This is a genomic window from Halobellus rarus (assembly GCF_024494595.1).
Classification (GTDB): domain Archaea; phylum Halobacteriota; class Halobacteria; order Halobacteriales; family Haloferacaceae; genus Haloquadratum; species Haloquadratum rarum.
Map to the genome: position 1 here is coordinate 1 of NZ_JANHDI010000010.1, position 55883 is coordinate 55883.

Below are 55883 nucleotides of genomic sequence, written 5' to 3' on the forward strand. Positions count from 1 at the left end.
TGGCGGAGCATTTAGAGCGCGTCGTGAACGTCCACGTCTCAGTCGATGACAGCGGGGAGAGCGTGACGTTCCTCCGGACGATCGAGGACGGACCGACGGACCGCTCCTACGGCGTCCACGTCGCGGAGTTGGCGGGCGTTCCCGACCCGGTCGTCTCCCGCGCCGACGAGGTGCTCGCGCGCCTCCGCGCCGACGAGGCGATCGAAGCTCGCGGGAGCGGCGGCGGAACGGGCAGCAGTGAACCCACGCAGGCCGTGTTCGACCTCTCAGCGGGGGAGTTCGCCGGCGGCGGGGAGACGAGAGACGGCACCGGCGCGGCCGCCGAAGCGAGCGCGGCCGACGGCGGTCGAGCGGAGGGCGCGTCGGCGACGGGCACGGCGTCCGGTGACGAGTCCGCGGCGACCGAGCATCGGCCGGAACTGGAGGACATCGCAACCCAACTCGACGACCTGGACCTGAACGAGACCTCGCCGATCGAACTGATGGCGACCGTCCAGAAGTGGCAGGAGCGACTGGACGAGTAGCCGCGATCGATGTACTCGACGGGCGGGTGTTCCAGCACCCGACCAGCCCGCCGCACCCGAATCAACGGGTCTACGCTTTTGTACCCGGAGTGTGTTACGTTGGCATATGTCGTTCATCATCGTCGGGTACGGACGAGTCGGCAGGCGGACTGCCCGGATTCTCCACGAAGAGGGGTACCCGGTCGTTGTCGTCGACAACGACCCCGACAGGGCCGACCGCGCCCGCGAGGCCGGCTTCGAGGTCGTCGAAGGAGACGGGAGCAACGAGTCGGTCCTGAAGCGCGCGGGCGTCGAGAACGCCGTCGCGCTCGGCGGACTCACCGGTGATCCCAACATAAATTTCGCTGCCTGTATGATCGGCAAGGACTTCGGCTGTCGGGTGGCGATGCGGATCAGCGAGGACTTCCGAGAGGAGATCTACGACCGCTACGAGGAGGACGTCGACGAGGTCATCTACCCCGAGCGGCTCGGCGCGGCGGGGGCGAAGACGGCGCTGCTCGGGGGGAGTTTCAACGCGCTCGGCGAGCTGACCGAACAGCTACGGCTCACGACGGTGACGATTCCGGAGGGCGCACCGGTGATCGGACGGAAGGTCAACGACATCGACCTCGACGATTTCGGCCGGGTCTACGCCCACGGTCGAAAGCGCGAGGCGATGACGATCCCCCTGCCCGGGACGATCGTCGAGGCCGGCGACCAGCTCGCGCTGGTGGTCGACGACGAGGACGACGGACTCGAACGGGCGCGTTCGACGCTCCTCGGCGAGTAGTCGGGGAGCGCAATACGATCGAGGGATTACGAGAGCGAACGGAAATCGTCCGATGCGTCGTCGCGGGGGACGACGACGCGCCGTCGAACCGGGGTGCAACGTCCGCGTGTTGGGCGCGCGGTGGGAGGATGGGAACTGAGGCCGTCAAAGGCTGTTGTGGTCCCTCACCGGCGGTCGCGTCGAATGGGGAAGCGACCGCCGAGAGAGGGTACGACAGCCCTCGGCAGCGGGACGGAATGACCGTCCCTGGGAGTGCGCGCCCGATCGTTTGCTCTTCCGTGTCACACTTAAAACCGCGTCAGACGACCGGCAGACTGCGTCCGTGTCAGCCCCCGCACGACTCGGGAGCGAAAAGGGATCAACTCCGCCAGTACCCCTGCAGGTACGCGCCGACGAACATCCCGGCGAGCGCCCACAGGATGGTGACGTTACCGATACCGAGGCTGGCGTAGGCCGCGCCGGGACAGATCCCCGACAGCCCCCAGCCGACGCCGAAGATCGCGCCGCCGATCAGGACGTTCCTATCGAACGGTTTCAGCCGGCGTTCGTACCGGCTTCCGGTCAGCGGTGCACGATCCCGGATCCGCGGCAGTACCGCGAAGGCGATCCCGGAGACGATCGCCGCGCCGAACATGACGAACGGCAGTCCGAGGTCTTCGAACTGAAGGAAGTCCAGCACGACCTCCGGCCGCGCCATATGACTGAATCCCAGTCCGAACCCGAAGATCACGCCGCCGACGAGGATCAGCGGGATGAACAGGGGATGGCGGTCCTCGCTCATGGGCTCACCCCCAGCGCGGCGACGACCTGCGCGGTCACGATAGCGACGAGTAGGAACGTCGCCACGCCGACGAGCGAGGTCTTCGACGCCGAGCCGACGCCGCAGACGCCGTGGCCGGAGGTACATCCCTTACCGATCCGGGTTCCGATCCCGACAAGGATGCCGCCGAAGAACAGCCGCCAGGGCTGGACGGCGGTCGTCCAGAGCGTAACGCCGGCGACCTCGTACAGTTCGCCCGTCGTTCCGGGTTCGTAGAGCGACGTCGTGACAACGCCGGACTGTACCGTCGCAGCGAACGCCAGACCGCCGAGGACGATGCCGAGCGTGAAGACGACTCGCCAGTCCCGCGAGGAGACGTACTTCTGGAACCGCGACTGGTCGGAAACGTACGACAGCGTCGACTCGAGGAACGTACTCGCTCCGGCCGGGATGCCTGTGCCGATGTAAATAACGATCACGCCGAGACCGACGAGGAGCCCCCCGACGGCGTAGCGACTGATCCCGTTCGGGAACAGTTCGGCGAATATCTGCAGCGGAAGTGGATCTGTTACCATTCGTGTGTTATTGGGTCGTGTATTTTAGAGTCGTTCGCCTCAGTCTCCGGCGAGAGATTCCTGGCTGGCCGCGCAGTTGTTCGGGCCGAGTTCCAGGGTGAACGCCTCCTCGTCGTCGACGGCGTTCTGTCCGAGGTTCGTCGCGATGATCTCCTCGTAGTTCGCCGGCCGCGGCGGCATATCCGAGAGGATCACCTCCACGAACTCCGATTCCTCCATCGTCAGCGCGTCCATCTCCGCTTTCAGGTCGCCGATCGGGGCCGTGTACGTGCCGTCTTCCGCTGGTTCCGCGGCATCACTGAAGTGCGCGCCGCCGACGAGCGTGTCGTCGGGCAGGGAGAGCACGCGCTCTTGGAGGGACTCGTAGAGCAGTCGCGCGGCGTCGGGCGCGCCCTCGTCGCCCTCTTCGAGGTCCGGGCGGGCGACGCTCTCGATGAACAACCCGTCGCCCGTCGCCAGCAGGCTCTCGTCGAGTAGGTACGACGTCATGCCCGTCGTGTGCCCCGGCGTGGCCACGGTCTCGACCGTCGCTTCTCCGACACTGAACGTGTCGCCGTCCTCGGCCGTCGTCACCTCGTCGGCGTAGGTGACGCCGCGGTCGACCGCCGCGGCGGGGATGACGCCCTCGACGCCTTCCGCGTCGAGGTCGCGAACGCCGGAGATGTGGTCGGCGTGGATGTGGGTGTCGAACGCGTAGGTGAGCTCGGCATCGAGTTCGGAGGCGTCCTCGAGGTAGCGGTCGGTGAACGCGCGCAGGGGGTCGACGACGGCGGCCTCGCCGCCGTCGACCAGCAGGTAGCCGAGACAGCCCGAGGAGGGCCGCTGGTACTGGTAGAGGTCTCCAGCGCCGTCGTAGTTCGTGACTTCGACGCGCTCGTAGATCTCGGCCCAGCCGTTCATACCGTCTTCGAGGTGATTGACGTCGTAGCCGCGGGCCTTGAGCGCGCCGGCGACGAACTCGCTGGCGCCGCCCTTCGCGCACAGAACCGTGATCTCGCGGTCCTCGGGGACCTGTTCGAGGACGTCGTCGTCGATGTCGTCTTCCAGGAAGTGGAAGTACGGGAGGTTGATGGTGGTGACGGTGTCGTCGTCGATGTGCCACTCCTCGTAGTCGGACTGCATTCGGGTGTCGAGGAGTGTGACGTCCTCGCCGGCGTCGATGCGGTCCTTCAGCGCTTCGGGGGAGACGGAGTCGACCTCCGCCTCGGGCGTCGGCAAGTCTTCCGGGTTCATGTTGTACACCCAATCCTACTGGGTGCCCGCACAAAAATATTTGCATAGTAGTTCAGTAATCGCACAATATAAATTGACACGGGAAGACCCTCGAAATCGTAGCTAAACGGATTTGGACACCAATACGGGCACATCTCTGTGGGGGTAATAGATTCTCGTCCGTGCTCGCGTGCGCTTCGATCGAAGGCAGCCCACACTGGTTGTTCGCTGTCTCCACAAGAATCGACATTCTTTTAGTCACCGAGCCAATATTGTGCGTTAGCTCCAATACGAAACACGGAGCAGATATCCCATGAGTGTAGAATTCGACATTGCGGAGACGCTCGACGTGAAAGGCGCATCGTGCCCGATGCCGGTTGTCAAGACGAAGTCCGCCATCGACGACCTCTCAGAGGGAGAGGTTCTCGAGGTACTGGCGACCGACCCCGGCAGTATGAGCGACCTCGACGGCTGGGCGACCGGCACAGACGGCGTCGAGATGCTCGACCAGGTGGAAGGCGACGAGGTGTACAAACACTACGTGCGCAAGACGGAGTGACCACGATGGACAAGATCGGAATCATCGTCGACAGCGACAGTCCGAAGAGCCTCGCGATGGCGATGAACCTCGGACACACCGCCCTCGCCTCCGACACCGAGGTGCTCGTGTACTTCACGTTCGACGGGCTGACGCACCTGCTGGAGGGCGAAAAGGACGTCTCGGAGATCCAAGAGCTCCTCGACGAGGGAATGCCGAACCCCTACGACCTGCTCGACGCTTTCGTCGCCGACGGCGGCGACCTCGTCACGACGGTCGCCTGCACGACGACGCTCGATATGCTCGCGTGGGACCAGGAGGCCATCGACGACTCGCTCACCACGAAGTTCGCGGGTGCGGCGACGTTCCTCGAGGCCGTCGAGGACGCGGATCAGGTGTTCAGCTTCTAACGATGAGCACGGACACACCCGACTCGACGACCGGCGACGCGCCCGGCGGTGACGCCGAGGAGGCCCCCTCGCGAGCCGAACTCGCCGCGCGCGTCGAGGAACTCGAATCCCAGCTCTCGGAAGTCGCTGCCGACGAGGGGACCAAGAAGATGTCCATCGTCGCGACGAAGGGGACCCTCGACATGGCGTACCCCCCGCTCATCCTCGCCAGCACGGCCGCCGCGTTCGGCTACGAGGTGACGGTGTTCCACACGTTCTGGGGGCTCGACATCCTCCACGAGGAGCGCTCGAAGAACCTCAAACTCAGTTCCGTCGGCAACCCCAATATGCCCGTCCCGAACGTGGTGGGCGCGCTCCCCGGAATGGATCGCGTGACGACCTCGATGATGGAAAAGCGGATCGACGACAACGACACCGCGACCATCGAGGAACTCATCGAGACGTCCCTGGACATGGGCGTCGAGTTCCAGGCCTGCCAGATGACGATCGAACTGATGGACTACGACGAGGACGACTTCTACGACGGCGTCACCACCGGCGTCGGTGCCGCGACGGCCATTCAGGACATGGCCGACGCCGACATCCAGCTTCTCGTTTGAGTCGGAGCCGATAACGCAGCGGCACTTTTCGCTCCGATAGACGCAGACGACGGGCAGACCGGAGCTGCCGAACCGGCAGGCTTCTTGGGTGCGGTGGCCCACACTGAGGTATGCAGTCGTGGAGCGCGCTCTTCGAGCGGGCGGCCGAGTACGACGTCGACGAGACCGAAGTCCGCGAAACGCTCGACGCGGTCAGAGCGTCCGCCGAGCGCGACGGAGACGGAGTGGAGTCGACGGCGGGGACGAGCGGCGAGACGGACGCAGCGGATGAGGGGGTGACACCGCCCGCCGAGTCCAGTCCCGCGCGGGTCGTCGCCGACGCCGACGTCCTCGCCGCGGACCTGTTCGTCGACGGCGACGCGAGACGCGCGCTCGATCACCTGCGAGAACACACCTGGACGGCGCTCGTCGCGAGCGATCCCCTCGTCGACGACGCCGAGGCCGTCGTCGCCGAGATCGCCGACGCGGACCTCGCGGGCGCGTGGCGCGAGCGCCTCTCGGCGTGGTGTGAGTCCGTCGCCCACCCGGCGGGCGATCACCCGGCGCTCGCGACCGCCTACCGCGGCGGCGCGATGCACATTCTCTCCTACGACGACCGCCTGCTCTCGGCGGAAGCGGGAGCGACCCTCGGCAGCCGACTCTCCGTGAGCGCCCGCCACCCGCGCGCGTTCGCGACGCTCTTCGACGCCGAGAGCCTGTACCGAGAGGTCGAGGGCGGGGAGTATCCGGGGCCCGATCGGGACCCGCGCGAGTGAGACTCCTGCCCGACGAATCTCGCTCGCGTCGGGCAGGGCGGAAGCCCCCGCTGGCCCGGACGCGGATCGAAGGTCGTTTCCACGACGCGACGAAGGCACGTCTATGGTGACCGAAACGGCGCCGGAGGAACTGGAATCCCGTCTCGACGACGAGGAGGTCGCGGTCGTCGATATCCGGGACTCCTCGTCGTACGCGGCCGGACACGTCGACGGCGCGGTGAACGTGCCGCCGAACCGACTGTCGCCGGCGGCGCTCGACGCGCCCTGGGCAGCGGCCGAGGAGGTCGTCGTCTCCTGCTACGTCGGAAAGAGCTCGAAGCGCGTGGCGGCGGTTCTCTCGGAGCGCCTCGACGCCGACGTGTCGAGCCTCCGCGGCGGGTTCGACGCCTGGGACGGCCCCGTCGACGACGGACGCGAGAGCGACGGCCGGGGCCCGTCCGAGGGACCGAGCGGCGTCGGCGACGAGGCCGCGTCCGGAAGCACGGACGCGCCGTTCTGAGCGGTCGCTGGCGGTGCGATCGGCCCTCGGGGAAATCCGGCCGCTCCGGCGATCGACCTCAGCCCTGCCACCTGAGCCCGCAGTTCTGGCACACGTTCGGCCCGTCGGCCTCGGATTCGATGTCTGTGGAGCGGCACTTCGGACACTCGGTTTCGGCTTCTGCTGCCATACTCTCGCGGTCGTCGATCGATAGTAAAAAAGCGTGAGGGTCGTTCCCGCGTTCTTGAACCGACGCAAACAGTCATACGGACAGTCGAGCGGTTTCGCCGAAACCGTCGCTACGGGGTCGAAAAAAACGTGAGAACGTGATCCGCAGGGGTTCGTCGGGGAGCTCCGATTACTTGCCGCGACGTCGGTCCGAGGAGATGCTCGGACGGGTGTGCTCGGAGCCTTTCCCGCGGTTCTGGAGGCCGCGGTTGGAGCGTCCGGCGTTGGTCAGGCCGCGGAAGGCGCGCCCCTTGTGGTCGTCGCTGCAGATCCAGTTGAGGTCGTCGTCACTCTGGATCGCGCCGTGCTCGGGATCGACGAGGATCACTTCGTGCCACTTCTGGGAGCCGTCTTCGCCGACCCAGTAGGAGGCGAGCGTCCGGAGGTTCGGATGTTTCCGCGCGGCGCGCTCCTCGGCGATGCGCTGGATGCTCTTGCGGCGACCGATCCGGTTGACGCCCTGGCGCTTGCTGCGGCGGCCCGCCTTGAACCGCTGCTTGCGGGCGTTGCCCTTGCGGACGGCCACGCGCACCACGACGATGCCCTGCTTGGCCTTGTAGCCGAGTTCGCGGGCCTTGTCGAGGCGCGTCGGTCGATCGACGCGGACGATGGCGCCCTGCTCGCGCCACTCCTGTTTTCGCTGCCACTGCAGCTCGGCGAGCTTGCCGTCGCCGGGCTGTTTCCACGCTTCCTTGATGTGAGAGTAGAAGCTTCGTGCCATTGGTTTCACCACGGGCGCTTGCGATTCGGGCGGCGTTCGACGCCGACCCACATTTCGTCCCGATTCCTCGGGTGCCCGCTGGCGTCCCGTTCGACCAGCGAGTTGCCTGCACTTTCCTCGTGGCGTTCTTAACGACTTCGAATGTCGACCGCGGCGGGCGCTGAGAGGTTTTCCGGCCGGCCCCGCAGGAGGTCCCCGAGGCAGCGCGGGAACGAACGGCTTTTGACGCCGGGTATCGGAAGCGTACGTATGGCTACGGAAACGCAGAGCGGACTCTCCGATCACCTCCGGGGGGTCACGGTCACCACGCTCGCCTGCCTCGCCGGCGTCGTCGCCGCGCTGGTGTCGGCCAGGTTCGTCGGGACCAGCGTCGCCGCGGCGGCGAGCCAGCAGTCGCTGCTCTACGTCGCGGGGTTCGTGCTTGCCCAGTTCCCGATCCTTCGCGTCGTCGGGATCGACATCTCCGAGTTCGGCGCGAAAGACTACCTCTACGTGGCGTTCATGACGTTCACGCTGTGGTTCATCACGTTCGGCGTGCTCTTGACCGAAGGGGTCGCGCTGTAACCGATGGCTGACGACAGCATCGCGGTCGTGGACCTGGATCGGTGTCAGCCCGACCGCTGCAGTTACGAGTGCGCGAGCTACTGTCCGCCGAACCGAACCGGGAAGGAGTGCATCGTCACCCGCGGGGAGTACTACGAGGAGGACGAGCCCTTCGACGGCGGCCCCGATCAGATCCGGATCTCCGAGGAGGTCTGCCTCGGCGAGACCTGCGGCATCTGCGTCGAGAAGTGCCCCTTCGACGCCATCGAGATCATCAACCTCCCGACGGAGCTGGAGGACGACCCGGTCCACCGCTACGGCGAGAACGCCTTCGCGCTCTACGGGCTCCCGGTTCCGGAGTCCGGGAGCGTGACTGGGATTCTCGGTCCCAACGGGATCGGGAAGACCACCGCGGTCCGAGCGCTGGCCGGCGAGATCACGCCGAACCTCGGCACGTACGACGAGGAGCCCTCCTGGGAGACCGTCCTCGACCGCTTCCGCGGGACCGAGTTACAAACGTACATCCAGCGGGTCCAGGCGGGCGACGTCACCATCGCGCGCAAGCCGCAGTACGTCGATCAGCTCCCGAAGCAGTTCGACGGCACGACGATCGAACTGCTCGAATCGACCGACGAACGCGGCGCGCTCGACGACTACATCGACCGGTTGGGCATCCGTCCGGTCGTCGATCAGCCCCTCGACACCCTCTCTGGCGGCGAACTCCAGCGGGTCGCGCTCGCGGCCACGCTCGCCCGCGATCGCGACTTCTACTTCCTCGACGAGATCTCGCCCTACCTCGACATCGGCCAGCGCGTCACGGCGGCGCGACTGATCCGAGAACTCGCGGAAGAGGAAGACCGGGCGGTGCTCGCGGTCGAACACGACCTGGCCATCCTGGATCTCCTGGCCGATTCGCTGCACGTCGCCTACGGTGAACCCGGCGCGTTCGGTGTGATCACCGATCCCAAGTCGGTCAGAAACGGCATCAACGAGTACCTCACGGGGTATCTCTCCAACGAGAACATGCGGATCCGCCCCGACGAGATCGAGTTCCACGAGCACGCCCCGCGGGAGACCTCGAAGGCGACGCCGCTGATCGAGTACCCGGAGATCTCGAAGTCCTACGGCGAGGGCGAGTTCTCCTTGGACGTCGAGAGCGGGACGATCTACGAGTCGGAGGTCCTGGGCGTCGTCGGGCCCAACGGGATCGGGAAGTCCACCCTCGCGAAACTGTTCACGGGCGCGCTCGAACCCGACGAGGGCGAACTCGACTTCCGACTCGACATCTCGTATAAGCCCCAGTACATCGAGATCGACCAGCCGATGCGCGTGGACGCGTTCCTCTCCTCGATCACGGACGACTTCGGCACCTCCTACTGGAAGACGGAGGTCGCGAACCCGCTGCAGCTGGAGCGCATCATGGAGCGCAACCTCGACGACCTCTCGGGCGGGGAGCGCCAGCGCGTCGCCATCGCGGCGTGTCTCTCCGAAGACGCCGATCTCTACGTGATGGACGAACCGTCGGCGCACCTCGACGTCGAACAGCGGGTGCGGGCGACGACGGCGATCCGCAGATACGCGGAGAACCACGACGAGACGGTGCTCGTGATCGACCACGACATCTACATGATCGACCTGCTGGCGGATCGCCTGATGGTGTTCGACGGCGAGCCCTCCGAGTACGGTCACGCCGCGACGCCGCAGGAGATGCGCGCGGGGATGAACGACTTCCTCTCGGATCTCGACATCACGTTCCGCCGCGACGAGCGGACCCGGCGACCCCGTATCAACAAGCCGGAGTCCCAACTCGACCGCAAGCAGAAGAAGCAGGGCGAGTACTACTACGCGCCCTAAGCGGCGGTCCTGGCCGTTTCTGCGCGATAACCCCGAATTCAGGACGACGGCGTCGGTGCCGACAGGGTCGCTTCGGACCCGTCAGGCCCGTCGTCGATCGACACCTCGTAGCCGAACGCCCGGACGAGAGCGACGTTCGTTCGGACGTGGTCGGTGACGCGGGGGATCCGAACGCCGCCGCCGGCGAGCGCGAGCCACACGACGAGTTGGTCGCCGAGGTGGGCGTCGACCGGCGCGTCCCCCCCGTGCCACCGTTCCAGCGCGTCGACGGCGTCGGCCGCGACGTCCTCGGACGGGACGCCGCGCTCCCCGTAGGCGGCGAAGCCCGCGCGGGGCCGGGGACGCGGTTCGTCCCTCGATCGAGTCCGTTCCGTTCCCCCGACAGCCGCGGGCTCCGCGACGATGGTGACGACCGCACCGGGCGACTCGGACTCGACGTAGGTCGCCGTCGCCGACGCGTCGCGGTCGATGCCCCGGTCTCTCAGTTCATCGACCGCCGTCTCGGCGATCCGATCGGCGACGTCGGCGTCTTCGAGCGACTCGGAGGCGACGGCGTAGACGGTGTCTCTGGGTGCTTCGGCCGACCCCTGGGCGAATTCGACGGGCGAGAGCGTCGACGGCCGGACCGAAACGGAGAGTTCGCCGCCGCCGGCGGGGTAGAACCCGCGCCGCCCGACGTCGACGGTCGCGTCCAGTCCGCAAGCTTCGAGCAGCGGGAGCTTGACGTGGCGGAGGTAGTCCGCGGGCGGCGACCACTTCACGTCCGTCCCGCCGACGAGCCGAGCGTCGACGGGCGCGTCCAACCGGGCGGCCAGCGGGAGCACCGTGTCGGCGACGAGCGTGACGCTACCGGCGGTCCCGACATCGATTTCGAGGTCCGTCGGATCAGGCGAGGTGTCGTCGAGCGCGTCGCGCCGGGTGTCGCCGAACCCGTCGCCGGGGCGGAATTCGAGCGTCTCCGAGCCGACCTCCGCACCGGAAACCTCGGCGTCGACGAGGCCCGCGAGGAGGTCGACGCAGGCGAGGTGCTGTCGCTTCAGTCCGGGGTTGGGCCGGTCCCCGCGGACGTTCGCCATTCGGAACGGGCGGCCGTCGAGCGCCGAGAGCGTCAGCGCCGTGCGAACGAGTTGTCCCCCGCCGTCCGTGCCGTCGAGGTCGAGCATCCGGTCACTTGACGACCGTCACCGGCACCGTCGCGTGACTGACGAGCCCCTTCGCGACGCTGCCGACCATCCCCTCGATCCGGTCGGAGAGCCCCCGGTGGCCGACGACGATGCCGTCGACACCCTCGCCCTCGGCGTAGTCGGTGACGGTGTCGACGGGATCGCCGTAGAGGAGCGTCGTCTCGACGGCGACGCCGGCCTCCTCGGCCCGTGTGCGGGCGTCTTCGAGGACCTCCTCGCCGCGTTCCTCTGCGACCTCGATGTCCTCGGTGTAGATCCGCTGTCCGACCTCGGCGTTCGTCGGTGCCTCCTCGCCCCCTCCTTCGACGAGGACGCGCGGTTCGACGGCGTACGCGACGAAGAGCGATCCGCCGGCACGCGTCGCGAGGTCGAGCGCGTACTCGAGCGCATCGGTACTCGATTCCGAACCGTCGACGGCGACAAGGTACTTCATCTCCCCTTGGGATACGTGCGGACGTCGCTTAGTTGTTTGTTCGAAAGCCTGCGCGGAGATTCGAGAGGAAGCGGGTAAACGAGCTAGAATAGTAAATTTTGAAGATTGATAGAATATATCATATATTGTCCTGTCACGTTCGAATGATATCGTTGCGGTTGACGAAAACGGTGCTAATACGTCAATATCGTTACTCGAGCGGTCTAAAATTCGATTTATCACGATCCCCCGAGATAAGCAAGACAGTGGTGAAATATATATTTTCTAGTATTTTTAGGATAATATAATATATTGGATATTTCGTTTGTCGGGTGGGCGGCGAACGGATCAGAATCTGCTCGGGCGACCGGGAGGCGCACGAGGACGGGACCCCGAGGGACGGAACGGCAGATCTACCGATCGAGTCCCAGTCTGTCTTTCGTCCCCTGGCGATCGAGTTTCCCGCTCGGCGTGCGGTCGATCGCCCGCACGAAGTGATACTCTCGGGGGCGCTCGTGGTCGGCGACGCGCTCGCTCTCTCGCATCCACGCGTCGAGCGTCTCCTCGGTCAGGTCCTCGCTCCCCTCGACGATGGCTGTCACCTTCTGGCCGTACTCCTCGTCGTCGACGCCGACGACCGCGGCGTTGGTGACGTCGGGGTGTCGCTCCAGTTCCTCCTCGATCGGCTCCGGCGTGATCTTCACGCCCTTCGATTTGATCTGGAAGTCGATGCGGCCCTGGATGTAGAGGAAGCCGTCCTCGTCGAGATAGCCCCTGTCGCCGGAGCGCCACCATCCCTCCTCGAACGCGGTCTCGCCCCGCTCGTCTTCCCACATCCAGGCGGGTGCCTGATAGCTCTTGACGGCGATCTCGCCGCTCTCGTTCGGCGGCAGCGTGTCGTCGATCGTTCCGTCCGGGTCGACGATTCGAACTTCGGTCCCCGACTGCGGCTTGCCGACGCTCTCGATGCGCTCCTCGGTCAACTCGTTGTTGTAGAGGACCGTCGAGTGGATCTCCGTCGAGCCGTACGACTGCGTGATGTTCTCACAGATGCGGTCGCGGAGGTCGTGCAGCGTCGAGGGACTCAGCTTCTCGCCGGTGGAGTTGATCGACCGGAGCGACGCCAGGTCGTAGTCCTCGGGGTCGCTGTCGAGGATCTCGTTCCACATCGTCGGCACGAGAACCGCCCGCGTGATGTCCCGCCCGTCGACGATCTCCAGCCACCGTTCGGGGTCCCACTCGGGCATATAGTACGTGCTCTCACACCCGAGCAGCGATCGGGTGAGAAAGCTCGTCCAGATGAGAAACGAGGGCCGATTGACGACTAGCTGTTTGTCCGAGCGCGTGAACCCCGAGCGCGTGCCGAGTTCCATCCCCTTGAGGAACATCGTCCGGTTCGTGTGACACCAGCCCTTGGGGTGGCCCGTGCTCCCGGACGTCCAGGCGACAGTCACGATGTCGTCCTCCTCGACGAGCACGTCCGGTTCGACCGGCTCCGCGTCGGCGAGTCGCCCCGAGAGCGCCGTCTCGAACTCCTTGTCGGGCGTTCCCGTGCTGAACACGGCCGTGAGCCGATCGAGCTGTTCGTCCCCGACCATCTCCGCGAACGAGTCGGAGATCTCGCTGTCGACGACCGCGATCTTCGGCTTCGTCTTGTCGAGGCACTTCCGGAACGAGGCCGGCGCGATCCGGTTGTGGAGGTTCGTCGTCACGGCACCGGTCTTGAGAGCCCCGTTGAACAGGATCGCGTGTTCGACCGAGGGCTTCGAGAAGAACGCGATCCGATCGCCCTTGCTCACGTACTCGCCGAAGACGTTCGCGGCGCGACGGCTCCGCTCTTCGAACGCCGCCCAGGTGACCGACTCGGTGGCGTCCTCGAACGCGATCGAATCGCCGCTCTTGGCCGCGTTGTGCGCGGAGAGGTCCTTCAGCGCCGGGAGTTGATTGTGGATCCGGTTCATCTCACTGGTCGATGAACTCGGGGAAGAGACGCTTGTGCGGCGGCTCGATGTCGTAGAGGTCACAGAAGTTCCCGCCGAGGATCTTGTTGAGTTCGTCCTGCGGGACGTCGTGGTCCATCGCGTACTTGTTGAGCATCCGCAGGGAGGTCCCCCAGTAGTCCGGCTGGTGGGCGGGGACGCCGTCGCTGCTGAACTGCTCCCAGCGGATCGACGGGAAGTCCATCGGGCTCTCGGAGTTGTTCGACTTCGCGATCATCGACGCGCCCCAGTCGGTCCCCCACAGGAGCTGGTCGGGACCGATGTCGGGGTCGTTCATCGGGCGGTTGAGGATGTCGTCCCACCACAGCCCCACTTCGAGGTAGACGTTGTCGTGCTGCTGGGCGACCATACACGCGCGTTCGACGTTGTACCGCCAGTGGCCCTGGATTCCGCCGTGTTCGAAGACGAGGTCGACGTCGGGGTACTCAGCGAGGATGTCGGTCGCGTTGAGCGGGTCGCGCCAGTCCGGGAGTTTGTCCTGTTCTCTGAGCCCGCCCGCCTGGTAGCCGGAGGCCGCGCCGGGGTGCCAGCGGATCGGCACGTCGTGCTTGGCCGCGACGTCGAAGAACGGCCGGATGTCCTCTTTGCGCTCGCGCCAGGTCATCCGCTCTTCGAGCGTCGGGTCCGAGGGCATGAATTCGCCGATGCCGACCATCCCGTCCTTCGCGAGCCACTCGTCGAGTTCCGCGGCCGCCCGCTCCGACGTCCACTCCTCCTCGCCGCGCATCGCGGCCTTCTTCGTCTGGACCGGATACGCGCAGGCGACGAACTTCTCGGGGTGCTTGTCGATGATCTGTTTGTTGATCTCGTTCGTCATCCCGAAGGCGGGAAGGAGGAGACACATATCGACCCCGTAGGAGTCCATGTCGTAGACGAGTCGGTCGGAGTTGTCGTAGACGATGACCGCGTCGTCGTCGTCGGCCTCGTCGGCCGGCGTCGCCGTGTGCATCAGTTCGCCGAGCCTGGAGTACTCGGCGTCCTCGTCGCTCTGGCTGAACCGGACCGCGTGTCGCTGCCCGTGAACGTGCGTGTCGACGACGAATCGCCCTAGTTTCATAACGTCTGAGGGGAGTGATCGGATGATAATAATCATTCCGTTGGGACCGACATTCCGTTTCGATCCGTTCCGTTTCGATCCGTTCCGTTTCGATCCGTTCCGTTTCGATCCGTTCCGTCGGGGCGGAAACGGTCTCCCGCCGGCCCGGTGAATGATCTCGTGAGACGACCGCTCGGGGCCGAACGGAACAGTCGGATCGAAGGCCTTCGATCGGAATGGAAGAGCCGGAAGGAACTGCGCGATCGAGCGCCGTCCGGAGGTCCCGCTACCCGTCTTCGGCGATCAGGTCCGCCGCCTTCTCCGCGATCGCGAGCGTCGCCGCGTTCGTGTTGCCGCCGACGATCCGCGGCATCACCGAAGCGTCGACGACGCGGAGCCCCGAGACGCCGCGAACCCGGAGCCGTTCGTCCACGACGGCGGCTTCGTCGTCGCCCATCTTGCACGTCCCCACGGGATGGTAGATCGTCTGCGCGTGCTCGCGAACGTGCTCGCCGATCTCCTCGTCGCTCCGGGCGTCCTCGCCGGGCCAGACCTCCTCGCCGCGGTACTCGTCGAACGGTTCCGCCCGCGCCACCTCCCGGGCGCGCCGGACGCCCTCGATCAGGACGTCGAGGTCCTCGGGGGCGGTGAGGTACCGCGGGTCGATCGCCGGATCGGCGAAGGGATCGTCGGAGTGCAGTTCGATCCGACCGCGGCTCTCCGGGCGGACCTGCGTCGCCGCGATGTAGAATCCGCGCCCGTCGTCGGGGTTCTCGAAGCCGTGTCGCATGAAGTACCCCGGGCCGAAGTGGAACTGGATGTCGGGGCGATCGAGCGACGGGGCCGAGCGGAGGAACCCCCCGGCCTCGCCGCCGTTCGAGGAGAGCCGTCCGGAGCCCTGGACGTGGTACTCGACGACGTCGTCGAGCGTCCCCGTATCGTCGCGGGTGATCGCGCCCGTACACGAGTAGTTGACGGTGACGAGGAGGTGGTCCTGCAGATTGCGGCCGACACCGGAGAGGTCCACCCGGACGTCGATGCCGTGCGAGCGGAGGTGCTCGGCGGGGCCGATACCCGACAGCAGCAGCAACTGCGGCGTGTTGATCGCGCCCGCCGAGAGGATCACTTCCTCCTCGGCGCGGACGGTTCGTCGACCGTCGCCGTCGTCGAACTCCACGCCGACGACGCGGTCCCCGTCGAACAGGAGCTCCGTGACCTGCGCGCCGGTCCGCGCCGTCAGGTTCGATCGCTCCAGGAGCGCCGGCTTGAGATACGCGTCGGCGGCGCTGTGCCGCTCGCCGTCCTTCTGTGTCACCTGATAGAGGCCGACGCCGGCCTGTTCGCCCCCGTTGAAGTCGTAGTTTCGGTCGTGTCCGGCCGCGATCCCCGCGTCGACGAACACCTGCGAGAGGTGATACGGCGACTCCAACTCGGTGACGTTCAGCGGGCCGCCGACGCCGTGGTACTCCGTTCTGTGTTCTCGGCTGTTCTCGCTGCGCTTGAAGTAGGGGAGCAGTTCCTCGTAGCTCCAGCCGTCGTTGCCCATCTCGGCCCACTCGTCGAAGTCGCCCGGATGGCCGCGGACGTGGATCATCGCGTTGATCGAACTCGACCCGCCGAGGGTCTTCCCGCGCGGCCAGTAGAGTTCGCGGTCGTGCATCTCTTCCTGTGGCTCGGTGTAGTACTCCCAGTCGACCGAACTCCGGAACAGGTTTCCGACCTCCGCGGGGACGTGAATCGATCGGTCGTGATCGGGTTCCCCGGCCTCCAAGACGAGGACGCTTCGGTCGGGATCGGCCGACAACCGAGTCGAGACGGCGCAGCCTGCGGTTCCGGCACCCGCGACGACGTAGTCGTACGAGTCCGTTTGTCCGGGCATAGGTGAGCCTACCTCCGGACGGTAATTAATCTACCCCGTACGCCGACGGGGAGAATCGGTCGACAGCGTAGACGAACGTCCCGACAGACGGGTCCCGCAATCAGTTCCCGACAGGCGGGTCCCGCAATCAGTTCCCGACAGGCGGGTCCCGCGATCAGTTCCCGACAGGCGGGTCCCGCGATCAGTTCCCGACCGCGGTCGCACGTTCGACGACGTCGGCGCCGTACATCTCTTCGAGGTCCTCGTGCTGGTCGGGTCGGTGCTCGTGGACGTCCTGGAACAGCGTAATCGGCGTCTGTGCCGCCTGATACGTCGCCTCGTCCCACATCCGGTCGCGGCTGATCTCGACGCTGACGCCGTCGATGACGACCGTCGTCGACTGTGTCATCGCGATGGCTCCGCGTCCGGCCTCCTTGGCGGCCTCGAACTCCTCCATCGAGTCGACGATGTCGTCCAGACTCGGGACGTACGCGGTCATATCCAGGAGTTCCGCTTCGAGTTCTTCGTCGTCGAGGACGCGCTCGTCGCCGCCGACGCGGAGCGCGTACTCGCCGTCGCCGACCACGTCGAGGCCCACCTCGTCGCCGTCGTACACCTGCGCTTCGCCGTCCGGTTCGAGCGCCACTTCCTCGTCGCCGACCTCCAGCAGCCACCGACCGTCCACCGGGGGAAGCGGCGCCTCGTTCGCCTCGACGACCTGCCCGGGCGTCAGCGACCAGATGCCGGTCATCCCCTTCGCCCGGTTCTCCTCCATCCGCTCGCGGTAGCCCGCGACGTCGCGGATGTCGTCGTAGGGACCGTCGACCGCGATCAGCCCCGCCGCGCTGGCCCCGCGGGAGGTGTTGTGCCGCAGTTCGGGCCACGGCGGCAACTCGCCCGTCGGCGTCATCGCTCGCATGTCCTTCGTGTAGTCGACCTCGCCGTCGACGAGCAGAAAGAGCCGTTCGAGATTGTTCGAGGGCTTGCCCATCTCCGCCCGGAGGTCGCCGAGGGCGAGTTCGGCCTCGCCGGACTCGACGATCACGGACATCGAGAGGCTCCCCGCTTCGAGTCCGCACTCCTCTTCGACGATGGTGAAGAACTCGTCGGCCTTCTTCCAGTCGTCGACGTCGCCGACCTCGGGGATGACGAAGCCGTCGATGTGCTCGATCGCGCCGGTATCGGAGCGAGCGACCCGCAGCATCTGCTGGAAACCCTGGTAGCGAGCCGCCGGGTCCTCGCGGTGCCAGACGACGCGCGGATGGATCTCTCCCGGGAAGTCCGCCCCGTGCTCGGCGACGACCTCGATGATGTTCTCGATCCCCTCCTCCCGCATCGACGGCGCGGTGGCGTCCTCGTTGTCCGGGACCCAGACGTCCGGCGCTCGCATCCCGCGGAGCTGCGCCGCGCTCCGGAGCATCTTCGCGGAGTCGTCCTCGCCCTGCACGGCCGTCGGCGACGTGAAGAACGTCCGCACGAACTCGCGGGCGTAGTGTCGATCTGTACTCATAGTTACGTTTTTAGCCGTCTGTCGGGGCGGTATTAAAATTACCGCGGAGAGAGCCGTTCTCGTGGCTGCCAACGGACGACCGAGCGGAGGGATTGCGGCGGTCACGAGCGGTCCTGGCTCCTCCGACGTTCTGCAATGTAAAACACGGACTGACGCCGACCGTCCCGGATGAACGGAGACGCGCGTTCGAGAGGCCGCAGTTCGTCTCGAGCAGCGCCCGTGAAATCGAGTCATATTCGGGTACTGAATTAAACGCGGGAACGAATTATCCAATACTGAACATTGATGTGAATCCGAACGCAATAGAGAACCGATGACCGCCCCCGCGAACCATCCGATCAAATCCCTCGAGAAGACGGTCGAGATAATCGACGTGCTCAAGCGACGTCGGTCCGCCCGCCTCGGGGAGGTAGCCGAGGAACTGGAGCTGAACAAGAGCACCGTCCACAACCACCTGAGTACGCTCCGAGAGCACGAGTACGTGGTCAAAGACGGTGAGGAGTACCGACTGAGCCTGCAGTTCCTCCACATCGGTGGCGTGCTCCGGAACGAGATCGATCTCTACGAGGCGGCGAAACCCAAACTCGATCGACTCGCCGAGGATACCGGAGCGCTCGTGACGCTGGCGACTCACGAGCGGGGCTTGGGGACCGTCCTCTACCGCGCGAAAGGAGCAGACGCCGTCGAGATCGATACACACGTCGGCAGTCAGCTCACACTGCACAACTCGGCGCTCGGGAAGGCGATACTGGGCAATCTACCGCGTTCGGACGTCGAGACGATCGTCGAAGAGCGGGAGCTCCCGGCGGCGACAGAGAACACGATCACCGACGGGGCAGAACTCTACGACGAACTCGACGAGATCCGAGAGCGTGGCTGGGCGTTCGACGACGAGGAGAACTGGCGCGGACTGCGCTGCGTCGGTGCACCCATCCTCACCGACGAGGGCGTCGTGAAGGGCGCGATCAGCCTCTCCGTCCCAAAGAGTCAGCTTGCGGCAGACGGGGACCGACAGGGGTACGTCGACGAGATCAAGAGCACGGCGAATCTCATCGAACTCCGTCTCACGTACGCCTGAGTGGGGAATGTCCCAGTCTTCGCGATCCCGTGACCGCGACAGCCGAGGAGTGACGACGTCCCCTGCGGCCGGGAGTATCGGGTTACGACTCTCTCGGACGAACGATGATTAAATAACAGATGTACGTCTGTCATATTTCGGGTGAATCCGCACATATTTTCCGAGATAAGCGGAATATCAACTCTCTCACGGGAATCACTCTGGGGTTCCAACCACGGTGACGACTGTGTCGGACGCGTCGAGCGACGGGTTCCGCACGACCGCCGCGAGAGATCGGTGAACCGGCTCGGATCGACGCAAGGGTGCTCCGTCAGACCGTCTAGGAACCGTCTCCGGTCGTTCCACGCGTTCAGGACGTCGGATCTCGGTCGACACCCGGTGTTTGATAATATGGAATCGGGAGTGGCGCTAGCGGGGTGTGTCCCCGAGCGCTCGATCGAGCAGTTCGATCGGGTGCGGGGGATGCGCCGAGGCGAGTGCGCTGTCGCCGATCTGACTCCGACAGGAGCCGCCGGGCGCGACCACCTGTGTGGCCTCGCTCGCGCGGATCTTCTCGAACAGCAGTTCGCCGATCGACTTCGAGACGTCGTAGTGTTCGGCCTCGTAGCCGAAACTGCCGGCCATCCCGCAGCAGCCGGAATCGAGCGGGTCGACGTCGTAACCCGTCCGTCTGAGGACGCCGACCGCGTGGTGGTCTTTCCCCGCCGCGTGCTGGTGACAGTGGCCGTGGTAGGCGAGCGACTCACCGAGAGCGTCCCCGGAGACCGGCAGCGACTCGACGAGGCGGTGGACGTCGAGGTACTCGCAGACGCCGTAGGCGTGGCGGGCGACACGTTCCGCATCGTCCGTGGCCAGCAGGTCCGTGTACTCGTCCTGGAAGACCACGGCGTCGCTGGGTTCGACGGCGACGACCTCCCAGCCGTCGTCGAGGAACTCGGAGAACGCAGCGACGTTCGTGCGAGCGCGGTCGGCCGCGCGGTCGAGGAGGCCGACCGAGTACGCCGCCCGCCCGCTTGGGGCGAGGTCGGTCGGGATGTGCACGTGCACGCCGGCGGCTTCGAGGACCCGGACCGCCGCCTTTCCGGGCTCCGGATAGCTGTAGTTCGTGTACGTGTCGGGGAACAGGACGACCTTCCGATCGGCTTCGGCTTCGGTGACAGTCGAATCGCGTCGGCGGAACCACTCGACGAGCGACTCCTGGGCGAACGGCGGGAGCGATCGCTCGGGGGCGATCCCGAAGACCTTCTCCATCACGACGCCCGAGCCCGGAAGCTCCATCGCCCAGTTCGAGAGCGGCGCGAGCCGTGACCCCCACTTCGACGCGGTGTCGATGTTGCCGAAGAGCTTCGAACGCAGGCTCGATCCCTTCTCATCGTGGTACTGGTGTTTGAGTTCGGCCTTGAGCTTCGCCATATCGACGCCCGTCGGGCAGTCGGACTTACAGCCCTTGCAGCCGACACAGAGGTCCAGGACGTCCTCTTGGAAGTCTGCAGACCGCAACCGCTCTTCGGGGATCTCGCCGCTTATCGCGGCGCGCAGCATATTCGCCCGACCCCGCGTCGTCGCCAGCTCGTCGTCGGTGGCGCGGTAGGTCGGACACATCACGTCGGCGTCCTGCTGGCGACACGTCCCGCAGCCGTTGCACAGTTCGACGAGGTGGGAGAACCCGCCCTCCGCGGAGAAATCGAGTTTCGTCTGCGGCTCGACCGAGGAGTACGCCGCGCCGTAGCGCAGGTGCTCGCGCATATCGGTCGGGTCGTCGTCGCGGTAGACGACCTTCCCCGGGTTCATCCGCCAGTCGGGGTCGAACGCCGTCTTGAGGTCCTGAAAGGCCGTCCAGAGGTCCTCGCCGTACATCTTCGGGTTGAACTCCGTCCGGGCGAGACCGTCGCCGTGCTCGCCGGAGAACGCGCCGTGGTGTTCGACGACGATGTCGGTGACGTCGTCGGCGATCGAGTGCATCGTCTCGACGCCCTCCTCCTGCTTCAGCGAGAGGATCGGCCGGATGTGCAGCGTGCCGCTGCCGGCGTGGGCGAAGTACGCCGCGGAGGTCCCGTGGTCGTCGAGAATGTCCATGAACTTCTGCGTGTACTCGGCGAGCTCTTCGGGGGGGACGGTCGCGTCCTCGATGAACGGGTACGGCTTCGGATCGCCTTCCAGGCTCATCAGGAGCGGAATCGCCGCCTTCCGGAGCTTCCAGAGGTCCGCCTGCGACTCCTCGGTGTAGGCCTCGATGGCGTCGAAGGCGTCGCCCGATTCGACGAACCGCTCGTTCACCTCGGCGATCGCCGCCTCGAAGTCGTCGACGAGTTCGGAGTCGAACTCGACCATCAGCGACGCCGCCGTCCCCTCCGGGATCGGCTCCTCGTAGCGGGCGTACTGCTCGGACTCGCGAGCCAGCCGGAACACCTCCGCGTCCATCAACTCGACGGCGCTCACCTCGTATTCGAGGGCCCGCGGAACGGCTTCGAGCGCGTCGATCAGGTCGTCGAAGCAGTACAGCGCCAGCGCCGTCTCCTCGGGCTTCGTGACGAGCGAGAGTTCGGCCTCGACGACGACGCCGAGGGTCGATTCGGCCCCGACGAACAGCTTCGAGAGGTTGATCACGCGCTCGCCCGCGTCGTTCTCGTAGATCGCCTTGTTCAGGTTGTACCCCGAGACGTTCCGCTTCAGGTCGGGGTAGCGGGCGTCGATCTCCTCGGCGTTCCCCTCGACCAACTGTCGAACCGTGCGGTGCAGTTCCGCCTCGCGGGTGTCGCTCGCCACGAGTTCCTCCCACTCGGGGCCGTCGAGGACGATCTCCCGCGTCTCGATCAGGCTGCCGTCCGCGAGCACGACCTTCAGTCGCTCGGTGTAGGCGTCGGTGATGCCGTACCGCACCGAGTGCGCGCCCGTGGAGTTGTTGCCGATCCCGCCGCCGATCGTCGCCCGGTTCGAGGAGGCCGGGTCGGGGGCGAACTTCAGGCCGTCCTCGGCCAGTCGCGCGTCGAGGTGATCCTGAACGACGCCGGGCTGGACGACCGCCCGCTTCTCGTCGGGTCGGACTTCGACGATGTCGTCCATATGCGTCGAGACGTCGAGGACGAGACAGCCGGGACCGACCGCCTGGCCGCCGAGAGAGGATCCGGTCCCCCGGGCGATGACCGGCACGTCGTGGTCGGCCGCGACGGCGACTGCGGCCCGGACGTCCTCGACGCCTCTCGGTTCGACGACGCCGGCGGGACGGGCCTGGTAGATGCTGCCGTCGGTCGCGTAGAGGATCTGGGCGTACTCGTCGAATCGCACCGCGCCGTCGACTTCCGTCCGGAGGTCAGAAGCCAACGCCGCGTACTCCGCCACCTCGTCCCTCGGTGACGGAGGGGCCACTGCTCCCTCTCCTTCCGGGACGGTCTTTTGTGACATACGTCAGGCGTTGCCGATGAAGCGATGTAAATCTGCGGGATGGGGCGACCGCCGCGTCCACGCGAGCAGCGAATCGATCACGGGTCTCGGCGGCGTGACACTCGCAGCGCCGTGGGTCACCCGAAGGCGGTGATGAGCAACACGCCCGCGACGACGACCGCGGCGGCGGTGAACAGCCCCCAGGTGACGCGCTCCAATCGCTGGGGCATAAACAGCGCCGCGAGGACGACGACGAACAGCGTGTTGGTCACGATGATCGGGCTCACGACGTTGACCGGCGCGATCGAGAGCGCGACGTAGTAACCGAGCAGAAACGCCGTGTTCAGGAGGCCGGCCAGCACGAACCACCGCGCGTTCGTCCCGCGGAGCACCGACCGATCGGGGAGATTGTCGTCCCACCAGAGATAGAGGCCGAATCCGAGCGCGGCCGCGACTGACTTCACGGCGAGGCCGACGAGCGGCGGCGTTCCCTCGTCGAAGCCGACGTTCGCGAAGATCGGTTCCCAGCCGATCGCGACCGCTGCGCCGAAGGGAACCAGGATTCCGACGAGCAGTTCGCGCCGAGGGAGGTCCTCGGGGTTGTCGTTACTCGTCAGCCACGCGATGACGGCGACGCCGCCGACGACGAGGACGATTCCGACGCCGTGAACCGCAGAGAGCGTCTCGTCGAGGAAGACGACGCCGAGGACGGTCGAGATGAGCGCCCACGAGGCGACGATCGGCGCCGTCCGACTCGCACCGATCTTGTCGATGCTGACGAAGTTCAGCGCCCGGCCGATCAGCGTCCCGAGGATGCCGGCGACGGCGAACGAGACGAGCGACAGCCGTGTCAGTCCGTAGGTCGGATAGTACCGAAGCGCCACGACCGGCAGCAGGACGGCGACGTTGACGATCGAGACGACAAAGATGGCGTCCTCGGTCGTGCCGCTATCGGTGCCCTGCCTGACGCACAGGTTGGAAGACGCCGAGGCGAGGGCGGCACCGACGGCTAACCCGACAGCGACCAGATGCGACGCCTCGGCCATTGCCCCGCAGGTTACCGACCGCGTATCAATACTCTTTCGTAACGTCGTCGGGATCGTCGGTCGTCGGGCGGACATATATTGTTTTATTACCCCCGTGATCCGAATGGCCACCTATGCAGCAACCACCGGATACCGATCCACTCAACCCGCCGCAACGGACGCTGATGGGCCCCGGGCCGAGCGAGGTCCACCCGCGCGTACTCCGGATTATGAGCGCGCCGCTCATCGGCCACCTCGACCCGGCGTTCATCGAGATCATGGACGAGGTCCAGGAACTCCTCCGGTACACGTTCCAGACCGACAACCGCTGGACGATCCCGGTTTCCGGAACCGGATCGGCGTCGATGGAGACCGCGTTCGGGAACCTCGTCGAACCGGGCGACACCGTCCTCGTGCCCACGAACGGCTACTTCGGCGGGCGAATGGAGTCGATGGCGGAGCGAGCGGGCGGCGACGTCGTCCACGTCGACGCGCCGTGGGGCGAACCGCTCGACCCCGACGACGTGGCCGCGGCGTTCGACGAACACGACCCAGACGTGTTCGGGTTCGTCCACGCCGAGACGAGCACGGGCGTGCTGCAGCCGCAGGTGTCGGAACTCACGAGCATCGCCCACGAACACGACGCGTACGTGATCGCCGACTGCGTGACCTCGCTGGGCGGCGTCGAACTCCGCGTCGACGAGTGGGACGTCGACGTCGCCTACTCGGGCGGTCAGAAGTGCCTCTCCTGCCCGCCGGGCGCGAGTCCGCTCACGCTCAACGACCGGGCGATGGAGAAGGTGCTCGGCCGCGACACCGACGTCCGTTCGTGGTACCTCGACCTCTCGCTGCTCGAAGGCTACTGGGGCGAGGAGCGCTCGTATCACCACACGGCACCGATCACGAACGTCTACGCGCTGCGCGAGGCGCTCCAGTTGGTCGCCGAGGAAGGCCTCGAAGCGCGCTGGGAGCGCCACCGCGAGATGGCCACCGAACTCAAGGAAGGCCTCGAAGAGATGGGACTGGAGATGAACCCCGACGACGAGTTCTGGCTCCCGTCGCTGAACGCGGTGCGGGTGCCGGACGGCGTCGACGACGGGAAGTTGCTCGCGGAACTGCAGGAGGAACACGCCCTCGAGATCGCGAGCGGCCTGGGCGATCTCGAGGGCGAGATCCTCCGGATCGGCTGTATGGGCTACTCGGCGCGGACGCCGAACATCCAGTTCGTCCTCTCCGCGCTCGAAGAGGCGCTGGCGAACCAGGGCTACGAAGCCTAACGCGCGACCGACGCGTACCTTCTTACCGACGCTCGACATCGTAACGGCGCGTAACTCCCTCACGAAACGGGGCCGACGGGCGAGAACGTAACGAAACGGGGCCGACGGGCGAGAACGCGGGACGACCGTGACTCGATTACTCCTGTTCGACCCGAACGTCCAACACGGCGGGGTCGCCGCGTTCGACCGCGTCGAGTCCCTCCCGGAGTGCGGGTTCGAGAGAATCTATCGAGTCGACGACAGCGGTCTGCGCGTCCACCACGTGCGCGGCGTGTGAGAGGTCGAGGGTCGGCTCGAATCGGCTCTCGGGGACGCCCGCCGCGGCAGCGCTCCCGTCGGAATGCTGATCCAGCGTCGAGGTCCGGACGGCGTTCCACCGGGAGTTGTTGTACACCACCGTCAGCGACGGCGCGTCGTGGGCGGCCGCCGTCCACGTCGACGCCGTCGGATTGCCGAAGACGTAGGAGCCGTCGCCGACGAGCGAGATCACGGTGTGGTCCGGCGCGGCCAGTTTGACTCCCGTCGCGGCACCGGGTGCCCATCCCAGGCCGGAGCCGTACGGCGAGCGGTAACTCCCCGGCCGTTCGAGATCCAAGTGCTCTAAGACCGTGCGCTTGTTCGTCGTGGTCTCGTTGAGCACGACCGTCGATTCGTCGACGAGGTCGTCGATGGCGTCCGTCAGCACGGCCGGCGACAGGATCCCACCGCTGTACTGCTCCGCCAGCGACTCGGATCGCTCGGTCAATCTCCGGTCGTGTTCGTCACGCCACGGAGCCCACTCGTCCCCGTCCGACCCGGGTTCGCGCCCGCCCGCTCCGGATTCGAGTCGGTCGGCGACGGCGGCGAGCGTCGTACCGGGATCGGCTCGGACCGCCAGGTCGGTCTCGAAGTCCCAGAGCGGGTACTGCGGCTTCGCCGGATCGACGTCGAGGTGCACGATCGACACGTTGTCGTCGACCGGGCGTTCAGAGGGCGGTTCCCAGGGCACGTCGGCGTCTGCGAGCACGACGAGGTCCGCCTTCGCCATCGCCGCCCGCGAGTCGAACCCGACGTGGAGGTCGTGCGTTCGGGGGAAGTTCAGGGCCGTCGGGCGCTGTTCGACGACGCCCGCGCCCGCGATCTCGGCGAAGCGTCGGAGCCGATCGAGCGATTCCTCGGGGCGGTTCGCCCCGAGTTTGCTGGTGACGACGAGCGGGGCGTCCGCCTCGCGAACCATCGACGCGAGCCGATCGACCGTCGCGGCGTCCGCACCGACTGGCCCGGCGTCCGTGAGCGAGTGCGAACCGGGCGTCGAGTCGACGGGCGTTTCGAGCGCCTCGCGGGTCGCCGTGAGGTAGCTCGGCCCCCGTCGCGGGGTCGACGCGAGCTCCAGGCCCCGAGCGACGAACTCGTCGGGGTCGGCGGGCGGGCGGTACTCGCCCGTCCACCGGCAGTACTGTTCGACGATCGCCTCCTGGTCGTAGACGTCCTGGATGTACTGGATGCCGCTGGAGCGCGCGCCCGGTTCCTCGCCGTGGGTGATCGGGGCCAATCCCGCAAAGATGAACACCGGGGCGTCGCCGCGGTGGGCGTTGTGGACCATCGCGCCGAGGTTCTGCGTGCCGACGTCGACGTGGACGAAGACCGCCTGCGGCCGGCCGGTCACCGCCGCGTAGCCGTCCGCCGCGCTCAGCGCCCCCGACTCGTGGGGACAGGTCACGAACTCCGGAATCGCGTCGGGGTTCGCTTCGCGGCGTCGCGCGGCCGCCTCCAGGAGCGGCGTGTGATCGGTCCCGAAGTTGCCGAAGACGTACTCGACGCCGTACTCGCGCAGCGATCGAAGTATCACGTCCGCCGCGGTCGATTCGCTCTCGCCCGTGCTCTCCGCTCCGTGATCGTCCATCTCGTCGGCACTGTTCAGTACGATACTATATATCGATTCGCTCTGTGGCGGAACCGGTGTCAGTCCTCGAATCGACGGACGTCTTCGCGGACGGCCTCGTAGGCCTCGCGGAGGCGCGCCGTCTCCGACTCGTCGAGGTCCCACTCGATCGTCCGGACGACCTCGCCGTCAGCCAGCGTCACCGGGACGCTCAGACACGCGTCAGTGAACCCGTATTCTCCGTCGAGCGGCACGGAGAGACAGAGCGGATCCGTGGGGTTCGGAGCGGACAGTCCCCGGAGGACCCGGAGCAGTCCCGCGCCGGACACCCAGCGCGAGGAATCCCCGATCCCGCGCTTCTCGGCGATCTCGAAGGGGACCTCCAGAACCTCGTCGACGATCGCTTCGCGCTGTTCCGGCGTGAAGGAGACCGCCTCCCCCGCGACCGTCGCGCTGGAGAACACCGGAACCACGTGCTCGCCGTGTTCGCCCATCGTCGGACACGAGACGCGCGTCGGGTGGACGTCGTGCCGCCGGGCGATGGCGTCGGCGACGCGGGCGGTCTCGGCGAGCGAGAACCCCATCACCTTCGAGCGGGGCCAGCCGAGCTGGTTCCAGAGTCGATAGACGATGCGGTCGACGGGGTTGGTCACGACGACGGTCGGCACCGGATCGACCGCGTCGAGGGAATCGGCGATACTGTCGATGAGCGGGAGGTTGGCGTCCAGTTCCCTGGTTCGCGCTCCGCGCGACCCCCGCTGGGTGTCGTCGTCGCTCGGTGGAACCCTCGCGGTGACGACGACGGCGTCGAGATCAAACTCGCCGATGTCGTCGGTCGGGGCGTACGTCACCGATCCGGCTGCGGCCGCTCCCTCCGAGAGCGGCCCGCCGACCAGGTGGTAGCTCGCGTGCCGGAGATCCGTCGCGTGGCCCCACGCGGCGTCCAACGCCGTCTCGAACAGCGTCACCGAGTTGTGCGGGTCGTCGCAGGCGAGACTGTACGCCAGCGTCGATCCGATCGTGCTCGCGCCGCCGATGATTCCGACGTGCATACCGTCACCGTCTCGGTTCGACGGTATATTTTTATAGGGTGTTTCGACGACCGCTACTGGGGGCGGTTCGGGTGAAACGACGGCGCTCTGGAACGTGCGGGTGAAACGAGCGACGTTGCCGCAGAACAGTCCGACTGAAACGACCGTTTCTCAGTCGCGCCGAGATGAAACGGACGCCGTTACCCCAGATCTGTAGGCGGCCGAATTCGCCCGGTGGAGAAGTCGAGAGACTCCTTCACACGGCACTGACCGACAAGGTAATATACGAATGTGTTCAACCCGAAGAGTACCTATGCGAATGGGAAGATTCGTTATCGATACGCACGTTCACGGCCAGCGGGTCGCCGTGAACTTCGAGGACAGAGAGGAGAAACCGGACTACGCCACGCTCAGCAAACTGATGTGGCAGGCCCAGGACGCCGATCAGGCGGACGACGACGCCGAGATCGTCACCTACCGCAACACGGACCGGCTCCTGTACGATATGGACCTCTACGGCGTCGATATGGTCTGTCTCCAGCCCGGCTTCGGGTTCAGCGACCGCCTCCACGGAAAGATGGTCGAGGAGCGTCCCGACAAGTTCGTCGCCTTCGCCCACCCCTACGAGACGAACCGGAAGGCGGTCGCCGGCGAGGAGGAATGGGACATCGACCGCGCCTGCGAGGAACTCGACGAGCGGCTCAGCCAGGACGGGTTCGTCGGCATCGGCGAGATGCTCCCGTTCGATCCGACGATCACCGAGCGCGCCGAACGGATGCCGTGGGACGAGCGCCACGACCAGCTCCGGAAGATCTACGACGTGGCCGCGAAGCACGACGTGCCGCTCCGCTGGCACCCCGGATCGGTCAACGGCGGCTACGAACGCGACCCCGGGACGCTCCTGCCGGATCGTCGCAGCATCAAGTACGCGGTCGATCTCCACCTGGAGTACCCGGAAGTCCCGATCATCATCGATCACGGCGGCGTCCAGGGCAACTGGCGGAAGAACGTCGAGGAGTCCTGTAACGTCGCGGCGACGTACGACAACGTCTACATCGAGATCGGCAACTACTGGTCGGATCTGATCAAGCGCCCGATGAACGACCCGAACATCGGGCCCGAGCAGCTGATCTGGGGGACCGACTGGGGCGCGTCGTGGATCGCGACGAACAACCCGGCGAACCGGTCGACCGGCGAGTACGACTACCCGCCGCAGCGGTGGACGCAGATCAAGAGCCGCGGCCTGCAGGCGCATCAGGCCGACGCCTGGGGGACCTCGATGCGACAGATCGACAAGTACGCCCGGGAAGTCGACCTGCCCGCGGACGACCTCAACCTCATCATGGGCGGGAACGTCTGCCGGCTGCTCGACATCGACCCGCCGCACAAGCGACTCTTCCCCGAGTACATCTGACGCAGTCGCCATGCAGGTCCCATCCAGAGTAGAGCTGCCGAAGGTTCGGGAGCTATCCAGCATCGCCGCCGAAAACAATCCGGATCGGATCGCCTACGGGAACGGCGTGTCGGGTCGCGAAATAACGTGGGCGGCGTTCGACGCCGAGAGCAACCGCGCGGCGAACGGCCTCAGAGAACACGTTAGACAGGGAGACAGAGTCGCGTATCTCACGGAAGCCAGCGTCGAACAGACGACACTCTGGAACGCCGGACTGAAAGCGGGGTGTATCGTCTCGAACCTCCACATACGCGATTCTCCGGATCGGGTCCGAACCTGCCTCGACTCGCTTCGGCCCCGCGTGCTCGTCGTCGACGAGGAGCGCTCCGCCTTCGTCGAAGAACACGTCTACGACGAGGCGTCGACGGCGATCGACGCGGTCGTCACGACGGGCGAACCGCAGACGGACTACGAGCAGTCGATGGAATCGCTCCTCGACGGGCAGCCGGCGGTCGAACCGGACGTGAACGTCGGCCCCGACGACATCGCCGTGGTGATGTGGACCTCGGGCACGACGGGCGAACCGAAGGGGTGGTCCCACACCAACCGGGGGCTGGCCCACCGAGCGATGAAGCTCGCGCACAAGAAGGGGACCACGCGGCTGACTCGCGTGTCGAACTTCTTCACCCCCTCGTTCGCCGCGTGGTACTCGACGACGCTGCCGACGATGCTCGCGAACGGAGCCTCCTACTACGTCAAGCAGTGGAGCCCGGAGGCGTACGTCGAACTCGTCGAGGAGCGATCGATCACCAGCTCGAACCTGGTGCCGACGATGTGGCGGGAGGTGCTCCGAGTCGACGACCTCGACGAGTACGACCTGAGTAGCCTCGTAACCGTCGAATCCGGCGGGGAGACGCTGAACACGACGACGCTCGAGGGACTGCAGGAGCACGTCTCCTCGTCGGTGTCGCAGTCCTACGCCGCGACCGAGGTGTGCGGGACGTACATCGACGCCGACGAGATGGTCGGCGAGCGCATCGACAGCGTCGGGAAGCCGCTGCTCGGCGTGCAGGTCCGCGTGGTCGAACACGGCGGATCGCCCGCGGACGCGCTTCCGCCGGGCGAGGTGGGCGAGATAATCGTCAAGTCAAGCGACGCCGCCGTCTGGGTCTGGGGCGACACCGAAAAGACCCGGGAGTCGTTCGAGGACGGCTGGTGGTACTCCGGCGACCTCGGGTACAAAGACGAGGAAGGCTACCTCTTCATCGAGGGCCGCGACGACGACATGATCCTCTCGAAGGGGATCAAGGTCTTCCCCGCTCCGGTCGAGGAGCGACTGAACGAGCACCCCGACGTCGTCGAGTCCGCGGTGTTCGGCGTGACGGACGACGAGTACGGGGAGCGGGTGACCGCGGCCGTGCAGACGACTGCCGAGGGCCTCGACGCCGAGGCCCTCGACGAGTGGTGTCTGCAGAGCGAGAAGCTCTCCCGGTTCGAGCGGCCCCGAGAGTACCACTTCTACGCGGAGACGCTCCCGCGGACGGCCAGCGACAAACTGGACCGCGCGGCGATCAAGGAGCGCTCGGTCGGCGCGCGTTAGGAAGGTGTTACACTGTTACGGACGGTGTTCGTCGGGTCGAACTATCGTATACCGGCGAAGAAACGCCGTTTCGACGCGTCTCACGGGGGTTTTCGCTCCAGGCACCAAAACACTTAAATTGTAATAATTATATCTGACCTTGTATGGCAAACGATACCAGTGGGAACGGTAGCGCTAGCAGTACACGCCGTCGCGGCTTCTTGAAGAAGGCCGGACTCCTCGGGACGGTCGGTCTCGCAGGGTGTCTGGGGGGCGGTGACGGCGGATCGGGAGATGGCGACTCCGGCGGCGACAGCGGCGGGAGCGACGGTGACTCCGCCGGCGGCGACAGCGGCGGAGAGGAGACGACCTCGGGCGGCGACGGAGGCGGCGAAGAGACGCTCGTGATGGGAACGGCCTCCGAGGTCAGCGCGAACTTCGCGATGATGTCGGGGCTGGGCGGCGTGGTGAACGAGAACACCGACGAGGTGTACCTGGACGTCCGTCCGAGCGCCTCGATGGCGGCGAACATCGGCCGGATGGCCAGAGACGAGATCGACATCGGACTGATCGAGAGCACGACGGCACACGACGTCAACGAGGGCAACGAGCCCTTCGGCGACGTCGCCGTCGACCTCCGACAGATCGTTCACGGATCCACCTCCGACTGGTTCCTCTTCGCGGAGGACGACCAGTACTCGACTATCGACGACATCGGACCGGACACCTACGTCGCTCCCGGTCCGTCCGGGTCGCGCGTGACGGACATGGTCCGGCGGGTCCTCGAACTCGCGGGCGTCGAGTACCAGGAGCGGACGACCGGGTACGGCGATATGGGTGCTGCGGTCGCCGAGGGCCGCATCGACGTCGGCCTCGGCGCGTTCACGAACGTCCAGGTCGGGACCGTCACGCCCGGGTGGGTCCAGGAGATCAAGGGAACGGTCGACGCCCGACTGCTCGGCCTCCCCGCGGAGCTCCAGAGCGGCATAAACGAGGAGGGCTGGGGGAACTCCTTCGAGTTCGAGGTCGACCCCGAAGGCTGGGCGCACGTCCCCGACACGCCGCGCTCGATGTCGCAGGTGACGTGGCTCTACGGGACCGCGGAGACGTCGACTGACGCAGTCTACAACGTGCTCGAAACGATGTACGAGAACCGGGATTCGATGGGTGACTACCACGAACTGCTCTCGTTCTACACGAACGACGATCACTGGACGCGTGAGCCCCACCCGGGCTTCTCGCTCCATCAGGGTACACAGGACTTCCTCGACGAGTACGACCTGAACTAGCTCCGCACTCCCTTAGAACGAAACAATGAACACGTATCTGGGACGGGAACAGCTCCAACGGGTCGGCGACTGGAGCGTCTACATTGCCGGGCTCGCCCTGGGCCTGTTGTTACTGTACTACGCCGAGACGTTCTACGGGGCCAGGGTTCGTCACACGAACCTGGTCCTCGGGCTGTGCCTGGCCATCTTTTATTTGGGCCTCTTCCGCGACGCGTTGGGGCCGGTCGAGGAGAAGACGGGAACGTCTCTGCGTCGCCTCTCGGCGCAACTCGACCGCGGCTACGTCCGGTTCGTCAGACCCGCGATGTTCCTCGGGTTGGCCGCCTTCTCGATGGTCATTATGGTCTACATCGACATCCACCACGTGCGGCTGATGGAGGACGGGCCGATCGTCGGGTACCGGACGGCGGACTACGTGATCGGGGCGATCATCGTGTATCTCTGTACCGACGTCACGGTCCGCTCCTTCGGGAAGCTCATGGCGTCGATCGTGCCCATCGGGTTCCTGTACGGATACCTCGGACCGTATCTGCCCGGTGCGCTCTATCACAGCGGGATGGAAACCCAACAGCTGCTCCGACTGACGGTCCTCGGGATGCAGGGGGTGTACGGCTTCATCCTCCAGGTCGGCGCGACGTGGGTGGCGATATTCCTCCTCCTCGCCGGCCTCACCAAGGCGTACGGCATCTTGGACTACCTGATGGACGTCAGCAAGGAACTGAGCAAGCTGTTCAGATCCGGCATCGTCCACGCGGCCGTGTTGGCGAGTCTAGCTTTCGGGTCGATCACCGGCGCGTCGGCCGCGAACACGGCGACGACCGGGAGTTTCACCATCCCGCTGATGAAGAACCAGGGCGTCGACAAGGGATACGCGGGCGGGATCGAGACGGTCGCGTCCATCGGGGGACAGCTCGTCCCGCCGATTATGGGGATCGCGGCGTTCATCATGGCCGATCTCCTGGGCCTGTCCTACGTCAGAATCATCCAGGCGGGACTCGTTCCGGCGATACTGTTCTACTTCAGCGTGGTCGTCTCCGTGCAGCTCCTGATCTACAAGTTCGGCTGGCAGACCACCCGGAACGTGAAGGACGTCGAGTACGGCGTCTTCCTGGAGATTCTCTGGTACGTCGCGCCGTTCGCCGTGCTGATCTACTACCTGGCCATCCTGCAGTACACGCCGCTGACGTCGGGGTACTACGCGACGCTGACGCTGATCGGTATGGTCGCGGTGAAGTACCTGGTCGAACAGCGCTCCGCAGGGGTCAAAAGCGCCGTCAAAGACACCGCCGAAGGGCTGAAGGTCGGTTCCGAGGAGATGGCACCGCTGCTCGTGATCCTCGGTGCGATCGGGATCATCATCGCGGTGTTCACCCAGACGGGGTTCGCCCAGCGGCTGAACACGCTGATGATCAGCCTCGCCGGCGGGAGCGTCCTGCTCCTGTTGCTGCTTGCGATGGGCGTGAGCCTCATCTTCGGCCTCGGGATGCCGGCACCGGCCGCGTACGTCCTCGTCGCCTCGCTCGCGGGGGCGGCGATGGTTCGATTCGGCCTGCAGGAACTCGTCGCGCACATGTTCGTCTTCTACTTCGCGATGTACTCCTCGCTCACGCCGCCGGTCGGCCCGTCGACGATCGTCGCCGCGAAGATCGCGAACGCGGAGTATCTGGACACGGCGATCAAGTCCTCGAAACTCGCGCTCCCGGGGTTCGTCATCCCCTTCATGTTCGTCGCGAACGACGTGCTCATCTACTGGGAGTCCCCCTCGACGATCCTCGTGACGTTCGCGATGCTGGCGGGCATCGTCGGCCTCTCGATGACGATCTTCGCGTACGACGGGAGCAGCAGGCTCTCCATCGTCGGCCGCTCGATCTACGGGGGACTGGCCGTCTTGACGTTCTTCGGAACGTATGTGGGGCTCTTCGGGCTCACCACGCAGGTGGCGATCGGCGTCGCCATCCTGGCGCTCGTGGCCGCCACGTCCGTGATGGAGGTCCCCGGCGTGTCGCGGATGTACGCGCAGTACCTCACGAAGCCATCGCCGGTGACCGAGTCGGGCAACTGAGTCCCCGGTCGAACGAACTCGGCGACCGTTTTTCCGTCGGGTTTTTACAGATCGGCGGGATACCGCAGGTATGCGAATCGCACGGATGCAGACCCCCGAGGGACCGATCGCGGGCCGATACGAGGACGGAACCGTCGTCGCCGACGACGGGCGGTACGTCGTCGGTCGCGACGGCACGCTCACGTACCCCTGCTCGCCCTCGGCGCTGTACTGCGTCGGCCGCAACTACGCCGAGACGCTCGACCAGATGGACTACGACCGCCCCGAGGAGCCCGACTTCTTCATCAAGCCGCCGGCCGCCCTGATCGGTCCGGAGGAGCCGATCCGGTACCCCTCGTGGACGGACGAACTGACCTACGCGGGCGAACTCGCCGCCGTCGTCGACGAACGCTGTCACGACGTCGATCCCGCGGACGTCCCCGACGTGATTCGCGGCTACACGATCTTGAACGACGTCGACGCGCTCGATCAGCAGGGACGGACCGCGCGGAAGGCGTTCGACACGTCCGGACCGCTGGGGCCGTGGATCGAGACCGAGGTCACCCCTTACGACCTCGACATCCGAACCGAGATCAACGGCAAAGTGCGGCAGGACGCCAACACCGAGTTGATGCTGTTCGATCCCTACGAGGTCGTCTCGTTCCTCTCTCGTCGGTTCACGTTCCGGCCCGGCGACGTCGTCGCCTTCGGCAGCCCGGCGAACCCGGGGACGGTCGCTCCCGGCGACGAGATCGAGATCACCTACGAGGGCGTCGGGACCCTGAAGAACACCGTCGTCGGGTGAACGGTCTCACCCTCCTCCGTTCGGTCTGACAACCCCGCTCTGTTGGGGGATTTCGTCAGACGGCTCCCGTACTTCACAAGATAACTATATAGTCACCGGTCCTGTGGGATCCGCTGTCGGACAGTGTGTGGTTCGTGCGGCGTCAACAAGCGCGAATCGCTCATTCGCGCACAACATCCCTGCTCTCGTCAACGCCGGATTCCTTCCTCACTCGCGCCTTCGACGCCCGCTGAAAATCGGATACGAGAAACCTATATAGACAACACGGAGTACAATCATTCCGGAATGTATATTCCGATCATAGACGCTCATTTATGCATGGGTATCTCAGACCTGTTCGATCCGTCCGGCATCGCGGTGATCGGCGCGTCGGCGACGCCTGGCAAGCTGGGGAACGACGCGATGGCGAACGCGAAGGAGTTCGACGGCCCCGTCTACCCGGTCAATCCGAAGGGCGAGGGCGAGGTCTACGGCTACGAGTTCGTCGACTCCGTCGCGGACACCGACGCGGACCTCGCGCTCTGTTGTGTCCCGGCGCCCGCCACGCCCGGCGTCATCGAGGACTGCGGGCAGGCCGGCGTCGGTGCCGCGGTCGTCTTCGCCGGCGGGTTCGCCGAGGCCGACGAGGACGGCAAGCAGCGCCAAGAAGAGATCCGCCAGACCGCAGAGGAGTACGATATCGCCGTGCTCGGCCCCAACACAGCCGGCCACATCATCCCGCACAAGAAGGTCTTCTGCTCGTTCGTCCCCGGATTCGACGAGATCGAGACCGGCGAGGTCGCGATCGTCGCCCAGAGCGGCGGGATCGGCGTGACGTCGACGTTCCAACTCGAGCGAGAGGGCTACGGGATCTCGGGGATGTACGGCCTTGGAAACCGCGTGAACACGGACTTCGACGACGTCATCCCGGTACTCGACGACGATTCCCAGACGAACGCGATCGGCCTCCACATCGAGGGGACCGCCGAGATCGATCAGTTCGAGGCCGTCGTCGAGGAGGCCGACACGCCCATCGTCGCGCTCAAGTCCGGCAACCGGATGCACGACTTCGTCCACTCGCACACGGCCGCGCCGAACCAGGACTACGAGCGCTACGAGGAGATCCTCACTAACAACGGCGGCGTGATGGCCGACACCGTGACCGAACTGCTCGACGCGAGTCGCGTCCTCGGGAAGTCGCCCGTCCCCGACGGCCCGAACGTCGGAATCGTCACGGCGCAGGCCGGTCCCGGCATCATGATGGCGGACTACCTCGAAGAACGCGGGGCCGAATTCCCCGAACTGACCGACGAGACTCACGAGCGCCTCGACGACCTGCTCCTCGGGTTCACGTACGACGAGAATCCCGTCGACACGGGGCGTCCGATGCCCGAATTCGGCCAGGTCATCGACGCGGTCGCCCGCGACGACAACGTCGACATCGTCCTGGTCTACGAGATCTTCGAGCACTCGCTGGGCTACCCGGTCGAGGAGCTCGAACAGCTGGCCGAGGACCTCGACAAGCCGATCGTCTTCACGGTCGCCGGACCGTACGACGCGCTCGAACCGGACCGCAAGCGGATGGAAGCACTCGGGATCCCGACGTTCGACGCACCCGAGCGCGGCGCGTACGCCGCGTCCGTGCTCGTCGATTCGATCCGCTAGATCGGCACGTCACGTTCGCGTCCGATCAGTCGTGGCCCTCGCCGTAACCGGCCGCGAACGCGCCGTCTTCGAACTCGATCGGCGACGGTTCCGCGACGACGCGGAGGTCGTCCCGGTCTCGCGCCTCCTCGACCAGCGCCGCCGACGCCCGGAGTCGGTGGAGGCGCATCGTGTCCGGCGCGCGCAGGACGCGGACGGTGTCGGTGTCGACGACGCCGATCGTCGAGAGCGCGGCGACGAGACCCGCCCGGTCGGTCTCGACGACCGGCGGGAGGCGGACGCCTCGAATGGTACTGGCGGTGAGCGCGTTGATGAGTGTCGTCGGCGCGTCGAGTTCGGCGACGATGTCCTCGTGGATCACGTCGGCGGAACCGACGCCCATCGCGTTCCCGTGGGTCGTCTCCGTGAGACCGCGGACGTAGATCCGCTTGATCCGCGGGCTCTCCGGTTCGGGTTCGTTGATCGCGAACGGCCGGCGGCCGATGACGTTCGTGTCCAGTCCCTGCCCGCTGACGTCCTTGCCCTGCCGGTCGAAGACGGCGACGTCGACCGCCTCGAAGGGGATCTTCGGCATGATCTCGTAGGCGGTTTCGAGCAGTTCGGCCTCTCTGTCGAGGAACCCGCTCGGGGGGACGCCCTCCAGAATCGACGTGTCGTCGTGCTGGTCTTCGACGATCGCGACGCCGCCGACGACCGGGAGTTCCGAGAGTAGCTGTTCGGTTATCTCCGGGATCATCTCCCGGAACGACCAGTCGACCGCCCACTCGTGGGCGATCTTCGCGCCGCGCTGTTTGCCCATCCCGATGACGAGCATCTTCGAGAGACCGCTCTCGACGACGCCGTCGAAGTCGGTGTGGGGCTTGACGCGGTTGATCGGGACGATGGCGTCGGCCGCGGCCGCGTTCGCGTCGGCGACGACCGGGACGTCGCGCTCGGGCGTTCGGCCGACCTCGACGACTTCCATACTGGAGCGGATCTCACAGCCGATCGCCTCCTCGGTCACGCCCAGTTCGTTGAGCATCTCGCGCTGTCCCTCCCCCGTGGCACCGCCGTGGCTGCCCATCGCGGGGAAGACGAAGGGCGCGTAGCCCGCCTCCGAGAGCGCGTCGACGACGCCCGCGACGATCTCCGGGAGGTTCGCGATGCCTCGACTCCCCACCCCGAGAGCGATGTCGCCGCCCTCGGGAACCGAGTCAAGCGGCAGCGTCGCAGTGGCCTCGGCCGCCCGCGCTCGCACCTCGTCGTCCGGAATCGGGTCTGTCTCCCAGACCTGTTCGATGACGCCCATCTCCGGGAGCGGCGGGTCACCACAGGCATCCAGAATCGTCTCTTCGGGGACCGAGAGCGCGTCCACAGCGTCGTTGCCTTCCATACGCCTGACTCTCGGCGTTCGCTAATAAACGTGGCTCACCGGACCTCGTCCCCCGCGGGACTTCGGCACCGAAGACCGTAGAAAGATAATGAAATCTAGTATCACTATTTTCAAATATATTATTTGTAATCTCCATAGGATACGACCTCTACCCGTATTTGCGGTCTTTTCCTATTGTAGGTTTAGTTATCTTATATTCTAAATAAAATACTTATTAAGTAAATCGGGAGACGACACTGAGCGTTGTTTCTCCGAATTGGCACACCTCACCGGGAAGCGATCAGAAACGGCGTCAGTACAGCAGTTGGCTGCACGTGCCGCAGAGGTTCTCCTCTTTGACGTCGACCTCGCGGACCGTCGGGGAGAAAGACATCACGCACTTGCTGTTGTCGCAGTGTTCGAGGCCGAGCGTGTGGCCGATTTCGTGGACGACTTCCTTGCGGACGCGGTCGGCGAACACCTCCGATTGGGGTTTCGACGAGATACCGCCGTCCGAGGAGGTCTGCAGGCGATGCGTCGAGATCACGGAGCCGTTGCCGTTCAGGTAGGCCAGCCCGAACACGTAGTTCCGTCGCCGGTAGTAGAGGTCCTGGGAGGTGATGCCGATGTTCTTCTCGCCGGTCCCGACGCGACTCGCCAGTTCGATGAACTGCTCGGCGCGGTACTGGTTTCGGCTCCGGTCGAACGCGCCGTCGGGGATCGACTGTTCCTCCTGGACCGTGACGTCGCAGTCGTAGACCCCTCTGAGCGCGGCCGACGCCTCGCGCTTCACCTGCGCGGAGAGGTCCCCGATCGGCACGATGTCGACGAGCATAGAAGGGCTTAAGCGGGGTGGATTGATAAATATCCCGCCGTGGAAACGCGCCGTAACACCGCCCTCGTCGCCCGGTTTTCGGCGTACGAGACCGCGGTGGAGATCGGGATCGGTCGCCGCCCGGAGGTCGCCGTCGGCCTCGCGGACGCCGGCGTCTCGGTCACCGCGACTGATGTCGCAGACCCCGATACCCTATCCGTTCCGCCAGAGGTCTCGTTCGTCCGCGACGACGTTGTCGCGGCCAGCGAACGCGTCGGCCCTGGTGACACCTACGACGCTGACCTCGTCTACGGCCTGAACCTCCCGCCGGAGCTCCACCGACCGGCGCTGGAGGTGGCCGATGCCGTCGACGCCGACTTCCTCTTCACGACGCTCGGCTACGACTCGCCGGCCGTCCCCTGTGAGACCGAGTCACTGGCCGGCGGAGAGACGCTCTACGTCGCCCGCAAGCGAGAGTGAGAGAGATCCAAGAGCGGATGTAGCGACGGGGACGCGAGGCGAGGGAAGATTCGGGCGGAATCGGCGCAGGATCAGCGAGTAGAACGGGCACGGAGTCAGCGAGTAGAACGGGCACGGAGTCAGCGAGTAGAACGGGCACGGAGTCAGTGAGAAAGACGATTGCGAGGTCAGCGAGAAAGACGAACCCGGAGAGACGTCGAAATCAGCGTGCGTGTTTACTCCACGTCGATGTGGTGGGCGTCCTCGTCGTCGTCGACGATCAGTTTGGGCAGCGTCACGGAGAGGACGCCGTTGTTGTACGTCGCCGACGCGTCGTCGGCGCGGACCGCGGCGGGGAGACGGATCGAACGCCGCGCGCCCTCGGAGCGTCGTTCGCGGTGGACGTAGTGTTCGTCGTCAGCCTCGGCGGACTCGGTCCGAGACCCCTCGACGGTCAGGACGTTCTCGGCGACTGCGAGGTCGATGTCCTCCTTCTCGAAGCCCGGGAGGTCGATCACGGCGACGAAGGAGTCGTCCTCCTCGCGGAGGTCGACGGCCATATCGCGGCCGAACGAACGGGTGTTGTCGAACTGGCGGCTCATCTCCTCGAACTGTCGGGACATCCGGCCGAAGAGGTCGTCGAACTCGATGTCGTCGAAACTGGGGGAGCGTCTCATCATTGTAATTTCACCGTCCATACGAACGCGCCGTGAGATAATAAATTAGACAGGAGCCGTGGTCGCAAATGACGCGATTCAGGACGACCAATGAGACGTCTAAGCGTTCCTAGTATAGAACGTGTCGCTTGTCGTATGATCCGAGTCGCTTGACCCACCCGTTCTCGGCGATCTCCTCGACGTCTTCGAGGGCCTCCTGGGCGCGGTCCTCGTAGAACCCCGCGTCGAAGTCGATGTGGAAGAGGTAGTCACCGAGGCGGTTGCCGCTCGGACGCGATTCGATTCGAGAGAGGTTGATGTCGCGGTCGGCGAACGCTTCGAGGAGTTCGAGCAGGAGCCCGGGGTAGTTCGCGTTCGGGTAGACGACGATCGTCGACTTCCCGCCGCCGTCGGCGCGCTCCTCGACCGGTGCGATGACGAGGAACCGGGTCGCGTTCGACGAGCGGTCCTGGATGTCTTCGGCGATCACGGTGAGGTCCTCGCCGGCGTTGTCGGGGTGACCGATTCCGGCGACCGTGGCGTCCTCGCGCGCGTACTCGACGCCGCGAGCGGTGCTCGTGACCGGTTCCAGTTCGGCGTCGGGATACTCGCGTTCGAGATAGGAGCGACACTGCGCGAGCGCCTGCGAGTGAGAGGCGACGGTGTCGAAGTTCGGCGACTGCGCGAGGAGGGCGTGGCGGATCGGAGTGACGATTTCCTGAATGACCGCGATATCGGCGTTCGCGATGGCGTCGAGCGTCTCGGTGACGCTTCCCTCGATGCTGTTCTCGATCGGGACGACGCCGCGCTCGTACTCGCCGCTGTCGACCGCGTCGACGATCCCCGAGACGGACTCGCGGAACACGACGTCCTCGTCGACGGCGCGGGCGGCGCGGTGGGAGTACGTTCCTTCGGGGCCCAACGTGACTACCTGCATAGCGCGGTCTACTCCGCGGGATCCTAAAAGCCCGTCGGGGAGAACGCGCCCGATCCCGCGCGTACGGGCCGACCGCTCCGCGATCGCCCTTATTGCTCGGCGCAGTAGTCGACGAAGTTCCGGAGGATCCGCAGGCCGGTCTCGCCGGACTTCTCGGGGTGGAACTGGGTTCCGAAGACGTTCCCCGCCTCGTTGGCGATCACCGCCGGGAACGACACCCCGTAGTCGGTGGTCGCGACCACGGCATCGGGATCGTCGGGTTCGGCGTAGTACGAGTGGACGAAGTAGGCGTACTCGCCGTCGACGCCCTCGACGATCGGGTGTTCGCGCTCGACGTGGAGTTCGTTCCAGCCCATGTGCGGCACTTTCTGGTCCTGATCGAACCGCACGTTGGTGCCGGGCACGAAGTCGAGTCCCTCGACCTGTCCCTGCCCCGCGTGGTCGGCCTCCTCGCTGGTCGTGAGGAGCATCTGCATCCCGAGACAGATGCCGAAGATGGGCTGGCCGCGGTCTGCGGCCGCCGCGAGCGGTTCGCGGAACGGCCCGGCGTTGTCCATCCCCTCGCTGAACGCGCCCACGCCGGGCAGCACGATCCCGTCTGCGGCCTCGAAGTCGGCCGGATCGTCGGTGATCGACACCGACGCGCCCGCGCGTTCGAGCCCCCGCTGGGCGCTGCGGAGGTTCCCGAGACCGTAGTCGACGAGGACGATCTCTGCCAGCGTCTCCTCGGCCTCTCTCGTCGTCGTGCTCATACGTCGAATCGAGCGGGCGGGGCAAAGTCACTTTCTGTCGGTGCGAATCGCTCCGCGTGCGCCCGTCGGTGTTCGATCGGCCGGCTCGACTCAGAAGTCGCCGAGATTCGCCTGCCCGCCGTCGCCGTCGCCGACGCCGGCGGTGTCGGCGGCGCGGGCGATCGTCTCGAAGAACGTCTGCCGCTGGCTACCGTCGTACAGCGTCGCCGCCGGGTGGACGGAGACGACGGCGCGGTAGGAGCGCTCTCCGAGTCGGACGTCGACGACGTCGCCCGCCTCCTTCGTGACGGCGACCGACCGGTCCAGCAGGTGCTCTGAGGGAACTTTCCCGAGCGTGACGACGAGTTCGGGATCTACGAGGTCGAGTTCGCGTTCGAGGTAGCCGCGGCAGTTCGCGAGTTCCTCGGTCGTGGGGTCTCGGTTCTCCGGCGGCCGGCACCGCACGCAGTTCGTGATTCGGACGTCGGCACGGGCGAGACCGGCGTCGCGCAGCGCGTCGTCGAGGATGCTCCCCGAACGCCCGACGAACGGTTCGCCCTGCTCGTCCTCGTTTGCGCCGGGCGCCTCCCCGAGAAAGAGGAGGTCGGCGTCGGCGGGACCGGTCCCGTTCACGATCTGCGACCGCGATTCGACGAGTCGGGGGCAACGCTCGCAGGCGTGGACGGAGAGTCCGTCCATCGCATCGGCGGCGACGTCGACGCTCGTAGCCGTGTCGGTCTCCTCGCCAGTCATACCGGAGAGGCGGCCGGCGGCGACTTACCCGTGACGGTCCGCTTCGACGGGCGCCTGCTCGCACCACTGCCGGGCGGCGCGGGCGGCGAGACGGGCGACGCGAACCGGCTCCGGCCGACCGCCGGTGGGCGTGTACGCGCGAACGACGCGTTCGAACTCGTCGTCGACACTATCGACCGGAGCGTCGGCGTCGTCGGGGCCCGCCTCTCCGCCGTCGTCTCCGGAGTCGACGGCCCGCACGAACAGCGTCTCGTCGTTCACGCGGAGGCGCCGTCGCGGTGGCAGCCGCTCGTAGACGGCGAGCCGAGAATCGAGCGCCTGGCCTTCGAACTGCTCGCGAAGCGCGGGTTCCAGCCCCGGACTCGCCTCGTAGGAGAGCGCGAGCACCGGTCGGTCGGCGGCCTCGGCGATCCGGTCGAGATCGAGGATGTTGAACCACGCGGGGGCGACACCCGAGACCAGCAGGTACTGGACGTCCTCGCGGTTCAAGCGGTCGAGAAGCGCACAGACGGCGTCGGTGGCGTCTAACCCGCCGACGGTCGCGGTCGCGTACGCGAAACCGTCGACGACGCGGTCGGCGCGGACGACAGCCCCGCAGAGGACGGCGCGGCCGCTGTGTCCGTCGGTCGACTCCGCGATGCCGAGCGCTCGGGTACCCGGCTTCACCGGCGGCTCACCCCTCGATGAGCCGCGGCCACGTGAACGTTACTCCCCCTCGTCTTTGATGTCTTTGAGCCGATCCAGGAGTTCGTCGTTCGATGCCCCGATCTCGAACTCGACATCTCCCCCGTGATCCGCCTGGGAGGTCGCGACCCCGTCGTCGTCGAGGTCTGTGTCGAAGTCCTGGTTCTCTTGTTCGGACTCGTCGTAGCTCCCAAATCCCATACAGGGGAAAATAGGAGGTAGACTGATATAAAACACACGCAGGGTCGGATGGGATCGTGACGACGGAGCACCCGGAGCGGATGGGAGCGAGGCGAGGTAGCACCTGGGTTGAGGGACGCTCTCGGGGACAGCAGCGTCGCCACGAGCGGATCGGAGTCGAGTCAGGCGTGGAACGGGTGGCGAACAGTCGGCACCCCGCTCGCGACGACGCAACCGGCGGCGTCACCGCTATGAGATCCCGCGTCGAGGTGCCGAACGACCGCAGAACGACGCGGGACGAGTATCAGATCACGGGGACGCTGGTCGCTCGATCGTATATAAGCCTACGTCGGAACCGGAGTCTCGTCGAGGCGAGTCGGGGCCGTGCACTCGTCGTCCCACGGCCGAGGCTTTTTCGTCGCCGCACGGGAACGACTGCCTATGGAAATCCACACGGTCACCGAGGGCGCGACCGAGTTCACCTGCAACGCCTACCTGCTCGACGGCGAGGACCCCGTGCTCGTCGACGCCGGGACGATGCCGGGCGTCGAGGACGTGATCGCCTCTCACGTCGACGACCTCGACGCGGTCTATCTCACTCACCAGCACCGCGATCACGTCGGCGAACTCGACGCCGTCCTCGATCGCTTCGACGCCGACCTGTACGCCTACGGCGAACACCCGCGGCGGACGGGAGCGTTGGAAGACGGCGAGGAAGTCGAGCTGTGCGGGGAGTCCTACGAGGTGGTGTACACGCCCGGCCACGCCGACGATCACGTCTCGCTCGTCGGGGCGGAGCGGGTGTTCAGCGGGGACGTCGTCGTCTACAACGACGGCGCGTTCGACGACGGGAGCTTCGGGCGAACCGATCTGCCGGGACAGTCCCGAGAGGAACTCATCGACAGCCTCGAACGGATTCTGGACCGGCTTCCGGAGACGGTGTCGGCGCTGTACGCCGGCCACGGCGACGTCTACCGCGCAGATCACGACGGCGACGACTCGGTTCGCGAGGTGATAGCGCGGGCGCTCGAACGGGCCGAGCGGAGAGAACCGAAGTATCCCGAGGAGTAGCGAAATTACGCGGCGCGGCGTTCCTTCGACTTGGGTCGAAGGTTCTTGTATCCGCACTTTCGACACGCGTCGGCGCGCTGGGGGTTGCGGGCGTTACAGCGCATACAGATCTGCTTCTCCAGCATCCGTTTCACTGCGGCTTCGTTCTTGGCCATACACGCGGGTTCCGGACGCGGAAGTATAACGCTTGCGAGACGTGCGACTCCGGAGGAGACGCGAGAGAGAACGAGAGCGGGCGGCGTCGGGTCGATTCGAGCGGAGGGAAGCGATCAGGCCCCGGCCGGCTGGACGGCCCCTCGAAGCGCGGCCTCGATGTCCTCGCGCTGAGTGAAGCCGACGAAGCGATCGACGATCTCGCCCTCCCGTTCGATCACGATCGTCGGGAGCGAGCGGACCTGATACTGGTTCGCCACGTCCTGTTCCTCGTCGACGTCGATCTTCTCGAACTCCACGTCGCCGTAGTCGGCTTCGAGCTCTTCGAGGATCGGGTCCTGCTTCTTACACGGGCCGCACCAGTCGGCGTAGAAATCGAGTACTCGGACGGTCATCGTGTGCGTAGCGACGTTACACGGGACGTCGCATAAGCGTTTCCACCGCCTCGGATCCCGGGATTCGGACCAGCCGACTCGATCGAGGTCGGGACCCTCCCGGTTCGATGGACGGACATCGGACGAGAGGCGGTGTCCGGATCGATCCGAAACGTTTAGGCGAGCCAGCACCGAGAGGGGAGTATGAGCAGTGGTCAGAACAGCGGCGGCCTGATGTCGAGCGCGGGGCTCGTCCGCTACTTCGACGCCGAGGACCGAAACGCCATCCGCATCGATCCGAAGACCGTCTTCGCGTTCGGACTCCTCTTCGGCGTCGGCGTCCTCGTGCTGAACGCCGTCGCGATCTGAGCGTTCGATCGAGACGCTACCGGACGGTCGTGTCTCGGTCGGGATCGGCGGAATCCATCCGGACAACGGACGCTTTTTGTCGATTCGACTCCGAGTCACGCGTATGGTACGAGCGGGCGTCGTCGCCGTCCAAGGCGACGTGTCAGAGCACGCCGCAGCGATCCGCCGCGCGGGCGAAGCCCACGGCGAAGACGTCGAAGTGATCGAAATCAGACAGTCGGGACTGGTTCCCGACTGTGACGTCCTGTTGCTCCCCGGCGGCGAGTCGACCGCCATCTCCCGACTCCTCGCCCGTGAGGGGATCGGCGCGGAGATCAGAGCGCACGTCGCCGCCGGGAAGCCGGTGCTGGCGACGTGTGCGGGGCTCATCGTCGCCTCCCGCGACGCCAACGACGAACGGGTCGACACGCTCGATCTGCTGGACGTGACCGTCGACCGCAACGCGTTCGGCCGGCAGGTGGACAGCTTCGAGGCCCCGCTCGACGTCGCCGGCTTCGACGAACCGTTCCCGGCGGTGTTCATTCGCGCGCCCGTCATCGACGAGATCGGCGAGGAGGTGGAGGTACTCGCGGAGTGGGACGGCCGACCGGTCGCCGTCCGCGACGGTCCGGTCGTCGGCACCGCGTTCCACCCGGAACTGACCGACGACAGCCGGATTCACGACCTCGCGTTCTTCGAGGACCTGGCGGTCGAAGCGTAGCCGGTGTCGGCACCGCTCGATCGTAGCCGGTGTCGGCACCGCCCGATCGTAGCCCGCGTCGAAGCGATCCGTTCCCCGCGGCACCTCACGTAGCCGAGGGTTCCCCGAGGCTTTTCTACGTCAGCCGAGTCAGGTCCACGCGTGAGCGCGAACCGGACCGAAGTGATAGAACTGACGCGCCGCCTCGTTTCGATCCCGAGCCACGACGACGAGACGGCCGCCGGCGACGCCGTCGAGTCGTGGCTGCGCGCGGAGACCGACGCCGAGGTGACGCGCGACCGACACGGGAACGTCGTCGCGCGCCGCGGCGAGGGGACGTCGCTGGCGCTCGTCGGCCACCACGACGTCGTCGACCCCGACGGCTCACAGGTCGTCGGTCCCGCCGGGGACGACACCGCAGGACGAGCCGCCGTCGAAGGCGAGGTCGACGACGAAAGCGGACCTGCCGGGCCCGACGTCGAGTACCTCGTCGAAGAGCGCGACGGGCGGTTGTACGGCCGCGGCACGGCGGATATGAAGGGGTCGCTGGCGGCCGCGATGCTCGCCTTCCGCGACGCCGACCCCGCGGGCGAACTCGTCTTCGCGTCGTTCGTCGGCGAGGAACGGGGCGGCGTCGGCGCCCGCGCCGCCATCGACGACGGGGTCGCGCCCGACTACGCGGTCGTCGGCGAAGGCTCGACGAACTACGCCGGCGAGGACCAGACGGACGTCGTCGTCGCACATCGCGGGCGGCGCGGCTCGACGCTCACCGCGAGCGGGACCGCGGCGCACGCAAGCGAGCCCGAAGCGGGCGAGAACGCGGTGTACCGGGCCTGCGACGCGGTCGACGTCGTTCGGGATCTCGACGCGCCCGACGCGACGGTGCTCGGCGAACGGGTGCAGGGGAGCCTCGTGGTCACCGAGATCGACGGCGGATCGGCGTGGAACGTCGTCCCGGAGCGCTGTACCGTGACCGTCGACGAGCGCACCGTGCCCGGCGAGCGCGCGCGCCTCGAAGCGGTCGAATCGATCGACGGGGTGGAATGGACTGTCGATCAGGACCTCCCGCCGATGGCGTGCGACGACGAGGGATTCGCCGACGCCGCGCTCGCCGCGGCGGCCGCGTCGCAGGCGGCGACGCCCGAGCAGGTGACGAAACCGCACGCGACCGACGCCGGGTGGCTCGCCGAGGCAGGGACGACGTGCGTCGTCTGCGGTGCTGCGGAGCCGGGGGAAGCCCACACGGCGAGCGAGAGCGTCTCGATCGACGCGTTGGGCCGATGTTACGAGATCTATCGGACGCTCGCAACGACGTTTCAGCGGGGTTCGAAGCCGTAGATCGGCGCGCCGCCCAGTGTGTCCGACAGTCGAATCGGCGAGTGAGCGGGACAGTAGCGATTACTCCCGTGCGGGACCCGGCAATAGGACTAAATAGTGGTACGTCATACCATATCGTGTATGGCCTCAGCACCGAGCTCCGACGATGCGCTGTTCGACCAGTTCCTCGACGACCGCGGTCACGACATCGAGACAGTGGACTGGGAGACCTCGTATAACAAGAAGCAGTGTCCGGAGTGTGGTGCACTCCACGACGACGCGGCGTCCGCCTGCGGGGTCTGCGGCTGGGACCCCCGAACCTGATCGGCGGCGAGCGGTCCGGCCCTTCGAAACACGTCTTTTATCAGGTCCAAGCCCGTGAACGTGTCTAATGAGCGACTCGGACGCGGAAGTCACCCGATTGTTCGGTGGCCCCGGGAGCGGGAAGACGACGGCACTACTCGATCGGGTCGACGAACTGCTGGAGCGCGAGGACGTTTCGATCCGCGACATCCTCGTCGTCTCCTACACGCGGGCGGCCGCCGCCGAGGTCCGCGAGCGCCTCGCTGAGCGACGCGATATCTCGCCGCGCGCCCTGAAGGGCAACGTCGCGACGATGCACGCGAAGGCGTACGAACTGCTGGACCTGTCGCGGAACGACGTCGTCGGCGAGAGCGACAAGAAGGAGTTCTGCGAGGAGTACGGCGTCGAGTTCGAGGACGAGTACGGCGGTGCCGGCCGCCGGACCGCGCGTTCGACGACGATCGGGAACAAGATCATCGCGACGAGTCAGTGGCTCCAGCGCACCCGGCGGGACGTCTCCGAGTGGTACGACGTTCCCTTCCAGTGGAACGTCGAAGAGGTCCGGCTGCCGCCCGAGGTCGACCCGAACGCGCAAGAAGGAAACAAGTACACGCCGACGTGGCCCTCCGACGACGACCGGATCGACGTCCCCGAGGTCATCCGGGCCTGGCGCGGATACAAGGGCGAACACGGCCTCGTCGGATTCGCCGACATGCTCGAACGGGTGAAGGAGCGCTCGCTCGTCCCCCACGTCGACTACCTCGTCATCGACGAGTTTCAGGACATCACCACCCTCCAATACGACGTCTACGAGGAGTGGAAGCCGCACATGGAACGCGTCCTCATCGCCGGCGACGACGACCAGGTCGTCTACGCGTGGCAGGGCGCAGATCCCAATCTACTTTTGGACGCCGACCGCGACGAGGACATCGTCCTGCCGAACTCCTATCGGCTCCCCTCGAACGTGCTCAACGTCGTGAACCAGGAGATCCGCCACATCGACAAGCGCCAGGAGAAGGACCTCCACCCGCGGAAGGAGGGCGGCGTCGTCGAGGGCATCGAGTCGCCGTCGATGCTCGACCTGGCGCGAAACGTCCGCTACACGATCGAACAGGGCGACGACGACGAGACCGTGATGATCCTGTTCCGCGCGCGGTATCAGCTGTTCCAGTTCATCGACGAGTTCCTCCCGCTCGGGATGCCCTTCTCGGCGCTCACGGACCAGCGGATGTGGACCGACCGGCTGACGCAGTACGTCCGCGCCGTCGAGGCGCTCGAAAACGAGGAGCCCGTCGACGGCCTCCAGGCGCGACGGCTCGCGGACATGCTGCAGGACTCGGCGTTCGGCGCGAACGACCGCGACGAACTGTTCGACCGCATCGACGAACTGCAGGAGGCGGCCGGCGTCGACGACCTAACCGACCTCAGCGTCGACCCCGACGTGATCACGGAGTTCGCGCCGTTCGCGCCCGGAACCAAGGACGCGGGCGACATGCTCCGGAAGGTGACGTCCTTCCAGCGGAAGTCGGTGGAGGCGTACTTCACCGGCGAGTACCGGGGAATGGACCCAAGCCGCGTCCGCATCGGCACGATCCACTCCGCGAAGGGTCGCGAGGCAGACCACGTCTTCGTCGCGACCGACCTGACCGAGAAGGTGGTCGAGCAGATGGCCGCCTCCGTCGAGGACGACGAGATCGAGGGCGTCGAGGAGTTCACCTCCAAGACCGATCCCGTTCCGATCCTCACCGACAACGAGCGCCGGGTGTTCTACGTCGGGATGTCCCGGGCCCGCGAGCGACTCGTCCTCCTGGAGAACCTCGTCAGCGGCGCGCCCACGCTGCCCGTGAGCGTCCTGCTGCACAACGAGATCCGCGACGCCCCCGTCGAGGAACTCCTGGCCGAGGCGCAGGAGGGCGAGGTCCCGGCCCCCGAACCGGACGCCTGAGCGCGCGTGACCGACGATCGTTCTCCGTCGGGAGCGACCGCCGGATCGCCCGCTCCTCCACCCACAACCGGCCGTTCGTTTCTCGACGACGCCGTCGCCGCGCGAGGTGCGGTCGGCTTCGTCGCCGTCGGTGACCGGTTCGATGCCGACCTCCGGTACCTGACGCGCTTCGAGGGCTCCGAGGACGACCACGCGTACGTGCGGACCCCGGACGCGGACGTGCTGTGCGCACCGCCGGGACACGTCGCGCGGGCGACTCGGCAGTTCGACGGTCGCGTCGCGAGCGATCGCCCGGGGGACCACCCCGGCGAGCGTGCCGTGGCCGCTCTCGATGCGTCGATCGCGGGAGAGTCCGAAGGCACGTCGGAATCGGGGACGGCAGACTCACAGACCGTCCTCGTCCCGCCGTCGATCCCCCACGACGCCGCCGTCTACCTCGAACGCGCCGGATACGAGTTGCGGTCGACGACCGCCGTCGCGGACGCGCGGGCGACGAAGGCCGATGGAGAGCTCGAAGCGATCCGCGCCGTCCAGCGAGCGGCGGTGGGCGGCGTCCGACGCGCCGAGCGCGTGCTCGCAGCGGCCGAAAGGGATCAAAGCGGCGGACTCCGACTGGACGACGGGGCGCTCACGGCCGAGCGCCTCCGGCGAGTCGTGAACGCCGAACTCGCACGCTGCGGCGTCGGGGACGCGGGAAATACGGTCGTCGTGGCGGGGTCGACGGGAGACGGGGGGACCGAGACAGAACCGATCGCCACCGACGAGCCGGTCCGGATCGACGTCGCCCCCCGAGGGCCACACGGCTATCACGGCTTCCGCTCGCGGACCGTCGTCGTCGACAGCGACGGCGGCTGGGAGCGCCGCGCCTACGTCGCCGTCGAGGCGGCGCTGGAGGCCGCGCTCGACGAGGTCGAGTCGGGTGCCGACGCCGACGACGTCCGGAGAGAGGCGGACGCGGAACTGGCCGCGTTCGGATTCGATCCGACCGGCGGGGAGAGGGGCTCCGCCGAGGGCGACAGCGACCCGAGCGAGACCGGCCACGGCGTCGGCCTCTCGCGTCGCGAGCGCCCGTTCCTCCGGGCGAGCGAGACGCTCGAGGTCGGGTCGGTTCTCGCGGTCGCTCCGGGCCTGACCGATTCCGAGCACGGCTCCGTCCGGTTGGGCGACCTCGTCGTCGTGACCGAGGCGGGATACGAATTGCTGGGAGACGGAACGCGGTCGTTCACGCCGCGGGCGTGATCGACGCCGGAAGAACGTCCGTTCACGACTCCTCGTCGTCCTCGGGCGTCTTCACGACCATCCCCACCGCGCGCTCGCCGAGCTGCATCGGGATGTCTGTCGGCGTCGTGAGATAGTGGGGCAGCGCGACCATCCCCACCGCGATGGCGACCGCGCCGCCGCCGATGACCGTGTCGCCCTCGAGGAGTCGGGTGAGACCGAAGATGCCCACCGGGGCGGCGAAGACGAGTGTCGCCGCCAGTTGGATCGTCCCGAGGATTCCGAGTCGCATCGTAGAGAGATAGGCGCGTCGGGACAAAAGCGTCGCGGTCGGGCGGAGGACGAACCGACGGGAAGCCTACGACGGCGACGCTACCGGTGGAGCGGCTCGGGGGCGGGCGGCATCTGCCGCTTGTGCGCGCTCCGCTCGTAGAGTTCGACGACGCGTTCGACCTTCGCTTCGGTGACGTCGAGGTTGCGGACGGTCGCGGCCGTCGACAGCGGCCCGTCGACGTGGAGCGCGAGCACGGCGTCGAGGGTATCGTAGTCGAGCCCCATCTCCTCCTCGTCGGTCTGGCCGGCCCACATCTCAGCGGAAGGGGTCTTCGCCACCAGGGCGTCCGGAACGCCGAGAGAGCTCGCGAGCTGTCGAACCTGCTGTTTGTAGAGGTTGCCGATCGGGTTGCAGTCGACGGCCCCGTCGCCGTACTTCGTGAAATAGCCCGTCAGCGCCTCCGAGCGGTTGCCGGTGCCGAGGACCACTTTGTTCTCGTGATTGGCGACGAAGTAGTTCAGCACGGCGCGGGTTCGGACGTAGACGTTGCCCGCGGCCGTCCGGTCGTCGGCGGCCTCCGGGAACGTGTCGAAGAACGTCTCCGCGATGGGCTGGATCTCGACGACGTCGTACTCGATCTCGAGTTCCTGGGCGACCCACTCGGCGTCGCTCATGTTGTCCTCGGTGTTCACGACGCTCGGCATCACGAGCCCGTGGACGTTTTCCGCGCCCAGCGCCTCGACGGCGAGGTACGCCACGGTCGTGCTGTCGATGCCGCCCGAGAGACCGAGCACAGCCCCCTCGGCGCCCGCGTCGTCGACGACGTCGCGGAGGAACGAGACGAGGTGATCCGTCGTCGCCTCGAGTTCTGACTCCGAGAGCCGGAGGTCGAGCGGTGCGTCCCCTTCGAGGACCGCTTGGTCCGTAGTCATCGGGTAGTAATACCGACTCGGAACACTAATACCCACCCGTTTCCGTGGATCGGTGGACGAGCGTTCAGTTCTTTTGCCCGTTCACCGTCTGGGCCCGTCTCGGTTCTCGTCGACGACGGACACCGGAAAGCGAGCGGTTCGGGCGGTGATGCCGCCCACCCAGCACAATCACTTTCTCGGTCGCCGTCGTGGATCCGATATGGACATCGTCGTCTTCGGCGCGGGCAGCATCGGGAGTCTCTTCGGCGCGCTGCTCGCGCGGGTGCCCGAGCACAGCGTGACGCTCGTGGGACGGGATCGACATATCGCCGCCGTTCGCGACTCGGGGCTCCGCGTCACCGGCGTCGACGACTTCGTGGTTCGGCCGTCGGCGACGACGGACGGAACCGACCTGTCTGCGGACCTCGCGCTCGTCACCGTGAAGTCGTTCGACACCGAAACCGCCGCCAGGGAACTCGGAACCGGGGCGTTCCGGGCGGTCTGTTCGCTCCAGAACGGGCTGGGCAACGAGGAGACGCTCGCCCGCCACCTGAACTGTCCGGTGCTCGCGGGGACGACCAGTTACGGCGCGGTCAGGGAAGCGCCCGGAGCGGTCGCCTGGAACGGGAGCGGCGACATCGTCGTCGGCCCCTGGGACCCGAGAGACGCGGACGGCGCGGCCGACGAGGTCGGCGAGGCGTTCGCGGCGGCGGACCTCTCGATTACGGTCGCGGACGCCGACGGGATCCGCCGTCGGCTCTGGCACAAACTCGCGGCGAACGCGGCGGTCAACCCCACTACCGCGCTCGCTCGCGTCGAGAACGGAGCATTCGGCAATCAACCGGGGAGCGACCTCGTCGAACCGATCGCCCGCGAGGTGGCGGCGACGGCCCGGGCCAGCGGCGTCGACGTCGACGACGAGGAGGCCGCCGCGGCGGTGGCCGAAGTGATCGAAGCGACCGCGGGGAACGAGTCGTCGATGTACCGGGACGTCGAGCGCGGAAGACGAACCGAGATCGACGTCATCAACGGCTACGTCGTCGAGCAAGCGCGGAAACACGGGATCGACGTTCCCGTGAACGAAACGCTCTGGACGCTGATCCGGACCTGGGAGGCGGGCCGAGAGCTTCGTGACCCGTAAATCGGGGCCGGCCTCGTGACCGGTAAAGCGGAGCCGTCTGGATCCCCGCCACCTGTGAAGTGGAGCCGTCCGGATCCGGACGGATCGTTTAAAGGTCCCCCACGGACGATTGTGAACCGATGACCACCGTTGCGAGCATACAGGAGCAGGAGACGCCGGTGACGATGCTCACGGCCTACGACGCCCCGACGGCCGCATTGGCCGACGAGGCGGGGATCGACGTCGTGCTCGTCGGCGACAGTATCGGGAACGCCGTCTTCGGCTACGAGTCGACGCTGCCGGTGACGTTGGACGACATGATGCGGGCGACGACCTCGGTCGCGAACGCCGTCGACGACGCGCTCGTCGTCACCGACCTGCCGTTTCTCAGCTACGGGGTCGACCGATCGGAGAGCCTCGAAAACGCCGGCCGCCTGCTGAAAGAGGCCGGTGCACACGCGGTCAAGCTCGAGTCCGGCCCGCACACGATCGAGTTGACGGAGGCGATGACGCGTCTCGGGATTCCGGTGATGGCACACGTCGGTCTCACGCCGCAGCACGTCAACAGCGTCGGCGGGTACACGCGACAGGGGACCACGGCGGAGCAGGCGGCGGAGATGCTCGACCTCGCGAAGGCGCACGAGGAGGCCGGCGCGTTCTCGCTGGTGATCGAACACGTTCCGCGCGAGGTCGGCGCGGCCGCGAGCGACGAACTCGAGATCCCGGCTATCGGCATCGGCGCGGGGCCGGAGACGGACGGACAGGTGCTCGTCGTCGACGACGCGATCGGGCTCTCAGAGCGGATTCCGCCGTTCGCGGAGGCGTTCGGTGACGTCCGCGGCGAGATGCGACAGGCCATCGAACAGTACCGCGACGCGGTCGAATCGAGGGAGTTTCCGGCCGACGAACACAGCCACAGCGAAGGCCTCGACATCTGAGATGGAGGATCGCCGCCGGGATCTCGTTGCCGTCTCGGATCGTTCAGGGTGAGACGTCGTTCCGTCATCCTTAAGTCCGGGCTGTGGCTCTGTTTCGAGTGCAGGACGGCATCTGCGCGCCAGTGGTCCAGTGGTAGGACAGTGGCTTCCCAAGCCACTAGCCCGGGTTCAATTCTCGGCTGGCGCACTTTCTGCCGAGCGAAGTGAGCGGAGAAATCGGTACGGAGAGTCGAACCCGAAAGCGATCGCGACGAGATTTTATATGCGATCGAGCGGCCAGAAGGCGCGTGATCTGACTGTCACCTCGCGTCGGGTCGCGATTGCTCGGCACGTCGACGCGGGGGCCGGACGACGGCACTGGGAGGACGTCGTCGCGAGCGGGTGCCGACTGTTCGCCACGAATCCCCGCGGTCACGCGTCACCTGTCGAAGGAGTCGCAACGGCGGCTGTCGAGGAGTAACAGCTTTGGCGACGACGGGAAAATCGGAAGGCGTCCCCCGATGTTTCCCGGACTCTCCCGCTGGTTCGACGCGAAGCCCTTCCAACAGCAGATCGTCATCCTCGCCGTGGTTCTCGATCCGATCGGCTTCCTCGGCGGCTACCTGCTCGGTCCGGTGCTCGGCGTCGATCCGCTGATCGGCGGCGTCTACGGCCTCGTCGCGGCGAGCCTCCCGATGTCGCTGCTCGTGATGCGAAGCGCGCAGTGACGGGTCGGATACACGCGAGACGCATCTGTTGCAGACAGCAGAGACCAACTACCGACAAATAGCGCTCACTCCGCGGGCGGCGTTCGATCCCGCTGGAACTCGTCGTAGGCGTCGAGATCGTCGGGCAGTTCGTAGTCGATCCGGCGCTCTGACTGTCGGTTCGTGAGTCGGTCTTCGACGGGGTCGGCGACGGGCTCCCAGCCTGGTTTGATCTTCAGGCTCTTCGCGGGGATGCCCGCAGCGATGTGGTGGTCCGGGACGTCGCCCTGCACGACGGAGCGCGCGCCCACGACGGCGTTCTCACCGATCCGACAGCCCGCGCGGACCATTGCATCGTACGTCACCCGGGCGTCGTCGCCGACGATCGTGTGGTAGTTCTCCACCGCAGTCTGGTCGACGACGTCGTGGTCGTGACTGTAGAGGTGGACGTTGTCCGAGACCGACGCGCGATCGCCGATCGTGAGTTTCCCGCGGTCGTCGAGGTGGACGTCGTCGTGGATCACGACGTTGTCGCCGACGGAGATGTTGTGGCCGTAGGTGAACGTGATCCCCTTGAAGAACCGGCAGTCGTCGCCGCACTCCTCGAAGAGGTGGTTCGCGAGCATCCCCCGAAACCGGAGCGCGAACGCGACGTTGTCGGCCATCGGCGTCGCGTCGAACTGCCGCCAGAGCCACTGGAGATACTTCGAGCGCGGGTATCGCTCTTCGTCCTTCTCGGCGTAGTACTCCGACTCCAAGGTCGCGTTGCAGGGGTCATAGCCCTGCAGTCGGACGCATTCTGCCGGCGATACGTCCTCGCCGGCCTGCCAGCGGTCGTACGCGTCTCGGTCCCCGTGAAGGTCGACGAGCGTCTCCGTGACGACGCGACAGGTGTCCTCCGAAGAGGAGAGCCGCTCGTCTACCTCGTCGATGAACGCCTCGACGTTCGCTTCCGCCTCCGCGGGTAGGGAGACGTTGACTTTTGTCATCGGAGTCGGGTTCGGACTCCGACGGCAAATCCGTTCGGTTGTGCGAGAATACCGACCGACCGGGTCGATACGACGACCGACCGCGGTGATACGCCCGAAAACGGGCGATCATCGCGCCGTCCTCAGCGTCGTCGGCGGAGGAAGCCCAGAATTCGATAGTCGTGATCCGGCGTGTAACGCCGGAACAGCAGGCTGTTCGTCAGCACCGACACCGACGACAGCGCCATCGCGCCCGCCGCGAGGATCGGCTGAAGCAGGCCGAGCGACGCCAACGGGATCATCGCGGTGTTGTACCCGAGCGCCCAGAAGAGGTTCTGCTTGATCTTCGCGAGCGTCCCCGCGGAGACGCGAATCGCCTTCACGACGTCGGTGGGGTCATCCCGCATCAGCGTCACGTCGGCGGCCTCGATGGCGACGTCGGTTCCCGAGCCGAGTGCCGTGCCGACGAACGCCGCCGCCAGCGCCGGCGCGTCGTTGACGCCGTCGCCGACCATCATCGCTTTCTTGCCCTCGTCCTGAATCGCCTCGACCGCGTCGGCCTTCCCGTCCGGCAGTACCTCCGCGCGGACGTTGTCGGGGTCGATGCCGACCTGCTCGGCGA

At 66.4% G+C, this 55883-nt stretch carries 57 protein-coding genes and 1 tRNA gene (1 of these 58 running past the window's edge); 30 read left to right on the forward strand and 28 right to left on the reverse strand.

Annotation, left to right across the window (positions count from 1 at the left end; all coding sequences use genetic code 11):
- Positions 1-524: MutS-related protein (locus NO876_RS12160; RefSeq protein WP_425601466.1), on the forward strand; the 524-nt coding region annotated here is incomplete at its 5' end.
- A gap of 106 nt (positions 525-630) precedes the next feature.
- Positions 631-1293 carry a potassium channel family protein gene (locus NO876_RS12165; RefSeq protein WP_256421226.1) on the forward strand — a complete coding sequence of 221 codons (663 nt, stop codon included), beginning with the start codon at positions 631-633 and terminating at the stop codon, positions 1291-1293.
- 358 nt (positions 1294-1651) lie between these two features.
- Here the strand turns inward: NO876_RS12165 and NO876_RS12170 are convergent, their stop codons facing one another.
- The 3 genes from NO876_RS12170 to NO876_RS12180 are packed head-to-tail and all read right to left on the reverse strand — an operon-like array spanning position 1652 to position 3861.
- On the reverse strand, positions 1652-2074 hold the full coding sequence (locus NO876_RS12170; protein WP_256421225.1) for a YeeE/YedE family protein: 423 nt from the start codon (positions 2072-2074) through the stop codon (positions 1652-1654).
- Complete coding sequence (locus NO876_RS12175) at positions 2071-2628, reverse strand: YeeE/YedE family protein (protein ID WP_256421224.1); 558 nt, start codon at positions 2626-2628, stop codon at positions 2071-2073. The genes NO876_RS12170 and NO876_RS12175 overlap by 4 nt, the downstream gene beginning before the upstream one ends.
- Before the next feature lie 39 nt (positions 2629-2667).
- Positions 2668-3861, reverse strand: a complete 1194-nt coding sequence (locus NO876_RS12180) for an MBL fold metallo-hydrolase (RefSeq protein WP_256421944.1) — start codon at positions 3859-3861, stop codon at positions 2668-2670.
- 292 nt (positions 3862-4153) lie between these two features.
- On the opposite strand from NO876_RS12180, the gene NO876_RS12185 reads away from it, so the two are divergent.
- The 5 genes from NO876_RS12185 to NO876_RS12205 all read left to right on the forward strand — a co-directional run bounded on the left by NO876_RS12185 (position 4154) and on the right by NO876_RS12205 (position 6641).
- Positions 4154-4399: a sulfurtransferase TusA family protein gene (locus tag NO876_RS12185; protein WP_256421945.1), complete on the forward strand. Its 246-nt coding sequence runs from the start codon at positions 4154-4156 to the stop codon at positions 4397-4399.
- A 5-nt stretch (positions 4400-4404) separates the two neighbouring features.
- A complete protein-coding gene (locus NO876_RS12190) occupies positions 4405-4788 on the forward strand; it encodes a DsrE family protein (protein WP_256308357.1) in 384 nt (127 codons plus the stop codon).
- A gap of 2 nt (positions 4789-4790) precedes the next feature.
- Positions 4791-5387, forward strand: coding sequence for a DsrE/DsrF/DrsH-like family protein (locus tag NO876_RS12195; RefSeq protein ID WP_256421946.1), 597 nt, complete (start codon positions 4791-4793; stop codon positions 5385-5387).
- A 275-nt stretch (positions 5388-5662) separates the two neighbouring features.
- Positions 5663-6142: a DUF7384 family protein gene (locus tag NO876_RS12200; protein WP_345780758.1), complete on the forward strand. Its 480-nt coding sequence runs from the start codon at positions 5663-5665 to the stop codon at positions 6140-6142.
- A 103-nt stretch (positions 6143-6245) separates the two neighbouring features.
- Positions 6246-6641, forward strand: coding sequence for a rhodanese-like domain-containing protein (locus NO876_RS12205; protein ID WP_256421948.1), 396 nt, complete (start codon positions 6246-6248; stop codon positions 6639-6641).
- Positions 6642-6978: 337 nt separating this feature from the next.
- Here NO876_RS12205 and NO876_RS12210 read toward each other — a convergent pair whose 3' ends face one another.
- Positions 6979-7569: a 50S ribosomal protein L15e gene (locus tag NO876_RS12210; protein WP_256421949.1), complete on the reverse strand. Its 591-nt coding sequence runs from the start codon at positions 7567-7569 to the stop codon at positions 6979-6981.
- A 249-nt stretch (positions 7570-7818) separates the two neighbouring features.
- Here NO876_RS12210 and NO876_RS12215 point away from each other — a divergent pair, with 249 nt between their 5' ends.
- Together NO876_RS12215 and NO876_RS12220 are read left to right on the forward strand one after the other, a co-directional pair.
- On the forward strand, positions 7819-8133 hold the full coding sequence (locus tag NO876_RS12215) for an EMC6-like membrane protein (RefSeq protein ID WP_256421950.1): 315 nt from the start codon (positions 7819-7821) through the stop codon (positions 8131-8133).
- Positions 8134-8136: 3 nt separating this feature from the next.
- On the forward strand, positions 8137-9966 hold the full coding sequence (locus tag NO876_RS12220) for a ribosome biogenesis/translation initiation ATPase RLI (RefSeq protein ID WP_256421951.1): 1830 nt from the start codon (positions 8137-8139) through the stop codon (positions 9964-9966).
- A gap of 38 nt (positions 9967-10004) precedes the next feature.
- Here the strand turns inward: NO876_RS12220 and rtcA are convergent, their stop codons facing one another.
- From rtcA to aceB, 6 genes are all read right to left on the reverse strand, one after another.
- Complete coding sequence (gene rtcA / locus NO876_RS12225; protein WP_256421952.1) at positions 10005-11129, reverse strand: RNA 3'-terminal phosphate cyclase; 1125 nt, start codon at positions 11127-11129, stop codon at positions 10005-10007.
- 4 nt (positions 11130-11133) lie between these two features.
- Positions 11134-11583, reverse strand: coding sequence for a universal stress protein (locus NO876_RS12230; protein ID WP_256421953.1), 450 nt, complete (start codon positions 11581-11583; stop codon positions 11134-11136).
- 392 nt (positions 11584-11975) lie between these two features.
- Positions 11976-13523, reverse strand: a complete 1548-nt coding sequence (locus NO876_RS12235) for a class I adenylate-forming enzyme family protein (protein ID WP_256421954.1) — start codon at positions 13521-13523, stop codon at positions 11976-11978.
- Position 13524: 1 nt separating this feature from the next.
- Positions 13525-14619: an amidohydrolase family protein gene (locus NO876_RS12240; RefSeq protein WP_256421955.1), complete on the reverse strand. Its 1095-nt coding sequence runs from the start codon at positions 14617-14619 to the stop codon at positions 13525-13527.
- A gap of 265 nt (positions 14620-14884) precedes the next feature.
- Positions 14885-16477, reverse strand: coding sequence for a GMC family oxidoreductase (locus tag NO876_RS12245; protein ID WP_256421956.1), 1593 nt, complete (start codon positions 16475-16477; stop codon positions 14885-14887).
- Positions 16478-16658: 181 nt separating this feature from the next.
- Entirely contained in the window at positions 16659-17966 is a 1308-nt protein-coding gene (aceB, locus tag NO876_RS12250) for a malate synthase AceB (protein WP_256421957.1), read from the reverse strand.
- A gap of 313 nt (positions 17967-18279) precedes the next feature.
- Here aceB and NO876_RS12255 point away from each other — a divergent pair, with 313 nt between their 5' ends.
- Positions 18280-19044, forward strand: a complete 765-nt coding sequence (locus tag NO876_RS12255) for an IclR family transcriptional regulator (protein WP_256421958.1) — start codon at positions 18280-18282, stop codon at positions 19042-19044.
- Between the two features lie 408 nt (positions 19045-19452).
- Here the strand turns inward: NO876_RS12255 and NO876_RS12260 are convergent, their stop codons facing one another.
- Together NO876_RS12260 and NO876_RS12265 are read right to left on the reverse strand one after the other, a co-directional pair.
- On the reverse strand, positions 19453-22446 hold the full coding sequence (locus tag NO876_RS12260) for an FAD-binding and (Fe-S)-binding domain-containing protein (protein ID WP_256421959.1): 2994 nt from the start codon (positions 22444-22446) through the stop codon (positions 19453-19455).
- Between the two features lie 116 nt (positions 22447-22562).
- A complete protein-coding gene (locus tag NO876_RS12265) occupies positions 22563-23471 on the reverse strand; it encodes an EamA family transporter (protein ID WP_256421960.1) in 909 nt (302 codons plus the stop codon).
- A gap of 113 nt (positions 23472-23584) precedes the next feature.
- On the opposite strand from NO876_RS12265, the gene NO876_RS12270 reads away from it, so the two are divergent.
- Complete coding sequence (locus NO876_RS12270) at positions 23585-24727, forward strand: pyridoxal-phosphate-dependent aminotransferase family protein (RefSeq protein ID WP_256421961.1); 1143 nt, start codon at positions 23585-23587, stop codon at positions 24725-24727.
- Positions 24728-24863: 136 nt separating this feature from the next.
- Here NO876_RS12270 and NO876_RS12275 read toward each other — a convergent pair whose 3' ends face one another.
- Positions 24864-26609 (reverse strand): thiamine pyrophosphate-requiring protein, encoded by a 1746-nt coding sequence (locus NO876_RS12275; protein WP_256421962.1) that lies wholly within the window; start codon positions 26607-26609, stop codon positions 24864-24866.
- A 59-nt stretch (positions 26610-26668) separates the two neighbouring features.
- The gene (locus tag NO876_RS12280; RefSeq protein ID WP_256421963.1) at positions 26669-27640 is read right to left on the reverse strand and encodes a malate dehydrogenase; all 972 of its coding nucleotides are present in this window, start codon (positions 27638-27640) and stop codon (positions 26669-26671) included.
- A gap of 292 nt (positions 27641-27932) precedes the next feature.
- On the opposite strand from NO876_RS12280, the gene NO876_RS12285 reads away from it, so the two are divergent.
- The 6 genes from NO876_RS12285 (at position 27933) to NO876_RS12310 (ending at position 36370) form a co-directional block, all read left to right on the forward strand.
- On the forward strand, positions 27933-29033 hold the full coding sequence (locus tag NO876_RS12285) for an amidohydrolase family protein (protein ID WP_256421964.1): 1101 nt from the start codon (positions 27933-27935) through the stop codon (positions 29031-29033).
- A 10-nt stretch (positions 29034-29043) separates the two neighbouring features.
- Positions 29044-30612 carry a class I adenylate-forming enzyme family protein gene (locus NO876_RS12290; protein WP_256421965.1) on the forward strand — a complete coding sequence of 523 codons (1569 nt, stop codon included), beginning with the start codon at positions 29044-29046 and terminating at the stop codon, positions 30610-30612.
- Between the two features lie 143 nt (positions 30613-30755).
- Positions 30756-31880, forward strand: coding sequence for a TAXI family TRAP transporter solute-binding subunit (locus NO876_RS12295; RefSeq protein WP_256421966.1), 1125 nt, complete (start codon positions 30756-30758; stop codon positions 31878-31880).
- A gap of 25 nt (positions 31881-31905) precedes the next feature.
- A complete protein-coding gene (locus tag NO876_RS12300) occupies positions 31906-33942 on the forward strand; it encodes a TRAP transporter permease (protein ID WP_256421967.1) in 2037 nt (678 codons plus the stop codon).
- A 70-nt stretch (positions 33943-34012) separates the two neighbouring features.
- Positions 34013-34726, forward strand: coding sequence for a fumarylacetoacetate hydrolase family protein (locus tag NO876_RS12305; RefSeq protein WP_256421968.1), 714 nt, complete (start codon positions 34013-34015; stop codon positions 34724-34726).
- 318 nt (positions 34727-35044) lie between these two features.
- Complete coding sequence (locus tag NO876_RS12310; RefSeq protein WP_256421969.1) at positions 35045-36370, forward strand: CoA-binding protein; 1326 nt, start codon at positions 35045-35047, stop codon at positions 36368-36370.
- Between the two features lie 25 nt (positions 36371-36395).
- Here NO876_RS12310 and NO876_RS12315 read toward each other — a convergent pair whose 3' ends face one another.
- Positions 36396-37742, reverse strand: a complete 1347-nt coding sequence (locus NO876_RS12315; protein WP_256421970.1) for a nickel pincer cofactor-dependent isomerase, group 22 — start codon at positions 37740-37742, stop codon at positions 36396-36398.
- A 292-nt stretch (positions 37743-38034) separates the two neighbouring features.
- The gene (locus NO876_RS12320; RefSeq protein ID WP_256421971.1) at positions 38035-38556 is read right to left on the reverse strand and encodes an archaemetzincin family Zn-dependent metalloprotease; all 522 of its coding nucleotides are present in this window, start codon (positions 38554-38556) and stop codon (positions 38035-38037) included.
- Positions 38557-38595: 39 nt separating this feature from the next.
- Between NO876_RS12320 and NO876_RS12325 the strand changes: the two genes are divergently transcribed.
- Positions 38596-39015, forward strand: a complete 420-nt coding sequence (locus NO876_RS12325; protein ID WP_256421972.1) for a UPF0146 family protein — start codon at positions 38596-38598, stop codon at positions 39013-39015.
- A 215-nt stretch (positions 39016-39230) separates the two neighbouring features.
- Here NO876_RS12325 and NO876_RS12330 read toward each other — a convergent pair whose 3' ends face one another.
- The 6 genes from NO876_RS12330 to NO876_RS12355 all read right to left on the reverse strand — a co-directional run bounded on the left by NO876_RS12330 (position 39231) and on the right by NO876_RS12355 (position 42956).
- On the reverse strand, positions 39231-39674 hold the full coding sequence (locus tag NO876_RS12330) for an Hsp20/alpha crystallin family protein (RefSeq protein ID WP_256421973.1): 444 nt from the start codon (positions 39672-39674) through the stop codon (positions 39231-39233).
- Between the two features lie 106 nt (positions 39675-39780).
- Positions 39781-40587 (reverse strand): prephenate dehydratase, encoded by an 807-nt coding sequence (gene pheA, locus NO876_RS12335; RefSeq protein WP_256421974.1) that lies wholly within the window; start codon positions 40585-40587, stop codon positions 39781-39783.
- A gap of 89 nt (positions 40588-40676) precedes the next feature.
- Positions 40677-41339 carry an imidazole glycerol phosphate synthase subunit HisH gene (hisH, locus tag NO876_RS12340; protein WP_256421975.1) on the reverse strand — a complete coding sequence of 221 codons (663 nt, stop codon included), beginning with the start codon at positions 41337-41339 and terminating at the stop codon, positions 40677-40679.
- Positions 41340-41429: 90 nt separating this feature from the next.
- Positions 41430-42017, reverse strand: coding sequence for a uracil-DNA glycosylase (locus tag NO876_RS12345; protein WP_256422122.1), 588 nt, complete (start codon positions 42015-42017; stop codon positions 41430-41432).
- A 78-nt stretch (positions 42018-42095) separates the two neighbouring features.
- Complete coding sequence (locus NO876_RS12350) at positions 42096-42737, reverse strand: endonuclease dU (RefSeq protein WP_256421976.1); 642 nt, start codon at positions 42735-42737, stop codon at positions 42096-42098.
- A 39-nt stretch (positions 42738-42776) separates the two neighbouring features.
- Positions 42777-42956: a DUF5786 family protein gene (locus NO876_RS12355; protein WP_256421977.1), complete on the reverse strand. Its 180-nt coding sequence runs from the start codon at positions 42954-42956 to the stop codon at positions 42777-42779.
- A 420-nt stretch (positions 42957-43376) separates the two neighbouring features.
- On the opposite strand from NO876_RS12355, the gene NO876_RS12360 reads away from it, so the two are divergent.
- Positions 43377-44006: an MBL fold metallo-hydrolase gene (locus NO876_RS12360; RefSeq protein ID WP_256421978.1), complete on the forward strand. Its 630-nt coding sequence runs from the start codon at positions 43377-43379 to the stop codon at positions 44004-44006.
- Between the two features lie 5 nt (positions 44007-44011).
- Here the strand turns inward: NO876_RS12360 and NO876_RS12365 are convergent, their stop codons facing one another.
- Both NO876_RS12365 and trxA read right to left on the reverse strand, forming a co-directional pair.
- Positions 44012-44161 (reverse strand): 50S ribosomal protein L40e, encoded by a 150-nt coding sequence (locus tag NO876_RS12365; RefSeq protein ID WP_103993122.1) that lies wholly within the window; start codon positions 44159-44161, stop codon positions 44012-44014.
- 114 nt (positions 44162-44275) lie between these two features.
- Complete coding sequence (trxA, locus tag NO876_RS12370) at positions 44276-44554, reverse strand: thioredoxin (protein WP_256421979.1); 279 nt, start codon at positions 44552-44554, stop codon at positions 44276-44278.
- Positions 44555-44737: 183 nt separating this feature from the next.
- Here trxA and NO876_RS12375 point away from each other — a divergent pair, with 183 nt between their 5' ends.
- From NO876_RS12375 to NO876_RS18060, 6 genes are all read left to right on the forward strand, one after another.
- Positions 44738-44902: a preprotein translocase subunit Sec61beta gene (locus NO876_RS12375; protein WP_049985347.1), complete on the forward strand. Its 165-nt coding sequence runs from the start codon at positions 44738-44740 to the stop codon at positions 44900-44902.
- A 103-nt stretch (positions 44903-45005) separates the two neighbouring features.
- Positions 45006-45602, forward strand: a complete 597-nt coding sequence (gene pdxT, locus NO876_RS12380; RefSeq protein WP_256421980.1) for a pyridoxal 5'-phosphate synthase glutaminase subunit PdxT — start codon at positions 45006-45008, stop codon at positions 45600-45602.
- A gap of 141 nt (positions 45603-45743) precedes the next feature.
- Entirely contained in the window at positions 45744-46919 is a 1176-nt protein-coding gene (locus tag NO876_RS12385) for a M20 family metallopeptidase (protein ID WP_256421981.1), read from the forward strand.
- A 120-nt stretch (positions 46920-47039) separates the two neighbouring features.
- Complete coding sequence (locus NO876_RS12390; RefSeq protein ID WP_256421982.1) at positions 47040-47222, forward strand: HVO_0416 family zinc finger protein; 183 nt, start codon at positions 47040-47042, stop codon at positions 47220-47222.
- 67 nt (positions 47223-47289) lie between these two features.
- On the forward strand, positions 47290-49146 hold the full coding sequence (locus NO876_RS12395; RefSeq protein ID WP_256421983.1) for a UvrD-helicase domain-containing protein: 1857 nt from the start codon (positions 47290-47292) through the stop codon (positions 49144-49146).
- Between the two features lie 6 nt (positions 49147-49152).
- Positions 49153-50385 carry a M24 family metallopeptidase gene (locus tag NO876_RS18060; RefSeq protein WP_256421984.1) on the forward strand — a complete coding sequence of 411 codons (1233 nt, stop codon included), beginning with the start codon at positions 49153-49155 and terminating at the stop codon, positions 50383-50385.
- Between the two features lie 22 nt (positions 50386-50407).
- Here NO876_RS18060 and NO876_RS12405 read toward each other — a convergent pair whose 3' ends face one another.
- Both NO876_RS12405 and NO876_RS12410 read right to left on the reverse strand, forming a co-directional pair.
- Complete coding sequence (locus tag NO876_RS12405; RefSeq protein WP_256421985.1) at positions 50408-50656, reverse strand: DUF7533 family protein; 249 nt, start codon at positions 50654-50656, stop codon at positions 50408-50410.
- A gap of 80 nt (positions 50657-50736) precedes the next feature.
- Positions 50737-51570 (reverse strand): NAD+ synthase, encoded by an 834-nt coding sequence (locus tag NO876_RS12410; RefSeq protein ID WP_256421986.1) that lies wholly within the window; start codon positions 51568-51570, stop codon positions 50737-50739.
- Between the two features lie 199 nt (positions 51571-51769).
- On the opposite strand from NO876_RS12410, the gene NO876_RS12415 reads away from it, so the two are divergent.
- The 5 genes from NO876_RS12415 (at position 51770) to NO876_RS12435 (ending at position 54314) form a co-directional block, all read left to right on the forward strand.
- Positions 51770-52690, forward strand: coding sequence for a ketopantoate reductase family protein (locus NO876_RS12415; protein WP_256421987.1), 921 nt, complete (start codon positions 51770-51772; stop codon positions 52688-52690).
- Positions 52691-52809: 119 nt separating this feature from the next.
- Positions 52810-53607: a 3-methyl-2-oxobutanoate hydroxymethyltransferase gene (panB, locus tag NO876_RS12420; protein WP_256421988.1), complete on the forward strand. Its 798-nt coding sequence runs from the start codon at positions 52810-52812 to the stop codon at positions 53605-53607.
- 116 nt (positions 53608-53723) lie between these two features.
- A tRNA-Gly gene (locus NO876_RS12425) sits at positions 53724-53794 on the forward strand.
- Positions 53795-53869: 75 nt separating this feature from the next.
- Entirely contained in the window at positions 53870-54067 is a 198-nt protein-coding gene (locus NO876_RS12430) for a hypothetical protein (protein ID WP_256421989.1), read from the forward strand.
- Positions 54068-54107: 40 nt separating this feature from the next.
- Positions 54108-54314, forward strand: a complete 207-nt coding sequence (locus tag NO876_RS12435; RefSeq protein ID WP_256421990.1) for a DUF8141 family membrane protein — start codon at positions 54108-54110, stop codon at positions 54312-54314.
- A 65-nt stretch (positions 54315-54379) separates the two neighbouring features.
- Here NO876_RS12435 and NO876_RS12440 read toward each other — a convergent pair whose 3' ends face one another.
- Together NO876_RS12440 and NO876_RS12445 are read right to left on the reverse strand one after the other, a co-directional pair.
- A complete protein-coding gene (locus NO876_RS12440) occupies positions 54380-55282 on the reverse strand; it encodes an acyltransferase (RefSeq protein WP_256421991.1) in 903 nt (300 codons plus the stop codon).
- A 122-nt stretch (positions 55283-55404) separates the two neighbouring features.
- Positions 55405-55883, reverse strand: partial view of a heavy metal translocating P-type ATPase gene (locus NO876_RS12445; protein ID WP_256421992.1) — the end only. Its footprint extends 2356 nt past the window's final position; only the last 479 of its 2835 coding nucleotides appear in the window; its start codon lies beyond the right edge, outside the window; the stop codon is at positions 55405-55407.

Coding starts and splice junctions, on each gene's coding strand:
- hisH (WP_256421975.1), bottom strand. CDS start 41,339: ATGAGCACGACGACGAGAGAGGCCGAGGAGACGCTGGCAGAGATCGTC.
- NO876_RS12435 (WP_256421990.1), top strand. CDS start 54,108: ATGTTTCCCGGACTCTCCCGCTGGTTCGACGCGAAGCCCTTCCAACAG.
- NO876_RS12175 (WP_256421224.1), bottom strand. CDS start 2,628: ATGGTAACAGATCCACTTCCGCTGCAGATATTCGCCGAACTGTTCCCG.
- NO876_RS12355 (WP_256421977.1), bottom strand. CDS start 42,956: ATGGGATTTGGGAGCTACGACGAGTCCGAACAAGAGAACCAGGACTTC.
- NO876_RS12245 (WP_256421956.1), bottom strand. CDS start 16,477: ATGCCCGGACAAACGGACTCGTACGACTACGTCGTCGCGGGTGCCGGA.
- NO876_RS12330 (WP_256421973.1), bottom strand. CDS start 39,674: ATGATGAGACGCTCCCCCAGTTTCGACGACATCGAGTTCGACGACCTC.
- aceB (WP_256421957.1), bottom strand. CDS start 17,966: ATGAGTACAGATCGACACTACGCCCGCGAGTTCGTGCGGACGTTCTTC.
- NO876_RS12315 (WP_256421970.1), bottom strand. CDS start 37,742: ATGGAAGGCAACGACGCTGTGGACGCGCTCTCGGTCCCCGAAGAGACG.
- pheA (WP_256421974.1), bottom strand. CDS start 40,587: ATGCAGGTAGTCACGTTGGGCCCCGAAGGAACGTACTCCCACCGCGCC.
- NO876_RS12235 (WP_256421954.1), bottom strand. CDS start 13,523: ATGAACCGGATCCACAATCAACTCCCGGCGCTGAAGGACCTCTCCGCG.
- NO876_RS12295 (WP_256421966.1), top strand. CDS start 30,756: ATGGCAAACGATACCAGTGGGAACGGTAGCGCTAGCAGTACACGCCGT.
- NO876_RS12210 (WP_256421949.1), bottom strand. CDS start 7,569: ATGGCACGAAGCTTCTACTCTCACATCAAGGAAGCGTGGAAACAGCCC.
- NO876_RS12215 (WP_256421950.1), top strand. CDS start 7,819: ATGGCTACGGAAACGCAGAGCGGACTCTCCGATCACCTCCGGGGGGTC.
- NO876_RS12220 (WP_256421951.1), top strand. CDS start 8,137: ATGGCTGACGACAGCATCGCGGTCGTGGACCTGGATCGGTGTCAGCCC.
- NO876_RS12390 (WP_256421982.1), top strand. CDS start 47,040: ATGGCCTCAGCACCGAGCTCCGACGATGCGCTGTTCGACCAGTTCCTC.
- NO876_RS12415 (WP_256421987.1), top strand. CDS start 51,770: ATGGACATCGTCGTCTTCGGCGCGGGCAGCATCGGGAGTCTCTTCGGC.
- NO876_RS12345 (WP_256422122.1), bottom strand. CDS start 42,017: ATGGACGGACTCTCCGTCCACGCCTGCGAGCGTTGCCCCCGACTCGTC.
- NO876_RS12405 (WP_256421985.1), bottom strand. CDS start 50,656: ATGCGACTCGGAATCCTCGGGACGATCCAACTGGCGGCGACACTCGTC.
- NO876_RS12285 (WP_256421964.1), top strand. CDS start 27,933: ATGCGAATGGGAAGATTCGTTATCGATACGCACGTTCACGGCCAGCGG.
- NO876_RS12280 (WP_256421963.1), bottom strand. CDS start 27,640: ATGCACGTCGGAATCATCGGCGGCGCGAGCACGATCGGATCGACGCTG.
- NO876_RS12230 (WP_256421953.1), bottom strand. CDS start 11,583: ATGAAGTACCTTGTCGCCGTCGACGGTTCGGAATCGAGTACCGATGCG.
- NO876_RS12290 (WP_256421965.1), top strand. CDS start 29,044: ATGCAGGTCCCATCCAGAGTAGAGCTGCCGAAGGTTCGGGAGCTATCC.
- NO876_RS12190 (WP_256308357.1), top strand. CDS start 4,405: ATGGACAAGATCGGAATCATCGTCGACAGCGACAGTCCGAAGAGCCTC.
- rtcA (WP_256421952.1), bottom strand. CDS start 11,129: ATGCTCGACCTCGACGGCACGGACGGCGGGGGACAACTCGTTCGCACG.
- NO876_RS12240 (WP_256421955.1), bottom strand. CDS start 14,619: ATGAAACTAGGGCGATTCGTCGTCGACACGCACGTTCACGGGCAGCGA.
- NO876_RS12310 (WP_256421969.1), top strand. CDS start 35,045: ATGGGTATCTCAGACCTGTTCGATCCGTCCGGCATCGCGGTGATCGGC.
- NO876_RS12375 (WP_049985347.1), top strand. CDS start 44,738: ATGAGCAGTGGTCAGAACAGCGGCGGCCTGATGTCGAGCGCGGGGCTC.
- NO876_RS12185 (WP_256421945.1), top strand. CDS start 4,154: ATGAGTGTAGAATTCGACATTGCGGAGACGCTCGACGTGAAAGGCGCA.
- NO876_RS12430 (WP_256421989.1), top strand. CDS start 53,870: ATGCGATCGAGCGGCCAGAAGGCGCGTGATCTGACTGTCACCTCGCGT.
- NO876_RS12265 (WP_256421960.1), bottom strand. CDS start 23,471: ATGGCCGAGGCGTCGCATCTGGTCGCTGTCGGGTTAGCCGTCGGTGCC.
- pdxT (WP_256421980.1), top strand. CDS start 45,006: ATGGTACGAGCGGGCGTCGTCGCCGTCCAAGGCGACGTGTCAGAGCAC.
- NO876_RS12170 (WP_256421225.1), bottom strand. CDS start 2,074: ATGAGCGAGGACCGCCATCCCCTGTTCATCCCGCTGATCCTCGTCGGC.
- trxA (WP_256421979.1), bottom strand. CDS start 44,554: ATGACCGTCCGAGTACTCGATTTCTACGCCGACTGGTGCGGCCCGTGT.
- NO876_RS12365 (WP_103993122.1), bottom strand. CDS start 44,161: ATGGCCAAGAACGAAGCCGCAGTGAAACGGATGCTGGAGAAGCAGATC.
- NO876_RS12180 (WP_256421944.1), bottom strand. CDS start 3,861: ATGAACCCGGAAGACTTGCCGACGCCCGAGGCGGAGGTCGACTCCGTC.
- NO876_RS12305 (WP_256421968.1), top strand. CDS start 34,013: ATGCGAATCGCACGGATGCAGACCCCCGAGGGACCGATCGCGGGCCGA.
- panB (WP_256421988.1), top strand. CDS start 52,810: ATGACCACCGTTGCGAGCATACAGGAGCAGGAGACGCCGGTGACGATG.
- NO876_RS12410 (WP_256421986.1), bottom strand. CDS start 51,570: ATGACTACGGACCAAGCGGTCCTCGAAGGGGACGCACCGCTCGACCTC.
- NO876_RS12360 (WP_256421978.1), top strand. CDS start 43,377: ATGGAAATCCACACGGTCACCGAGGGCGCGACCGAGTTCACCTGCAAC.
- NO876_RS12320 (WP_256421971.1), bottom strand. CDS start 38,556: ATGCTCGTCGACATCGTGCCGATCGGGGACCTCTCCGCGCAGGTGAAG.
- NO876_RS12395 (WP_256421983.1), top strand. CDS start 47,290: ATGAGCGACTCGGACGCGGAAGTCACCCGATTGTTCGGTGGCCCCGGG.
- NO876_RS12440 (WP_256421991.1), bottom strand. CDS start 55,282: ATGACAAAAGTCAACGTCTCCCTACCCGCGGAGGCGGAAGCGAACGTC.
- NO876_RS12300 (WP_256421967.1), top strand. CDS start 31,906: ATGAACACGTATCTGGGACGGGAACAGCTCCAACGGGTCGGCGACTGG.
- NO876_RS12255 (WP_256421958.1), top strand. CDS start 18,280: ATGACCGCCCCCGCGAACCATCCGATCAAATCCCTCGAGAAGACGGTC.
- NO876_RS12270 (WP_256421961.1), top strand. CDS start 23,585: ATGCAGCAACCACCGGATACCGATCCACTCAACCCGCCGCAACGGACG.
- NO876_RS12205 (WP_256421948.1), top strand. CDS start 6,246: ATGGTGACCGAAACGGCGCCGGAGGAACTGGAATCCCGTCTCGACGAC.
- NO876_RS12275 (WP_256421962.1), bottom strand. CDS start 26,609: ATGGACGATCACGGAGCGGAGAGCACGGGCGAGAGCGAATCGACCGCG.
- NO876_RS12260 (WP_256421959.1), bottom strand. CDS start 22,446: ATGTCACAAAAGACCGTCCCGGAAGGAGAGGGAGCAGTGGCCCCTCCG.
- NO876_RS12195 (WP_256421946.1), top strand. CDS start 4,791: ATGAGCACGGACACACCCGACTCGACGACCGGCGACGCGCCCGGCGGT.
- NO876_RS12165 (WP_256421226.1), top strand. CDS start 631: ATGTCGTTCATCATCGTCGGGTACGGACGAGTCGGCAGGCGGACTGCC.